Source organism: Paraburkholderia saeva (assembly GCF_907164555.1).
GTDB lineage: Bacteria > Pseudomonadota > Gammaproteobacteria > Burkholderiales > Burkholderiaceae > Paraburkholderia > Paraburkholderia saeva.
Map to the genome: position 1 here is coordinate 401177 of NZ_CAJQZC010000004.1, position 57671 is coordinate 458847.

The 57671-nt window shown below is 62.9% G+C and carries 54 protein-coding genes and 1 pseudogene (2 of these 55 running past the window's edge); 38 read left to right on the forward strand and 17 right to left on the reverse strand.

Going from position 1 to position 57671, the window contains the following annotated elements; genetic code table 11:
• From LPA36_RS13295 to fixL, 4 genes are all read right to left on the reverse strand, one after another.
• On the reverse strand, positions 1-818 hold the 5' portion of the coding sequence (locus LPA36_RS13295) for a DUF2950 domain-containing protein (protein ID WP_228877153.1). It extends 124 nt beyond the left edge of the window; only the first 818 of its 942 coding nucleotides appear in the window; it begins with the start codon at positions 816-818; its stop codon lies beyond the left edge, outside the window.
• Between the two features lie 20 nt (positions 819-838).
• A complete protein-coding gene (locus LPA36_RS13300) occupies positions 839-2221 on the reverse strand; it encodes a DUF3300 domain-containing protein (RefSeq protein WP_228877155.1) in 1383 nt (460 codons plus the stop codon).
• 315 nt (positions 2222-2536) lie between these two features.
• The gene (gene fixJ, locus LPA36_RS13305; protein WP_228877157.1) at positions 2537-3178 is read right to left on the reverse strand and encodes an oxygen response regulator transcription factor FixJ; all 642 of its coding nucleotides are present in this window, start codon (positions 3176-3178) and stop codon (positions 2537-2539) included.
• Entirely contained in the window at positions 3175-5688 is a 2514-nt protein-coding gene (fixL, locus tag LPA36_RS13310) for an oxygen sensor histidine kinase FixL (RefSeq protein ID WP_228877158.1), read from the reverse strand. The genes fixJ and fixL overlap by 4 nt, the downstream gene beginning before the upstream one ends.
• Before the next feature lie 275 nt (positions 5689-5963).
• Here fixL and aceE point away from each other — a divergent pair, with 275 nt between their 5' ends.
• The 3 genes from aceE (at position 5964) to lpdA (ending at position 12361) form a co-directional block, all read left to right on the forward strand.
• Positions 5964-8660 (forward strand): pyruvate dehydrogenase (acetyl-transferring), homodimeric type, encoded by a 2697-nt coding sequence (gene aceE, locus LPA36_RS13315; protein ID WP_228877160.1) that lies wholly within the window; start codon positions 5964-5966, stop codon positions 8658-8660.
• Positions 8661-8741: 81 nt separating this feature from the next.
• Entirely contained in the window at positions 8742-10379 is a 1638-nt protein-coding gene (gene aceF / locus LPA36_RS13320) for a dihydrolipoyllysine-residue acetyltransferase (RefSeq protein WP_228877162.1), read from the forward strand.
• Between the two features lie 194 nt (positions 10380-10573).
• Positions 10574-12361 (forward strand): dihydrolipoyl dehydrogenase, encoded by a 1788-nt coding sequence (lpdA, locus tag LPA36_RS13325; RefSeq protein ID WP_228877163.1) that lies wholly within the window; start codon positions 10574-10576, stop codon positions 12359-12361.
• Positions 12362-12625: 264 nt separating this feature from the next.
• On the opposite strand, the gene LPA36_RS13330 is transcribed toward lpdA, so the two are convergent.
• A complete protein-coding gene (locus LPA36_RS13330) occupies positions 12626-13201 on the reverse strand; it encodes a phasin family protein (RefSeq protein ID WP_228877164.1) in 576 nt (191 codons plus the stop codon).
• Between the two features lie 366 nt (positions 13202-13567).
• Positions 13568-13834 carry a hypothetical protein gene (locus tag LPA36_RS13335; protein WP_228877165.1) on the reverse strand — a complete coding sequence of 89 codons (267 nt, stop codon included), beginning with the start codon at positions 13832-13834 and terminating at the stop codon, positions 13568-13570.
• A gap of 129 nt (positions 13835-13963) precedes the next feature.
• On the opposite strand from LPA36_RS13335, the gene pbpG reads away from it, so the two are divergent.
• Positions 13964-15127, forward strand: a complete 1164-nt coding sequence (gene pbpG, locus LPA36_RS13340) for a D-alanyl-D-alanine endopeptidase (RefSeq protein WP_228877166.1) — start codon at positions 13964-13966, stop codon at positions 15125-15127.
• 108 nt (positions 15128-15235) lie between these two features.
• Here pbpG and LPA36_RS13345 read toward each other — a convergent pair whose 3' ends face one another.
• The gene (locus tag LPA36_RS13345; RefSeq protein WP_228877167.1) at positions 15236-16045 is read right to left on the reverse strand and encodes an IclR family transcriptional regulator; all 810 of its coding nucleotides are present in this window, start codon (positions 16043-16045) and stop codon (positions 15236-15238) included.
• Between the two features lie 192 nt (positions 16046-16237).
• On the opposite strand from LPA36_RS13345, the gene LPA36_RS13350 reads away from it, so the two are divergent.
• Together LPA36_RS13350 and LPA36_RS13355 are read left to right on the forward strand one after the other, a co-directional pair.
• Entirely contained in the window at positions 16238-16960 is a 723-nt protein-coding gene (locus LPA36_RS13350; protein ID WP_228877169.1) for a (Fe-S)-binding protein, read from the forward strand.
• Between the two features lie 83 nt (positions 16961-17043).
• Entirely contained in the window at positions 17044-18456 is a 1413-nt protein-coding gene (locus LPA36_RS13355) for a lactate utilization protein B (RefSeq protein WP_228877171.1), read from the forward strand.
• An 88-nt stretch (positions 18457-18544) separates the two neighbouring features.
• Here LPA36_RS13355 and LPA36_RS13360 read toward each other — a convergent pair whose 3' ends face one another.
• Positions 18545-19060, reverse strand: coding sequence for a hypothetical protein (locus LPA36_RS13360; protein WP_228877173.1), 516 nt, complete (start codon positions 19058-19060; stop codon positions 18545-18547).
• A gap of 262 nt (positions 19061-19322) precedes the next feature.
• Between LPA36_RS13360 and LPA36_RS13365 the strand changes: the two genes are divergently transcribed.
• The 10 genes from LPA36_RS13365 (at position 19323) to iscX (ending at position 26364) form a co-directional block, all read left to right on the forward strand.
• Positions 19323-19565 carry a hypothetical protein gene (locus LPA36_RS13365; protein WP_228877175.1) on the forward strand — a complete coding sequence of 81 codons (243 nt, stop codon included), beginning with the start codon at positions 19323-19325 and terminating at the stop codon, positions 19563-19565.
• 106 nt (positions 19566-19671) lie between these two features.
• Entirely contained in the window at positions 19672-20154 is a 483-nt protein-coding gene (locus tag LPA36_RS13370; RefSeq protein WP_228877176.1) for a low molecular weight protein-tyrosine-phosphatase, read from the forward strand.
• 126 nt (positions 20155-20280) lie between these two features.
• Positions 20281-20808 carry a Fe-S cluster assembly transcriptional regulator IscR gene (gene iscR, locus LPA36_RS13375; RefSeq protein ID WP_228877178.1) on the forward strand — a complete coding sequence of 176 codons (528 nt, stop codon included), beginning with the start codon at positions 20281-20283 and terminating at the stop codon, positions 20806-20808.
• A gap of 100 nt (positions 20809-20908) precedes the next feature.
• Positions 20909-22132: an IscS subfamily cysteine desulfurase gene (locus tag LPA36_RS13380; RefSeq protein WP_228877181.1), complete on the forward strand. Its 1224-nt coding sequence runs from the start codon at positions 20909-20911 to the stop codon at positions 22130-22132.
• A 76-nt stretch (positions 22133-22208) separates the two neighbouring features.
• Entirely contained in the window at positions 22209-22622 is a 414-nt protein-coding gene (gene iscU, locus LPA36_RS13385; protein WP_228877182.1) for a Fe-S cluster assembly scaffold IscU, read from the forward strand.
• A 129-nt stretch (positions 22623-22751) separates the two neighbouring features.
• The gene (gene iscA, locus LPA36_RS13390; RefSeq protein WP_064268965.1) at positions 22752-23075 is read left to right on the forward strand and encodes an iron-sulfur cluster assembly protein IscA; all 324 of its coding nucleotides are present in this window, start codon (positions 22752-22754) and stop codon (positions 23073-23075) included.
• Between the two features lie 126 nt (positions 23076-23201).
• On the forward strand, positions 23202-23729 hold the full coding sequence (gene hscB / locus LPA36_RS13395; protein ID WP_228877183.1) for a Fe-S protein assembly co-chaperone HscB: 528 nt from the start codon (positions 23202-23204) through the stop codon (positions 23727-23729).
• 91 nt (positions 23730-23820) lie between these two features.
• Positions 23821-25692, forward strand: a complete 1872-nt coding sequence (gene hscA / locus LPA36_RS13400) for a Fe-S protein assembly chaperone HscA (protein ID WP_228877186.1) — start codon at positions 23821-23823, stop codon at positions 25690-25692.
• Positions 25693-25809: 117 nt separating this feature from the next.
• A complete protein-coding gene (fdx, locus tag LPA36_RS13405) occupies positions 25810-26151 on the forward strand; it encodes an ISC system 2Fe-2S type ferredoxin (RefSeq protein WP_228877187.1) in 342 nt (113 codons plus the stop codon).
• Between the two features lie 15 nt (positions 26152-26166).
• Complete coding sequence (gene iscX, locus LPA36_RS13410; RefSeq protein ID WP_090530349.1) at positions 26167-26364, forward strand: Fe-S cluster assembly protein IscX; 198 nt, start codon at positions 26167-26169, stop codon at positions 26362-26364.
• Positions 26365-26482: 118 nt separating this feature from the next.
• On the opposite strand, the gene LPA36_RS13415 is transcribed toward iscX, so the two are convergent.
• The 5 genes from LPA36_RS13415 to LPA36_RS13435 form a co-directional block, all read right to left on the reverse strand.
• Positions 26483-27181 (reverse strand): glycine zipper 2TM domain-containing protein, encoded by a 699-nt coding sequence (locus LPA36_RS13415; RefSeq protein ID WP_228877190.1) that lies wholly within the window; start codon positions 27179-27181, stop codon positions 26483-26485.
• Between the two features lie 277 nt (positions 27182-27458).
• On the reverse strand, positions 27459-28988 hold the full coding sequence (gene lysS / locus LPA36_RS13420; protein WP_228877191.1) for a lysine--tRNA ligase: 1530 nt from the start codon (positions 28986-28988) through the stop codon (positions 27459-27461).
• 164 nt (positions 28989-29152) lie between these two features.
• Positions 29153-30257 (reverse strand): peptide chain release factor 2 gene (prfB, locus tag LPA36_RS13425; RefSeq protein WP_228877194.1). Its coding sequence is split into 2 segments (ribosomal slippage): positions 29153-30175 and positions 30177-30257, totalling 1104 coding nucleotides; the frame shifts between segments, so codons are not numbered across the junction.
• Positions 30258-30417: 160 nt separating this feature from the next.
• Positions 30418-32115, reverse strand: a complete 1698-nt coding sequence (recJ, locus tag LPA36_RS13430) for a single-stranded-DNA-specific exonuclease RecJ (protein WP_228877195.1) — start codon at positions 32113-32115, stop codon at positions 30418-30420.
• A 28-nt stretch (positions 32116-32143) separates the two neighbouring features.
• Positions 32144-33235: a regulator gene (locus LPA36_RS13435; protein WP_407674272.1), complete on the reverse strand. Its 1092-nt coding sequence runs from the start codon at positions 33233-33235 to the stop codon at positions 32144-32146.
• A gap of 137 nt (positions 33236-33372) precedes the next feature.
• Between LPA36_RS13435 and LPA36_RS13440 the strand changes: the two are divergent.
• From LPA36_RS13440 to ftsB, 12 genes and pseudogenes are all read left to right on the forward strand, one after another.
• Positions 33373-33551, forward strand: a pseudogene (locus tag LPA36_RS13440) (type II toxin-antitoxin system HicA family toxin).
• Between the two features lie 53 nt (positions 33552-33604).
• Positions 33605-34006, forward strand: coding sequence for a type II toxin-antitoxin system HicB family antitoxin (locus LPA36_RS13445; protein WP_228877202.1), 402 nt, complete (start codon positions 33605-33607; stop codon positions 34004-34006).
• Positions 34007-34038: 32 nt separating this feature from the next.
• The gene (locus LPA36_RS13450) at positions 34039-34368 is read left to right on the forward strand and encodes a hypothetical protein (protein ID WP_228877204.1); all 330 of its coding nucleotides are present in this window, start codon (positions 34039-34041) and stop codon (positions 34366-34368) included.
• The gene (locus LPA36_RS13455; RefSeq protein WP_228877205.1) at positions 34365-35618 is read left to right on the forward strand and encodes a lipoprotein-releasing ABC transporter permease subunit; all 1254 of its coding nucleotides are present in this window, start codon (positions 34365-34367) and stop codon (positions 35616-35618) included. Before LPA36_RS13450 ends, LPA36_RS13455 begins: the two co-directional genes overlap by 4 nt.
• Positions 35611-36360, forward strand: coding sequence for a lipoprotein-releasing ABC transporter ATP-binding protein LolD (gene lolD, locus LPA36_RS13460; RefSeq protein WP_228877207.1), 750 nt, complete (start codon positions 35611-35613; stop codon positions 36358-36360). The genes LPA36_RS13455 and lolD overlap by 8 nt, the downstream gene beginning before the upstream one ends.
• Positions 36361-36408: 48 nt before the next feature.
• Complete coding sequence (locus LPA36_RS13465; protein ID WP_228877208.1) at positions 36409-37197, forward strand: TatD family hydrolase; 789 nt, start codon at positions 36409-36411, stop codon at positions 37195-37197.
• 87 nt (positions 37198-37284) lie between these two features.
• Positions 37285-39804, forward strand: a complete 2520-nt coding sequence (locus LPA36_RS13470; RefSeq protein WP_228877210.1) for a DNA internalization-related competence protein ComEC/Rec2 — start codon at positions 37285-37287, stop codon at positions 39802-39804.
• Between the two features lie 121 nt (positions 39805-39925).
• Positions 39926-40729, forward strand: coding sequence for an alpha/beta fold hydrolase (locus LPA36_RS13475; RefSeq protein WP_228877211.1), 804 nt, complete (start codon positions 39926-39928; stop codon positions 40727-40729).
• Positions 40730-40916: 187 nt separating this feature from the next.
• On the forward strand, positions 40917-42578 hold the full coding sequence (locus LPA36_RS13480; RefSeq protein WP_228877213.1) for a CTP synthase: 1662 nt from the start codon (positions 40917-40919) through the stop codon (positions 42576-42578).
• On the forward strand, positions 42575-43429 hold the full coding sequence (gene kdsA / locus LPA36_RS13485; RefSeq protein WP_228877214.1) for a 3-deoxy-8-phosphooctulonate synthase: 855 nt from the start codon (positions 42575-42577) through the stop codon (positions 43427-43429). The genes LPA36_RS13480 and kdsA overlap by 4 nt, the downstream gene beginning before the upstream one ends.
• A 141-nt stretch (positions 43430-43570) precedes the next feature.
• Positions 43571-44854, forward strand: coding sequence for a phosphopyruvate hydratase (gene eno, locus LPA36_RS13490; RefSeq protein WP_090530388.1), 1284 nt, complete (start codon positions 43571-43573; stop codon positions 44852-44854).
• Positions 44855-44974: 120 nt separating this feature from the next.
• Positions 44975-45430 (forward strand): cell division protein FtsB, encoded by a 456-nt coding sequence (ftsB, locus tag LPA36_RS13495; protein WP_228877215.1) that lies wholly within the window; start codon positions 44975-44977, stop codon positions 45428-45430.
• A gap of 105 nt (positions 45431-45535) precedes the next feature.
• On the opposite strand, the gene LPA36_RS13500 is transcribed toward ftsB, so the two are convergent.
• The 3 genes from LPA36_RS13500 to LPA36_RS13510 form a co-directional block, all read right to left on the reverse strand.
• A complete protein-coding gene (locus tag LPA36_RS13500) occupies positions 45536-45898 on the reverse strand; it encodes a hypothetical protein (RefSeq protein WP_228877216.1) in 363 nt (120 codons plus the stop codon).
• Between the two features lie 59 nt (positions 45899-45957).
• Positions 45958-46908, reverse strand: coding sequence for an Hsp33 family molecular chaperone HslO (hslO, locus tag LPA36_RS13505; RefSeq protein WP_228877217.1), 951 nt, complete (start codon positions 46906-46908; stop codon positions 45958-45960).
• A gap of 64 nt (positions 46909-46972) precedes the next feature.
• The gene (locus LPA36_RS13510) at positions 46973-47497 is read right to left on the reverse strand and encodes a gamma carbonic anhydrase family protein (RefSeq protein WP_228877218.1); all 525 of its coding nucleotides are present in this window, start codon (positions 47495-47497) and stop codon (positions 46973-46975) included.
• Positions 47498-47708: 211 nt separating this feature from the next.
• Between LPA36_RS13510 and LPA36_RS13515 the strand changes: the two genes are divergently transcribed.
• The 10 genes from LPA36_RS13515 to LPA36_RS13560 all read left to right on the forward strand — a co-directional run bounded on the left by LPA36_RS13515 (position 47709) and on the right by LPA36_RS13560 (position 56912).
• On the forward strand, positions 47709-48584 hold the full coding sequence (locus LPA36_RS13515; protein WP_228877223.1) for a ferritin-like domain-containing protein: 876 nt from the start codon (positions 47709-47711) through the stop codon (positions 48582-48584).
• Positions 48585-48861: 277 nt separating this feature from the next.
• A complete protein-coding gene (locus LPA36_RS13520; RefSeq protein ID WP_228877224.1) occupies positions 48862-49746 on the forward strand; it encodes an alpha/beta fold hydrolase in 885 nt (294 codons plus the stop codon).
• A gap of 90 nt (positions 49747-49836) precedes the next feature.
• Positions 49837-50667, forward strand: coding sequence for a 3',5'-nucleoside bisphosphate phosphatase (locus tag LPA36_RS13525; protein ID WP_228877227.1), 831 nt, complete (start codon positions 49837-49839; stop codon positions 50665-50667).
• Between the two features lie 81 nt (positions 50668-50748).
• Positions 50749-51384, forward strand: a complete 636-nt coding sequence (locus LPA36_RS13530; RefSeq protein ID WP_090530408.1) for an L-threonylcarbamoyladenylate synthase — start codon at positions 50749-50751, stop codon at positions 51382-51384.
• Positions 51385-51437: 53 nt separating this feature from the next.
• Complete coding sequence (locus LPA36_RS13535; protein ID WP_228877229.1) at positions 51438-52100, forward strand: site-2 protease family protein; 663 nt, start codon at positions 51438-51440, stop codon at positions 52098-52100.
• Positions 52101-52107: 7 nt separating this feature from the next.
• Positions 52108-53310, forward strand: a complete 1203-nt coding sequence (locus LPA36_RS13540) for a tryptophan--tRNA ligase (RefSeq protein WP_228877230.1) — start codon at positions 52108-52110, stop codon at positions 53308-53310.
• A 21-nt stretch (positions 53311-53331) separates the two neighbouring features.
• Complete coding sequence (locus tag LPA36_RS13545) at positions 53332-53943, forward strand: class I SAM-dependent methyltransferase (RefSeq protein WP_228877232.1); 612 nt, start codon at positions 53332-53334, stop codon at positions 53941-53943.
• A gap of 42 nt (positions 53944-53985) precedes the next feature.
• Positions 53986-54891 carry a 4-hydroxy-tetrahydrodipicolinate synthase gene (gene dapA, locus LPA36_RS13550; protein WP_228877235.1) on the forward strand — a complete coding sequence of 302 codons (906 nt, stop codon included), beginning with the start codon at positions 53986-53988 and terminating at the stop codon, positions 54889-54891.
• A 100-nt stretch (positions 54892-54991) separates the two neighbouring features.
• Complete coding sequence (gene bamC, locus LPA36_RS13555) at positions 54992-56131, forward strand: outer membrane protein assembly factor BamC (protein ID WP_228877236.1); 1140 nt, start codon at positions 54992-54994, stop codon at positions 56129-56131.
• Positions 56132-56138: 7 nt separating this feature from the next.
• Positions 56139-56912, forward strand: a complete 774-nt coding sequence (locus tag LPA36_RS13560) for an MBL fold metallo-hydrolase (protein WP_228877239.1) — start codon at positions 56139-56141, stop codon at positions 56910-56912.
• A 181-nt stretch (positions 56913-57093) separates the two neighbouring features.
• On the opposite strand, the gene LPA36_RS13565 is transcribed toward LPA36_RS13560, so the two are convergent.
• Positions 57094-57671: the 3' portion of a Bax inhibitor-1/YccA family protein gene (locus LPA36_RS13565; protein WP_228877241.1), read on the reverse strand. 118 nt of this gene lie beyond the right edge of the window; 578 of the gene's 696 nt are visible here — the last part of the coding sequence; the start codon falls outside the window, past its right edge; the stop codon is at positions 57094-57096.

Below are 57671 nucleotides of genomic sequence, written 5' to 3' on the forward strand. Positions count from 1 at the left end.
ATCACGCCCGTCTTGCCGTATTGCGCCGGCCACGCGATGAGGCCGAAGCCCTTGTTCAACTCGCCGCCTTCCACGTAGTTCTGTGCGCCGCCCTTCGCATGCGAACCCTGCGCCGTGAGAATGCGGTAGTGGTAACCGTGATACGCCTCATCGGGATTGATGCCATGGGACATCGTGGCGGCGAGTGGTCCGAGCGGGCTCTCCGGCTCGCCTGGCGCGCTGTCCCAGTAGAGGCCGTCGCGTTTGCCCGGCGAACTGACGAACTTCTGCGCGAAATGCTGCGTGACATTGTGGTAATCGTTCTGCGCATCGATGTAAGCGAGCGACGTGAGCATGGCCGAGCGCTCATTGCGGCCGATGCGTCGCGTCAGGATCTCGTCGCGTGCGGCGGGGGGATTGAAACGCCAGCCCTTCGACGTCTGCTCGAGCGGAATCGGCAGCGTCCAGCCATCGGTGCCGACCGCCAGATGAGCCGTCGCGCGCCCGTTATGCGGCGCGGCGTCCGTGACGATCTGATGCTCCTTCGCCCAGGCGCCGAGGAACTCGACGATGTCATCCTGACCGATGGACTCGGTCGGAATGAAGTGGGGGTAGTCGTTGCCGAGAACGTGTTGCAATCCCGCGTGATCGTTGCGGGCGAGTGCATCGACAAAGGCGTTGGCCGCAGCGTCAGGCGTCGGGTAGACGGCCTGTGCATGAGCGGACGTCGTGCCGAGCAGCAACAGCGGCGCCATCAGCATCGTGGACGTCGTGCCGAACGCGAGGGCCGACGCGATTGCATGGGCGCGCCATGTGCCGCGTGCAGGTAAGCGAATCATCAGAAACTCCTTTTGATCGTTCAACGATGCCTGCCGATATGGCCGCCACCACCGCCGCCACCGCCGCGCATCCCACCGCCGCCGCCGTGCATTCCACCGCCGCCAGCGCGCTGGCCGCCGCCGTTGGCACCGAAGCCACCGCCTGCACGTTGCTGACCGCCGCCATTGGCGCCCAGGCCGCCGCCACCGCCGGAACGGTTCAGCGCGTCGCGGCTCGCCTGGCCGCGCTGGGCGTCCCGACGTGCGCCGCTGGCATCGCCCGCGCCGCGCAGCGCATTGTCGCGATTCGTATTTTGCGCACGGTTGCGCAGGTCGCTGTTGTTCACGCCACCACCGTTGGCACCAGGCCGGTTGCCCGCATTTGCACCGTTGCGGGCACCTGCGTTGCCACCCTGATGGATATCCTGAACCCGCTGGCTTGCCGGGCCGCTGACGTTCTGGCCCGTGCGCGCCTGCAGGGTTTGCCGTGCCTGATCGCGGGACGCGTCCCGGCCACGGAACTGGTCGCGCTGCGCCTGGCTCGCGCCGCCGAGATTGTTCTGCGTCCGGTTCAGGTTGCCCGTGTTGCGATTGACGTTGTTGCGGTTCCAGTTCGCCGTACTGGAATTCGAGCTGATGCGGTTGTTGACGTTGATGTTGTTGTAGCGGTTGACGTTCACGTTGACGTCGTGATTGTTCCAGTTGAACCCGCCCCAGAGCGAATTCGTAATGGCAACCCCCGCGCCAAACGCGAGCCCTGCGGCAAGCCCCGTCGCAATCGCATAACCGGGTGGAGGCGGCATATAGACAGGTGGGTACGCGGGATACGGCCACGTGCCATAGACGACCGTCGGGTTATAGGTCGGCACATAGACGACCTGCGGATTGGCCGGCTCGATCTGGATCGTGTTCTGCTCGACCACGACTTTTTGCTGCTCGCTCGATTTCAGGTTACCGGCCTGTTGTGCCTGTTTGCGAAGCCGTTGTACCGAATCCATCACGTCGCTGGACTGGGCGAGAAAGGCGTTGCCAAGCTGCGCGACCCAGTCGGGTTTGGACGCCATCGTGGCCAGCACCTGGGGAAACGCAACCAGTGACTGGACGCTCGGGTCCCACGGTTCGGAGGCGACGGCCGTAACGGCAGCATCGCCCTGCAGCTGCGAGTTCGCTTTCGACCACGCGGCGGCGGCGTCGACGTCCTGCGGGAACGTGGAGGCCATCAGCACCTGGGCCAGTAACGCATCGGGATAAAGGGCAATCGGCGCGGTCAGCGAGTCAAGCTGTTGGGCCGACAGTTTCGCTGCTGGCGGCGCCTGTGTCTGCGCGTGCGCTGCGGTGGGCGCGAGCCCTGTCAGCATGGGCGCGCCAGCCAGCGCGGCACACAGAAGCAGCACACGTCGATGATGTGCTCCGGACAGTTTCACAGTGAAGTCCTCCCGGCTTTATGACATACGCATATTCTTTCAGCGGCGAATGCCGCGTCGTCGGCGCGTCAGGTCCGCCTAAATTAAGGGGGCAGCCTGACGCTGTCAATCATCATCATGAAATGTCACGTTTCGCAAAAGTGTAATACTGACTGAAAGTCATATATAAATCGGATAACTAACTAAATGATGTTCATCGAACGTCGATGCATGCGTCGCACGTGACGCGACCGAAAAGGGAAGAGGCAGGAAGAGAACGGGGTCGCATGCCGTGCAGCCCCTGGAAGGACTACGCGGCACGCGCCGATGGCGGACTTACTGGGGTTGCGGCTTGTTCGACAGCGCCAGTCGCAGCAGGTCGGCGACGGTGTTGACGTTGAGCTTCTCCATGATGTTGGCGCGGTGCGCCTCGACGGTCTTGATGCTGATGCCGAGGTCATCGGCGATCTGCTTGTTCAGACGTCCGGCGATGATCCGCTCGAGCACCTGATGCTCGCGCGCCGTCAGCTTGCCAAGACGCTCGGCCGCCGCGCGCTGCTGCTGCACGCTGGTGCTTTCGCTGCGCGCCTTGTCGAGCATGCGCTCGACCAGCTTGCGCAGTTCGGCTTCGTCGAACGGCTTTTCGATGAAGTCCATCGCGCCTTTTTTCATCGTCGACACGGCCATCGGCACATCGCCGTGACCCGTGACGAAGATGATCGGCAGCGATGCGTTGTCGGCGATCAGGCGTTCCTGCAGCTCGAGACCGCTCATGCCCTGCATCCGCACGTCGAGAATCAGGCACGCGATCTGGCCCGCGTGCTGGGCAGGCTGGTAGGCCTCGATGAACTGCTCCGCGCTGGAGAAGCACTGCACGCGATAACCGTTCGCCTCCAGCAGCCAGCGCAGCGAATCTCGCACGGCCTCGTCATCGTCGACGACAAAGACGGTTTCCTGTGTGGTGACTGGGGTGTTCATGTCTCTCCCGTAACGGTTTGTGGTGTCGGCGCCTCTGACCCGCCGTTGCTCGGGCCGTCGGGCTCTCCAATAGGCAGACTGCAATGGAACGTGGCGCCTGTGATGTGGCCGTCAGATTCGACGTTGTTCACCACCCACAGGCGGCCGCGATGGGATTCGATAATGGAACGGCAGATGTTGAGCCCCATTCCCATGCCATCGGACTTCGTACTGTAAAACGGTTCAAAGAGGCGCTCGGCCGTGCCTTCGTCGACGCCAGGCCCCTGGTCGACGACGCTGATGCTGACAAAGCCGTTCTCCATTCGCACGACCACGCGGATCACTGGATCGATCGCGTTGGGCCGCGCGTCATGCATCGCTTCAGCGGCGTTCTTCAGCAGGTTCACGAGGACCTGCTCGATCAGCACCGGGTCGACGTAGATCACAGGCAGGCGCGAACGCATGTCGGTAATGATGCGGATGCGGCGCTTGCGCGCCTCGATTTCCGCGAGACCGACGGCATCCGCGACGATGTCGGATACGCGTGTTGCCTGCCGCTTTGGCTCGCTGCGCTTCACGAATTCGCGAATCCTCTTGATGATCATGCCGGCCCGCACAGCCTGTTGCGCAGTCTTTTCGAGAACTGGTAAAAGGTTGTCCGGAGTTGTCCGACCAGATTTAACCAGTGCTACGGTTCCGGAGCAATAGTTATTGATCGCGGCGAGCGGCTGGTTCAACTCATGCGCGAGCGACGACGCCATCTCGCCCATCGTCATCAGGCGGCTCGTAAACTGCAGTTTTTCGTCCTGCTGGCGGGCGAGTTCCTGTGCCTGCTTGCGGGTCGTGATGTCCGTTGCGATCTGCATCTGCGCCAGATGGCCGTCCACCCACTGGATGTACTGGCGGCGCACTTCGAACCATTTCTGGATGCCCTGCACATAGACTTCCTGCGCGTCGGCGGTGCTTTCCGTCAGCGCGGCGGCGGGCAGCCCGGCGTAGGCATCGACCATATCGATCGAGTCGGACGACGCCTGCGCGTTGTCGAAGCCCGCGCCCGCCAGTTCCAGATGGCCGTCCGGGCGGATGCCGAAGAGGTGCCGGTAGTAGCGGTTCGCGAACAGCAGTTCGGCCTCGTCGGCGGCAAGCACGGACACGGCGGCGTCGAGGCTTTCGAGCACGGTCGTGAAGCGTTCGTGCGCGGCGGCGAGTTCCTCGCGGGCGCGCTTCGGCTCGGTGATGTCGGTCATCGACGACATCCATCCTGTCTGACGACCCGAGCTGTCGATGAGCGGCGAAACGTAAAGACGCGCATGGAAGAGCGACCCGTCCTTGCGGCGCACACGCAGCTCGAACCCGGACGAAGGCGCCTTGCCGCGCAGCGTCATGTCGAGCTGGCGCTGCATTTCCGGGTACGCGTCGCGCGGCCAGTAGGGGAAAGGCGCGGTCTTGCCGTTCAGGTCGCTTTCGTCCCAGCCGGTCATTCGGCAGAACGCCGGATTCACGTGCGTGATGCGGCCGTGCATGTCGAGCACACGCATGCCGATCAGCACCGAGTTTTCCATCGCGCGGCGGAAGAACGCTTCGGCGTACAGCGCCTGCTGCGCCTCGAAGCGCTGGCGCGTGTGCTTCCACAGGCTCCACAGACTCCACAACACGAAACACGACAGCCCGGCGACGAGCCAGACGAGCGTGTTGTTCGTGAAGTTCGTCATCTGCGGGTACGCGTACACGCGCACCGAGACACCCTGGCCGGGCGGATCGAGCGGCAGGTCGTAGAACGCGTCGCGCGGCAGGCGCGGCCGCGTCGACGTCGTGGCGAGCTCCCGGTTGTTCACGTCGATGATCGAGATCTTGTACTTCGCGGAAAGCTCGGGCGGGATGTCGTGCTTGAGGATCCCTTCGACTGAAAACACCGCGGCAATCGTGCCGAGAAACTCGCGGTCACGAAACACGGGTGTCTGCAGCGTGATGTAGCCGTTGCCCAGGTCGTCGTAGATGAGCGGCGAATAGACCTGGCGGCGCGTGTCGCGCGCCTCGGCGAACGCGGCCTTCACGGCCTCGTCCATCTGGTTGTCGCTCGGTTTGGCGAGACGCTGGCCGAACACGGGCAGCGCGGTATTGGGCCAGCGCGGCTGCTGCTGGCTTGTATACCAGTTCATGTAGAGGATTTCGGGATGCCCCTGCATGATGTCCGTGGTTGAGACCTGGAAAGAATGCGGGTCGCCGTGGCCGGCGACGAGATCGCGCGAAAGCGCCTGCACCTGTTCCTGCGCGCCGGTCATCGAAAGGCGGATCTGCTGCTGTGCCCACGCGACGTTACGGTAGAGCGTGTCTTCCTGGGTCTGCTGCTCGCGCCGGTTCAGGCTCCAGAGGATCAGGCTCATGACGATCAGGAATACGAGGATCGACAGGAGCGGCGTGAGCAAATAGGAATTCGACCACCATGGTCCATGGTGCCAGCGGGACGGCGCCGTATCCGCCGACGAGCCGGACGGTCGCGCCGAGCGTGCGAAAAGGCGTTCGGTCAACATGCGTGGCATTGTATCGCAGCGTGTCCCGGCAAATTAGCGCAAAAAATGGTCGAAAGTGGCTCTGATCGGCGCAAACTAGCCGACGTATCGGCGGCTGACCAGTGAATTCTGTGTGCGTCGCAACAATTTTCCGCATTATGAGAAATGATCTCGCAATTCGAAATTTTAGTTGCGGAGACGTCTGACGGCTTATTACAATCGCCGGAAAGCTGCCGCGGTCGAGCTTCGTCCGCGTCGTCTGTTCAAAGAGCGTTCCTCATATCCAGGAGACGAGCATGTCCGCTGTACCCGACGAAGTGATGAAATATGTCGCCGCCGAAAAAGACGACGATCCCCAGGAAACCGGCGAATGGCTGGAAGCGCTGGATGGCGTGATTTCTGCGGTCGGTCCCGACCGCGCTCACTATCTGATCGAAAAACAGATCGAATTCGCCCGTGTGCACGGCGAACATCTGCCGTTCTCGGCGAATACGCCCTACATCAACACGATTCCCGTCGCGAACCAGGTCCAGAACCCGGGCGATCAGGACATCGAACACCGTATCCGCTCATACACGCGCTGGAATGCCATCGCGATGGTGCTGCGCGCGGGCAAGGACACCAACGTCGGCGGGCACATCGCGTCGTTTGCTTCGGCGGCCACGCTGTATGACGTCGGCTATAACCACTTCTGGCATGCGCCGTCCGAAAAGCACGGCGGCGATCTCGTGTTCGTGCAGGGCCATTCGTCGCCGGGTGTGTACTCGCGCGCATTCCTGCTCGGCCGCCTGACCGAAAACCAGCTCGACAACTTCCGTCAGGAAGTGGGCGGCGAGGGCATTTCGTCGTACCCGCACCCGTGGCTGATGCCGGACTTCTGGCAGTTCCCGACCGTCTCGATGGGCCTTGGCCCGATCATGGCGATCTATCAGGCGCGCTTCATGAAGTACCTGCAGGCGCGTGGCATCGCGAAGACCGACGGCCGCAAGGTGTGGGCGTTCCTCGGCGACGGCGAAACCGATGAACCGGAATCGCTCGGCGCAATTGGCATGGCCGGCCGCGAACGCCTCGACAACCTGGTGTTCGTGATCAACTGCAACCTGCAGCGTCTCGATGGCCCGGTGCGCGGCAACGGCAAGATCATCCAGGAGCTCGAAAGCGAATTCCGCGGCGCAGGCTGGAACGTCATCAAGGTCATCTGGGGCAGCCGCTGGGATGCGCTGTTCCAGCGCGACAAGTCGGGCGTGCTGATGCGCCGCATGATGGCAGTCGTCGACGGCGAATATCAGACGTACAAGTCGGAGTCGGGCGCGTTTGTGCGCGAGCACTTCTTCAATTCACCGGAACTGAAGGCGCTCGTCGCCGACTGGTCCGATGAAGACATCTGGAACCTGAACCGCGGCGGTCACGATCCACACAAGATTTACGCGGCGTTCCACGCAGCATCGAATTCGCAGGGCCAGCCGACCGTCATCCTCGCGAAGACGATCAAGGGCTACGGGATGGGCGAAGCCGGTCAGGCGATGAACATCACCCACCAGCAGAAGAAGCTGCACGTGGACCAGCTGAAGAAATTCCGCGACCAGTTCCGTCTGCCGATTCCCGACGACCAGCTCGAGGGCGTGCCGTACCTGAAGTTCGAGGAAGGCTCGAAGGAACTCGAGTACATGCGCAAGCACCGCCAGGATCTGGGCGGTTACCTGCCGACGCGTCGCCAGAAGGCCGAATCGCTGCCGGTGCCGGCACTGAACGTGTTCGAGCCGCTTCTGAAGGGCACGGGCGAAGGCCGCGAGATCTCCACGACGATGGCGTTCGTGCGGATCCTGAACATCCTGCTGAAGGACAAGGCGCTCGGCAAGCGTGTCGTGCCGATCGTGCCGGATGAATCGCGTACGTTCGGCATGGAAGGTCTTTTCCGTCAGATCGGCATCTGGAATCAGGACGGCCAGAAGTACGTGCCGGAAGATTCCGACCAGCTGATGTTCTACCGCGAATCGGAAACCGGCCAGATCCTGCAGGAAGGGATTAACGAAGCCGGCGGCATGTGTGACTGGATTGCAGCCGCGACGTCGTACTCGACGCACGGCGAGATCATGATCCCGTTCTACATCTTCTATTCGATGTTTGGCTTCCAGCGTATCGGCGACCTGGCATGGGCAGCGGGCGACATGCGCGCGCGCGGCTTCCTGCTGGGCGGCACGGCTGGCCGCACGACGCTGAATGGCGAAGGCCTGCAGCACGAAGACGGTCACTCGCTGATGTGGGCGGCTTCGGTGCCGAACTGCCTGAGCTATGACCCGACGTTCGGTTACGAACTCGCCGTCATCATGCAGGACGGCCTGCGCCGCATGGTGCAGGACCAGGAAGACGTGTACTACTACGTCACCGTGATGAACGAAAACTACGAGCATCCCGCGATGCCGCAGGGTGAAACCGTAGCGGCCGACATCATCAAGGGCATGTATTCGTTCCGCAAGGCCGAAGCTGACAGGAAGACGCCGCATGTCCAGCTGATGGGTGCGGGCACGATTTTCAACGAAGTGATTGCCGCAGCCGATCTGCTGAAGAACGACTGGGGTGTCGCCGCCGACCTGTGGAGCGTGCCGAGCTTCACCGAACTGGCACGCGAAGGTCACGAAGTGCAGCGCTGGAACCTGCTGCATCCGACTGAAGAAAAGAAGATCTCGCACGTCGAAAAGCTGCTGAAGGATGCGCCGGGCCCGGTCATCGCATCGACGGACTACATCCGCGCGCTGACCGAGCAGATCCGCGCGTTCGTGCCGCAACGTTTCGTCGTGCTCGGCACCGACGGGTTCGGCCGCTCGGATACGCGTGAGAAGCTGCGTCACTTCTTCGAAGTCGACCGTTACTGGGTCACCGTCGCTGCGCTGAATGCGCTCGCCGATGAGGGTACGATTGAGCGCAAGGTTGTGGCCGATGCCCTCAAGAAATACAACCTTGATCCCGCTAAACCCAACCCGATGACCGTCTAAGGCATCGCCCCCGAGCGCCATGCGCGGTGCTGTCCGGCCCGAGAGGGCGGGGCGGCGCGCGCGGCCCAGGAGACACTAACAATGAGTCAAGCGATCGAAGTCAAGGTGCCGGACATCGGCGATTACAAGGACATTCCTGTGATCGAGGTGCTGGTGAAGGCGGGTGACACCGTCGAGAAAGAGCAGTCGCTCGTGACGCTCGAATCAGACAAGGCGACCATGGACGTGCCGAGTTCGGCAGCCGGCGTGGTCAAGGAAGTGAAGGTCAAGGTTGGCGACAACGTGTCGGAAGGCTCGCTGATCGTCGTGCTGGAAGGCGAGGCCGGCGGCGCGAAGCCGGCTGACGCACCGGCACCGGCGAAGGAAGCGGCACCGGCCGCTGCACCCGCCCCGGCGGCCGCAGGCGGTGGCGGCGTGCAGGAAGTGAAGGTTCCGGACATCGGCGATTACAAGGACATCCCGGTGATCGAGGTTGCCGTTAAGGTGGGTGATCGCGTCGAGAAAGAACAGTCGCTCGTTACGCTCGAATCGGACAAGGCGACGATGGACGTGCCGAGCACGGCCGCCGGCGTCGTGAAGGAAGTGAAGGTCAAGGTCGGCGATAACGTGTCGGAAGGCTCGGTGATCGTGCTGCTCGAGACGGCAGGCGGCGCGGCGCCCGCGGCAGCTGCTGCACCGGCACCGAAGCAGGAAATCGAAAAGCCGTCCGACGCGCCGCAGCCGCCCACCCCGGCCCCGGCATCGCCGTCCGCGCTTGCACAGGCGCCGGCGATCCCGGCTGGCGTAGGCGGTGTTCGCACAAGCCATGCGTCGCCGTCGGTGCGCAAGTTCGCCCGCGAACTGGGCGTCGATGTATCGCAGGTGCAGGGTACGGGTCCGAAAGGCCGTATCACGCAGGACGACGTCACAGCGTTCGTGAAGGGCGTCATGACCGGCCAGCGCGCCGCGCCGGCAGCGGGTGCGCCAGCAGCCGCAGGCGGTGGCGAGCTGAACCTGCTGCCGTGGCCGAAGGTCGATTTCGCGAAATTCGGCCCGATCGATCCGAAGCCGCTGTCGCGCATCAAGAAGATTTCGGGTGCAAACCTGCATCGCAACTGGGTCATGATTCCGCACGTCACGAACAACGACGAAGCGGATATCACCGAGCTCGAAGCGTTGCGCGTCCAGCTGAACAAGGAACACGAGAAGGCAGGCGTCAAGTTCACGATGCTCGCGTTCGTGATCAAGGCGGTCGTCTACGCGCTGAAGAAATTCCCGACGTTCAATGCAAGCCTCGATGGCGACAATCTCGTCTTCAAGCAGTATTACAACGTGGGTTTCGCCGCCGATACGCCGAATGGTCTCGTGGTGCCGGTGATCCGCAATGCCGACCAGAAGGGCCTTGTCGAGATCGCGAAGGAAATGGCCGATCTGTCGAAGGCCGCGCGTGAAGGCAAGCTGAAGCCGGACCAGATGCAGGGCGGCTGCTTCTCGATCTCGTCGCTGGGCGGCATCGGCGGCACGACGTTCACGCCGATCATCAATGCGCCTGAAGTTGCGATTCTCGGGTTGTCGCGCGGTGCGATGAAGCCGGTGTGGGATGGCAAGCAGTTCGTTCCGCGCCTGACGCTGCCGCTGTCGCTTTCGTATGACCATCGGGTGATCGATGGCGCGGAAGCCGCGCGGTTCAACGCTTATCTCGCGGCGGTGCTTGCCGATTTCCGGCGTGTGATTCTTTGATATCCGCGGGACGTGGGTTATCCGATACCGGTGATCCACGTCTTCCGTTGAACCTGCGTTCGCGTCCGTCTGTCGGCGTTACCTTCCGGCGGGCAGCACAGGGTGTGTCTCGTTTGCTTCTGCACCTTCTGCGCAGTGCGTTCGACGGATTTCGCTTTCCCGCATCACACGGTCAATAAGAGAAGGGGACACTAATGAGTCTCGTCGAAGTGAAAGTGCCGGACATCGGCGATTTCAAGGACGTCGATGTCATCGAGGTCAATATCAAGCCGGGCGACACCATCGAGGTCGAGCAGGCGCTGATGACGCTCGAATCGGACAAGGCGTCTATCGAGGTGCCGAGCGACGCCGCCGGCACCGTCAAGGAAGTCAAGGTCAAGGCCGGCGACAAGGTCTCGCAGGGCACGGTCATCGCGATTGTCGAGTCGGCAGGCGCCGGCGCGGCCGCAGATGCCCCGAAACCGGCTGCAAAGGAACCTGAGAAGGCGCCAGCTCCCGCAGCCGCTGCGCCTGCAGAGGCCGCAAAACAGTCCGCCGCCGCCCCGCAGGCGAGCAGCTTTTCCGGCAGCGCCGATGTCGAATGCGACATGCTCGTGCTCGGGTCGGGCCCCGGCGGCTATTCGGCGGCGTTCCGCTCTGCCGATCTCGGCATGAAGACCGTGCTCGTCGAGCGCTATGCCACGCTTGGCGGCGTGTGTCTGAACGTCGGCTGTATTCCGTCGAAGGCGCTGCTGCACACGGCGCTTGTCATCGACGAAGCCGAGGCGCTCGGCTCACACGGCATCACGTTCGGCAAGCCGCAGATCGATCTCGACAAGCTGCGCGATTTCAAGTCTGGCGTCGTCAAGAAGCTGACGGGCGGCCTCGCCGGCATGGCGAAGATGCGCAAGGTCGAAGTCGTGACCGGCACCGGCGCGTTCGTCGGTGCGAATCACATGGAAGTGCAGACCGAAGGCGGCAAGAAAGTCGTCAAGTTCAAGCAGGCAATCATTGCTGCGGGATCGGAAGCGGTGAAGCTGCCGTTCATGCCCGAAGATCCCCGCGTCGTCGATTCGACCGGCGCGCTCGAACTGCGCCAGATTCCGCAGCGCATGCTCGTGATCGGTGGCGGCATCATCGGTCTCGAAATGGCGACGGTGTACGCCACGCTCGGCGCGCAGATCGACGTCGTCGAAATGCTCGATGGGCTGATGGCGGGCGCTGACCGCGATCTCGTCAAGGTCTGGGAGAAGTACAACAGCAAGCGTTTCGCGAACGTCATGCTGAAGACCAAAACGACGAAGGCCGAAGCGAAGGACGACGGTATTTATGTTTCGTTCGAAGGCGAGAAGGCGCCGGCCGAAGCACAACGTTACGACCTCGTGCTGGTCGCCGTGGGCCGCAGCCCGAACGGCAAGAAGATCGGTGCGGACAAGGCTGGCGTCGCGGTGACCGATCGCGGCTTCATCAACGTCGACAAGCAGATGCGCACGAATGTGCCGCATATCTTCGCGATCGGCGACATCGTCGGTCAGCCGATGCTCGCACACAAGGCGGTGCACGAAGCGCACGTCGCCGCCGAAGTGGCACATGGCGAGAAGGCATACTTCGACGCGCTGCAGATTCCGTCGGTGGCCTACACCGATCCCGAAGTGGCGTGGGCCGGCAAGACGGAAGACCAGCTCAAGGCCGAAGGCATCAAGTACGGCAAGGCGGTATTCCCGTGGGCGGCATCGGGCCGCGCGATTGCCAACGGCCGGGATGAAGGCTTCACGAAGCTGCTCTTCGACGAAGAAACCCATCGCGTGATCGGCGGCGGTATCGTCGGCCTGAATGCTGGCGACCTGATCAGCGAAGTGTGCCTCGCCGTCGAAATGGGCGCGGACGCGACGGATATCGGCAAGACAATCCACCCGCACCCGACGCTCGGCGAGTCGATCGGCATGGCGGCTGAATTGTATGAAGGCGTCTGTACCGACCTGCCGCCGCAGAAAAAGAAGTAACGCGCGGTCCGGTCGGACCAGAGAAAAACGGCGCGCCCCTTGCGGGACGCGCCGTTTTTCCTTCCAGCACGAATTGCTACGGGATCGACGCCCAAAAAAAATCCCGGCGGTGGCCGGGGAAACGATACGCACTGTTCGAACGTATCGGAGCGTCGGGCTGGGCAGCTGCCGTGAATCACGGCGGGCTGCCCGGCGCTGTTGCGTGCTGTACCAGCTTGAAGACTTCGCTTACGGTACTACAGGCTTTCGACGTCCAATAAAAATTTAGACGGTTGCCTTCTTGGTCGAACGCGATGCCTGTGCTGCAGCTTGCGAAGCAGCCTTCGAAGCGGCCGTAGCGGCTGCATTGAAGTTGCTTTCGGCGATTTCGACTGCCTGCTTCGTCGCCTTGTGAACCGTTTCGTACGTCGTGTTGGCGGCGGTAATGGCCGACTTGATCACGGCGACGGCGGTTTCCGAACCAGCCGGTGCGTTCTTCGCGACGTTTTCGACGAGCGATTGCACCTTGCGGTTCTGTTCTTCGTACTGGGCTTCTGCGACGCGGGCAAACTCAGCTTGCGTAGCCGAGGCGATTTCATACACGTGACGGCCATACGACAGCGCCTTTTCGGCGACCGGCTGGGCGAGGCTGGCTTGCAGCGCGAGGAGTTCCTGCGCATCCTTCACCGACAGCGCGCGTTGTGCATTTTCCTGGCTTTCTGCGAGCGTCGACTTCACGACTTGCAGGTTCAGCTCGACGAGCTTTTCCACGCCTTCAAAAGCCTTGGCCGTAAGACCGAACAGCGTTTCGAAGTTGGCTTTTTGTGCTGCGGCGAATTGCTCAGGGGTCAGCAGGGTCATGTTTACGCTCCTGTAAAACGGCCCGTCTAGTTGCGGGCCGCGATGGGTTAATAAGCGGCAAAGCTGTCGACACGCACCGGAAACAATCTTTTGTGCATCGCAGCAATGGTTCCCATTTTAGGACAGCCATCTTGAAAGTCAAGCGCTTTTTGTGCGTTGCACAATGTCAAGAAAATATCGACAAAACAAAAGGTTATGAAGTGCCTATGACATTCCGGTGACGTCCCGGAAAAATCTCCTGCACTGACACGGTGCGTCCCGGCATGACCGGATTTACGTGACGTGCGGCTACAGGGCCGTCAGCAGGATCGGGCAAACAATGGCAGAATCCCTGACTCTCCGGTAAACCGAAACTGTCACGGAACGTTAAAAGACCATTGTGGTCGAACGCGGCAGCAGTTTTTGCAGCATGTGCTTAACAGTCATGCGGCACTGCGTGATCGGCCATTCCGGCGTGAAGCGGCGCGCATTCGGGATCAAACCTGGTCGCCAGCGCCACGATGCCGCGCGGACAGTGTTTCCCCCCATCAAGCCTGGCGCGCATTTGCCGTTATGCTGGAAGTAGGGCACCGATCCCAGCGCATCAGCAGACTGTCCGGCGCGTCGATCGTTTTTTTCGATCAGGCGCGCCATATTTATTGGCTTTCTACAATCGGACCTGACAAGGCGGTTTAAGGAGGGCCTTTAAGTGCTTAATATTGCTAATTTTTCGTGGTTTTACTACACTTGCGGACAACTCTTGCCGCTCTATACAGAACACCAATGAAAACCGACATGTTTTCGTCGCTCAAAGTGATCCACGGCGCGGCTGTCAGCACCGCTCTCTCGGTGGCCGCCTCCCTGGTCTTCACTGCGGCGCTCGCCGTACCCGTCGACGCATTCGCTGCGTCCGACGCCACGACTGCTCCCGCCAAAACGGCGAAAGCGGGCAAGTCGAAAAAATCCACTGCGGCTGCGAAGTCGTCGAAGGCTGCGAAGACCGTCGCGGCGAAAAGCGAAGATGACGACACCCCGCGTGTCACGTCGAAGAAGCGTCGCGTTTCGTACTCGATGAACGGTCGCCGCCATTCGGCTGTGCGCCAGGTTGCCTTCGAGCCGCGCACTCAAAGCGTTGGCCAGGCATTCGGCCTGCACGAAACGCCGGACGCCCTGATGTTGCGTTCGAGCGTCGCCTACGTGGTCGACCAGAATTCATCCGAGCCGCTGTTCGACAAGAATTCGCACGCCGTCGTGCCGATCGCCTCGATCTCGAAGCTGATGACCGCGATGGTGGTACTTGATTCGAAAGCGCCCATGACCGAGCAGATCGAAGTCACGGACGAAGATCGCGACTACGAGAAGAACACGCGTTCGCGCCTGAGCGTGGGCTCGGTACTTTCGCGCGAAGACATGCTACATATCGCGCTGATGGCGTCGGAAAACCGTGCCGCGGCGGCGCTCTCACGTTATTACCCGGGCGGCCGTCCGGGCTTCCTCGCGGCGATGAACGCCAAGGCGAAGGCACTCGGCATGAACGATACGCACTTTGAGAATTCGACCGGCCTCACGAGCCAGAACGTGTCCAGCGCACGCGACCTCGTGAAGATGGTGAACGCAGCGTACCAGTATCCGATGATCCGCCGCTTCTCGACGGACCGCAGCTACGAGGTATTCACGGGCAAGCGGTCGCTGGCGTACAACAGCACGAATGCGCTGGTGCGCAACCCGACGTGGGATATCGGTCTGCAGAAAACAGGCTTCATCAACGAAGCGGGTGAGTGCCTCGTGATGCAGGCGACCATCAATGGTCGTCCGATGATCATGGTGCTGCTCGATTCAGCCGGCAAGTATTCGCGTTTCGCGGACGCGACGCGTCTGCGCACGTGGCTGGATAACGGCGGTGATGCGCACATCACCAGCGCGGACAACGGCGGCGCGGGTACCTGAGCGCGTTATATTTGACCGGCTTTGCCGGTAGCGAAAAGCCCCGCATCTGCGGGGCTTTTTCATGGGTGCTTTCTGTATGTGACGGCGTGCCTGTGGACGACTACGCAATCATGCAGTCTGGGCCGGCTGCGCGCCGCCCGGTTGAGGCTGGGGCCGGTAGCCGAGCGACTCCGAAATCAGAAGCGCCGTCTGGCTCAGCTGGCCTAGCCATGAATCCTGCAGGCGGTCAGCCGGCGCAGAAAGCGAAAGCCCGGCGACGAGATGTCCTGTGTCGTCGTAAATTCCCGCCGCGATACAGCGCACGCCCAGCTCGAGTTCTTCATTGTCGCGGGCGCATGACTGCTGGCGCACGTTGAGCAGTTCGCGCTCGAGCTTGGCCAGATCGGTAATGCTGTTCTGCGTATGGCCGGACAGGCCGGTGCGCGTTGCATACGCGCGCACGCGGGTGGATTCGTCGGCGGCGAGGAACAGCTTGCCGACAGAAGTCAGATGCAGCGGCGCGCGGCCGCCGATCGCCCGAACCACCTGCATGCCCGAGCGTTCGGAGTACGCCCGTTCGATATAGACAATCTCATCGCCCTGACGCACCGAGAGGTTGACGGTTTGCCCGGTCGAACGATGCAGCTCGCGCATCGGCGTAAGCGCCGCGTCGCGGACCGAAAGCCGCGCCTTCACCAGATTGCCGAGTTCGAGCAGACGCATGCCGAGCCGGTATGTACCTGGATCGGAACGGTCGACGAGTCGACACGTCACCATGTCGTTCAGGATACGGTGGGCAGTGGAAGGGTGAAGCTCGGTACGGAGTGCGAGCTCTTTCAGGCTGACCGGGTCGCTATGCGCAGCAAGGGCGTCCAGCAGGCGCATCATGCGCTCGATCACCTGGATCGAAGTCTTGGGATCCGGGTTCGTATCGCTCATGGGCAGAAATCAGTTGACGCGTCAAACAGCAGAAAAACGATTGTATCTCGTATTGTGAAAAAAGCGAACGCCATTTGAGACGGTCTGGAGGCGATACTCGAAATCCGGACGCTTCTTGTCTGGATGGCTAACGGCGTTGGATTTACGCGCCGGACAGCGGATAATCGGGGACGTTTTCCCGAGGGAGCCCACATGCGAGTCGGTTTGTTCGTCACATGCCTGATCGACCTGATGCGTCCGGAGATCGGTTTCTCAGTTATCAAGCTGCTTGGGCAGGCGGGTTTCGAAGTCGTGGTCCCGCCGGCGCAAACCTGTTGCGGGCAGCCCGCGTACAACTCGGGCGAGCGCCGCATTGCGCGCGATCTCGCGGAAAAGACGCTGCGGGAATTCGAGCAGTTCGATTACATCGTCGTGCCGTCCGGGTCGTGCGGCGGCATGATCCGCGCGCACTACGGCGATCTCTTTCGCGACGATCCCGATCTGATGGGCCGCTATGCGCGGCTTCAGCCCAAGGTGTTCGAACTGACCGAGTTTCTCGTCAGCATCGCGAACATCAAGCTCACGCCCGGCGAATTCGAAGGGCCCGTGAGCTATCACGATTCCTGTTCGGGCCTCCGCGAGCTAGGCGTGAAGGCGCAGCCGCGGGCGCTGCTCGCCCAGGTGGGCGTGCCCGTCAACGAAATGAAGGACTGTGAACACTGTTGCGGCTTCGGCGGCACGTTTGCCGTCAAGTACGGGAACATTTCCACGGCGATCGTCGACGAGAAGTGCGCGAACATCCACGCGAGCGGCACGCAGGCCGTCGTGCTGGGAGATCTCGGCTGTATGCTCAATATAGAAGGGCGTTTGCGCCGCACGGGCGATACGACCACACGCGTGCTGCATATCGCGCAGGTGCTGGCCGGCGATGCCTGACTTTCGTGCCAGCCGGCCCGCGCTCCGCAAGCTGGCGTCATGATCTGTTACACAGTCGTTCATCTACTGGATTCAGGGGCCCCATGCAGGTTCAATCGATGCAGTTCAAGGCGCGTGCGGGCCAGAAGCTTGCCGACCAGCGTCTGCAGCAGAATCTCACCAAACTCTCGACGAAGTTCGTATCGGCGCGCGCCACCGCGATCACCGAGATCGATTTTTCCGCGACGCGCGAGGCGTTGAAAGCGCGCCGCAACCGCGCGCTCGAGAGCCTCGACGTGTGGCTGGAGACGTTCGAGCGCGAGGCGACACGGCGCGGCGTCACGGTGCTGTTTGCCGAGACGACGCAGGCGGCAGCGCACCTGATCGCCGACATTGCCCGCAAGCACGACGTCAAAAAGGTCATCAAGACGAAATCAATGGTGACGGAGGAAATGCGCCTGAACGCGGTGCTTGGCGAGATGGGCGTGCAGTCGATCGAAACCGATCTTGGCGAATACATTCTGCAGATCAACGATCACGAGGCGCCGAGCCACATCATTGCGCCGGTTGTCCACAAGGACAAGGAAGAGATCGCTGACCTCTTTGCCCGTACGCACCAGCGGCCGCGCCTGACCGAGATCCCCGACATGACGCGCGAGGCGCGTGAGGTGCTCCGTCCGCATTTCATGACCGCGGATATGGGCGTGACGGGCGGCAACTTCCTCGTGGCCGAAACGGGCTCGGTCGCGCTGGTGACGAACGAGGGCAATGAAGGTATGTGCACGGTCATGCCGCGCGTGCACGTTGCGGTGACGGGCATCGAAAAGATCCTCCCGACGCTTGAAGACCTGGCCACGGCGATGCGGCTGTTGCCGCGCTCGGCGACGGGGCAGTCCACGTCGAACTATTTTTCCGTCCTGACTGGCCCGCGTGGTGCGGGCGATCAGGACGGGCCGGAGCATATGTACGTCGTGCTGGTCGATGGCGGGCGCACCGGGCTGATTGGCGGCGACTTTCAGGAGATGCTGCGATGTATCCGCTGTGGCGCCTGCATGAACCATTGTCCGGTCTATCAGAAGGTCGGTGGTCACGCATATGGCTGGGTGTACCCGGGGCCAATGGGCTCGGTGCTCACCCCGGCCTACGTCGGCATCGAGAAGGCGCTCGACCTGCCGCAGGCCGCCACCCTTTGCGGTGAGTGCAATAGCGTCTGCCCAGTCGGCATTCCGTTATCCGACCTGCTGCGCAAGCTTCGCGAAAAACAGATGGAACGCCACCTCCGGCCCTGGCAGGAGCGCGTCGGGCTTGCCGTGTGGGGCTATTTCGCACTACATCCAGGCGCCTACGCGCTATTCACGAAACTCGCCGCACGCGTCATGGAAAGAATGGGCGGGAAGAAGCGGATGATCGCCCGACTGCCGCTTGGCTCGGGCTGGACCAATACGCGCGATATGCCTGCGCCTGTCGGGCGGACGTTCCGCGAGCTGTACGCGGCGCAACGCAGCCATATCGGCTGATCGGCCGAACTGTCGGCCCATGTGCAAACGGGGCGGATTCATGCCGCGCCGTTTGCTTTTGGGTATCAGGCACACGCACGCCGGTTATCTAGCGGCGGTCCTGCCAGCTCATGTAGCCGGTGGGTTTATCGCCGCGACCGGAGCCGCGCGCGTTGTTATCGCCATTTCCGCCGCCACGCGCGTTGTTATTGCCGCCGCCTTGTGGTGGTGGGTGTCCTCCGCCGTGATCGCCGCCCGGTCCGCCTGCCTGAGGCGGCGGTGGGCCGCCGCCCCCGCCCGGACGACCGCCGCCACCCGGCGGCGGTCCGCCTCCGCCCGGTCGTCCACCCTGTGGCGGCGGCGGGTGGCCCTGTCCATAGTAGCCGTGGTTGTAATTGCCGTGATTGTAGTAACCCCGGTCGTAATACCCGGGGCCGGAGTAATTGCCGAAGCCAAGGTAGACATTCGCCTCCGGCGCGGGCGCGCCGCCATAGCCATACGCGGGATACGCCTGCTCGTAACCGTCATAGCCCCCGCCGTAGACCGGCGTGCCATCCGGATAAACCGCGCAACCTGCGAGAACAGTTGCGGTCGCAAGACCAGCTAACAATGTAAAGCGTTTCATGGGGTTGACTCACAAGCCTTTCATAGCAGTAAGACAGCGTTTTACAGGGCTTGTCATGTTTGCATTGTGCGATTTTGTAAGGATTTCTTTCACTGCATATCTGGGAGACGACCATCCGGACCGCGCTCGCGAATGTTCACTGTTTCGTTCAGGACAACGCTGTTTCTCACGGGGGTGGGTTTTTCCGGATTGCATCTCAATTTATGATGCTTGCTGGGCAAAGTGGGTCACGAGCTCACAGCCCCTAATCAAGGAACGCATCATGAAAAAGACAATATCGATGTATTGGCCACTCGCCATCGTCCTGCCGCTTGCGGCCGCCGCCTATGTCCATATCTGCAGCGACGCTGCTTCGCGCGCGACGCAAAGCCCGCTTGCCGCCGGCCAGTTCTCCGCCGAACTGGCGCGGGCCGTATCGTACGGGCTTGTCGGCGATGACGCCAGCATGCCTGCGAAGAGCCTGCGTGAAGCCACGATGATGCCGGCGGTGCAGACAGCGCTGTAAAACCGGTGCCGGGCCGTCGCCAACGTGAATGCGACGGCCTTTGTATAATCGCGACTTCGCTGCGCAATGCGGCCCCATGAACGTCGCCGCAAGCTGAAATATCCTGATGAAAACGATCTCCATCTGCTTTGTCTGCCTCGGAAACATCTGTCGCTCGCCGACCGCCGAAGGCGTCATGCGGCATCAGGTCGAAGCAGCAAGATTGTCCGATCGTGTCCGGATCGACTCGGCGGGCACCGGCGACTGGCATATCGGCGCCGCGCCCGACCGTCGCGCGCAACAGGCTGCCGGTCAGCGCGGTTACGACCTGTCGGCGCTACGCGGGCGCCAGATCGCGCCAGAAGATTTCGAGCAGTTTGATCTGCTGATCGCAATGGACGACGCGAACGTCACGGCCTTGAAGACCATCTGTCCGCCGGCGCAGCGCGACAGGATCCGTCTGCTGATGGAATTTGCGCCCGCAACCGACATCCGCGAAGTGGCCGACCCGTACTTTGGCGGCGACGCGGGCTTCGAGCGTGTGCTGGACCAGTGTGAAGCGGCCTGCCGCGGCCTGATCGCGGCGCTGCGGCCCCAGTTGACTTCGTGACGGCGCGGCGTACCGCGCAGTCTTCTGTCTTTTAGATAACCGGAATGGGAAGAGGGATACTTGACTAAAACCGTCATGTATTTATACTTGACGAAAATTGTCGAGAATTGCGGTTCCCAATACATCATGAGACTCACCACGAAAGGCCGTTTCGCCGTCACGGCGATGATTGACCTGGCTTTGCGCCAGGAGCAGGGCCCGGTGACGCTTGCGGGTATCAGCCAGCGCCAGCACATTTCCCTGTCCTACCTCGAGCAGCTGTTTGGCAAGCTGCGTCGCCATGAGATCGTCGAGTCCGTTCGCGGGCCGGGCGGCGGGTACAACCTCGCGCGTCGCGCCGAGGCGGTGACCGTGGCCGACATCATCATTGCCGTGGACGAGCCGCTCGATGCCACCCAGTGCGGCGGCAAGGGCACGTGCGAAGGCACCAAACAGCACGACGGTCATTGCATGACCCACGAGCTGTGGTCGACGCTGAACCAGAAGATGGTCGAGTATCTCGATTCCGTGTCCCTGAAAGACCTCGTCGACCAGCAACGCGCGCGCGAAGGTGCGCCCGCCGTGCTGCGCGACCGGCGCAGCGAAGCGCCGGCTGTCGAAGCTGCACGTGTCACGCCGAAAGGCCCGAATTCCGTTTTCAACCTGGCCGGTTAGAAAGCCTGCAGGCAAGCCTGCGGGCGCAGGCGTGAAGGGCACGACAGAATGCCCTCGGATCGAAAGCCAGAGCCAGTACCCAGATTTCCCGGAGCGATTGATGAATAACGACATTCCCCACCTGCCGATTTACATGGATTACAGCGCGACGACGCCGGTCGATCCGCGTGTGGTGGACAAGATGATTCCGTATCTGCGCGAGCAGTTCGGCAACCCCGCATCGCGCAGCCACTCGTATGGCTGGGATGCGGAACGTGCGGTCGAGGAAGCGCGCGAGAATGTCGCCGCGCTCGTGAACGCCGACCCGCGCGAGATCATCTGGACGTCGGGTGCGACCGAATCCGACAATCTCGCGATCAAGGGCGCCGCGCACTTCTACAAGAGCAAGGGCAAGCACATCATCACGGTGAAGACCGAGCACAAGGCTGTGCTCGATACCTGCCGTGAACTTGAGCGCGAAGGCTTCGAAGTCACGTATCTGAACGTGAAGGACGACGGCCTCATCGACCTCGACGTGTTCAAGGCCGCGCTGCGCCCGGACACGATCCTGGTTTCGGTGATGTCGGTGAACAACGAAATCGGCGTCGTGCAGGACATCGAGACGCTCGGCGAAATCTGCCGCGAAAAAGGCATCATTTTCCACGTCGATGCGGCGCAGGCCACCGGCAAGATCGCGATCGACCTGCAAAAGCTGAAGGTCGACCTGATGTCGTTCTCGGCGCACAAGACGTACGGTCCGAAGGGTATCGGCGCGCTGTACGTGCGTCGCAAGCCGCGTATCCGGATCGAAGCGCAGATGCACGGCGGCGGTCACGAGCGCGGCATGCGTTCGGGCACGCTGGCTACGCACCAGATCGTCGGCATGGGCGAAGCGTTCCGTATCGCGCGCGAAGAAATGGCGACGGAAAACGAGCGCATTCGCATGCTGCGCGACCGTCTGCTCCGCGGCCTGTCGGAAATCGAGGAAACGTATGTGAACGGCGACATGGAAAAGCGTGTCCCGCACAACCTGAACATCAGCTTCAACTTCGTCGAAGGCGAGTCGCTGATCATGGCGGTGAAGGACGTCGCGGTGTCGTCGGGTTCGGCGTGCACGTCGGCTTCGCTGGAACCGTCATATGTGCTGCGCGCGCTCGGTCGCAACGACGAACTGGCGCACAGTTCGATCCGCTTCACGGTCGGCCGTTTCACGACGGAGCAGGACGTCGACTACGTGATCAACCTGTTGAAGAACAAGATTGCCAAGCTGCGCGATCTGTCGCCGCTGTGGGAAATGCATCAGGACGGTATCGATATTTCGACCATCCAGTGGGCCGCGCACTGACGCGCCAGCATTGACATCGACGTCGATTCCGAAATCGAAATCGAACGCGGTTTGAAACGAATCAAGGAGTGACATCATGGCTTACAGCGACAAGGTTCTGGACCACTACGAAAACCCGCGCAACGTCGGTTCGTTCGCGAAAGACGACGACGCAGTCGGCACCGGCATGGTCGGCGCACCGGCTTGCGGCGACGTGATGAAGCTGCAGATCCGCGTGGGCGCGGACGGCATCATCGAAGACGCGAAGTTCAAGACGTACGGCTGCGGTTCGGCCATTGCGTCGAGCTCGCTCGTCACCGAATGGGTGAAGGGCAAGACACTCGATCAGGCCATGTCGATCAAGAATACGCAGATCGCCGAAGAACTCGCGCTGCCGCCGGTCAAGATCCACTGCTCGATTCTCGCGGAAGACGCGATCAAGGCAGCGGTCGCCGACTACAAGCAGCGTCACGGCGAAACGACGCAAGCGGGCGAAAAGCAGCACGCGTAAGGCGAAAAGCAGGCAGCGGGCGGTTCCACGGCACGGCAACGTGTTACGGACCACCCGGGCGTGAACGAATATGGATGCAGGCAGGGCAGCGGGAACGCGACGACGCGTCACCGCGCAATGAGAAACGCTATGGCAATTACGTTGACCGAAAAGGCAGCACAGCACGTCCAGAAATACCTGACACGGCGCGGTAAAGGCGTCGGCTTGCGCGTCGGTGTGCGCACGACGGGATGCTCGGGTCTTGCCTACAAGCTGGAGTATGTGGACGAACTCGCGCCGGAAGACGAAGTGTTCGAATGCAACGGCGTGAAGGTCATCGTCGACCCGAAGAGCCTCGCCTACATCGACGGCACGGAACTCGATTTCGCACGCGAAGGGTTGAACGAAGGTTTCAAGTTCAACAATCCGAACGTGAAGGACGAGTGCGGCTGCGGCGAATCGTTCCGCGTGTAGATCCGCGCGAAGCGGGAAAAAGGCGGCGCGGGCCGCCTTTTTAATTTCCGCCAGGTGTTGTAGCCGCGCGTTACGCCGCACAGTTCACTTGCCTTCCATGCCTTTATCAACCGACGACGTAATCCGATGGCCTCGCTGACCGACAGCCACTTCGACCTGTTCAACCTGCCGGCGCAATACGCGATCGATGGCAGCACGCTCGATCACGCGTATCGCACGGTCCAGGCGCAGGTGCATCCCGACCGTTTCGCCGCCGCCGGCGACGCGCAGAAGCGCATCGCGATGCAGTGGGCGACGCGCACCAACGAGGCGTACCAGACGCTGCGCGATCCACTCAAACGTGCGACGTATCTGCTGTCGCTGCGCGGCATCGACGTCGGCGCGGAGAACAACACCGCGATGGAGCCGGCGTTCCTGATGCAGCAGATGGAATGGCGCGAAGGGATCGAAGACGCCGCCGCCGCGAAAAACGTCGATGCGCTCGATGCGCTCCTCACGGAGCTGCGCGACGAAGAGCGCGTGCGCTTCACGAAGCTGGGCGCGCTGCTCGACAGCGGCGCGAACCAGGCGGCGGGCGAGGCGGTGCGTCAGTTGATGTTCATCGAGCGCGTCGCGTCGGAAATTGGCGCACAGATCGACAGGCTCGACGATTGATGCGACGTTTCCGGTCACATTAGTCGCCGGTCAGGCGATTCAATCCGATTCAAACATTCACGGGTCGAACAATCCCCGAAGAAGATCACAGATGGCTTTACTGCAAATTTCCGAACCCGGCATGGCGCCCGCGCCGCATCAGCGGCGTCTCGCTGTCGGTATCGATCTCGGCACTACGAACTCGCTCGTCGCGGCTGTGCGCAGCGGCGTGCCCGACGTGCTGCCCGACGAGGACGGCCACATGTTGCTGCCGTCCGTCGTGCGTTATCTGGAAAAGGGCGGCCGCCGGATTGGCCGCGCGGCGAAGGCCGAGGCGGCGAGCGATCCGCGCAACACGATCGTGTCGGTCAAGCGCTTCATGGGCCGCGGCAAAAGCGAAGTGGAAGGCGCCGAGAACGCGCCCTACGACTTCGTCGATGCGCCCGGCATGGTGCAGATCCGTACGATCGATGGCGTGAAAAGCCCGGTCGAAGTGTCGGCGGAAATTCTCGCGACGCTGCGTCAGCGCGCCGAAGATTCGCTCGGCGACGAACTCGTCGGCGCGGTGATCACGGTGCCCGCTTATTTCGACGAAGCGCAACGCCAGGCGACGAAAGACGCCGCGCGTCTCGCCGGTCTGAACGTGCTGCGTCTTCTGAACGAGCCGACCGCCGCGGCGATCGCGTACGGCCTCGACAACGGTTCGGAAGGTCTGTACGCCGTGTACGACCTTGGCGGCGGCACGTTCGATCTGTCCATTCTGAAGCTCACCAAAGGCGTGTTCGAAGTGCTCGCTGCAGGCGGCGACTCCGCGCTAGGCGGTGACGACTTCGACCACGCGCTGTATCGCCACGTGCTCGCGCAGGCGGGCATCGCGCCGCAGACGTTAACGCCGGAAGACGTTCGCCTGCTGCTCGATCACGTGCGCGTGGCGAAGGAAGCGCTCTCCGGCGCGGCGAACGCGAAGCTCGACGTCATGCTCTCGAACGACACGAAGCTCGATCTGGCGATCGACGAAGCCACCTTCGAAACCGTCACGCAGGCACTCGTGCAGCGCACGCTCGGCCCCACGAAGAAGGCGTTGCGCGACGCGAAAGTCGCGCCCGCCGACATCAAGGGCGTGGTGCTGGTGGGCGGCGCGACGCGCATGCCGGTGATCCGCCGTGCGGTCGAGACGTTCTTCGGCCAGCCGCCGCTGATCAATCTCGATCCGGATCAGGTGGTCGCGCTTGGCGCGGCGATCCAGGCCGATCTGCTGGCCGGCAACCGCGGCGCCGATGGCGACGACTGGCTGCTGCTCGACGTCATCCCGCTGTCGCTCGGCGTCGAGACAATGGGCGGGTTGACGGAAAAAATCATTCCGCGCAATTCGACGATTCCGGTTGCGCGTGCGCAGGACTTCACGACGTTCAAGGACGGCCAGACCGCGATGGCGATTCACGTGGTGCAGGGCGAACGCGAACTCGTGAGCGACTGCCGCTCGCTCGCGCGTTTCGAGCTGCGCGGCATTCCGCCGATGGCGGCCGGCGCGGCACGCATTCGTGTGACGTACCAGGTCGACGCGGACGGCCTGCTCTCGGTGTACGCGCGCGAACAGCATTCGGGCGTCGAGGCTTCGGTGGTAGTGAAGCCCTCCTACGGTCTCGCCGACGACGACGTCGCGCGGATGCTCGAAGACAGCTTCAAGACCGCCGAAGTCGACATGCGCGCCCGCGCGCTGCGCGAGGCGCAGGTTGAAGCGCAGCGTCTCGTCGAAGCGACCGACGCGGCGCTCGCCGCCGACGGCGAACTGCTCGACGACGATGAACGCGTCCAGCTCGATACGTTGCTGGCCGCGTTGCGGGCGGTAGCGCAGGGCGACGACGTCGATGCCGTCGAGGCGGCGACCAAAGCCCTTGCCGAAGGCACCGACGAATTCGCCGCGCGCCGCATGAACAAGGGCATCCGGCGCGCGCTGGCGGGCCGCAAGCTCGACGAGATCTGAATCGCTGTAATCCCTGGATCAGGTGACGCGCGCCGATATCAAAAATACGCGCGCCACCGGTAAAATGGTACGTAGCCTGACTGACGGCGGCGTGCCGAGAGAACAAACGGAACCCGTATGCCTCAAATCGTTGTGCTGCCTCACGTCGAACTGTGCCCGGAGGGCGCGGTAATCGAAGCTGTGCCGGGCAAGAGCATCTGTGACAATCTGCTGGATAACGGCATCGAAATCGAGCACGCGTGCGAGAAATCGTGCGCCTGCACCACGTGTCACGTACTCGTGCGCGAAGGCTTCAACGCGCTCGTGCCGTCGGAGGAAGACGAAGACGACCTGCTGGACAAGGCATGGGGTCTCGAGCCGGAATCGCGGCTGTCGTGCCAGGCGATGGTGCCGGCCGACCAGGACCTCGTTGTTGAAATCCCGCGTTATTCGATCAATCACGCGAAGGAAAATCACTAAGAGGAGCGAGCAGCCATGAAATGGACCGACACGCAGGAAATCGCGATGGCACTGACGGACAAGCATCAGGCCGTCGATCCACAAACGGTGCGTTTCACCGATCTGCACCGCTGGGTGATGGAACTGGACGGATTCGACGACGATCCCAACCGATCCAACGAGAAAATCCTCGAAGCGATCCAGGCCGCATGGATCGAGGATGCGGATTACTGAGCACAATTGAGCCCAACGGGCCGCGCTGCTGAAGTGCGAAAAAAAGGCGATTCCAACTGGAATCGCCTTTTTTGCTTCTGGCGCCGCCGGATGCCAGGCGCGCCAGATACGTGCGGGTTTAGCCCGCGACGAGCGTGCCGTTCTCGACCCGCACACGTTCACCCTGCTGGAACGGCGGCGAGTCGTGATACGTGAAGTAGCGCGTCTTGCCGTTCTCCATACGCACGCGCACCGAGTAGCTCGTTGTGCTGCGGATATGCTTTTCGACTGAATTGCCGGCGACGCCGCCGCCGAGCGCGCCGAGCACTGTCATTGCCGTGCGGCCGTTGCCACTGCCGAACTGGTTACCGACGACACCGCCCGCCACCGCGCCACCCACTGCGCCAATACCGGTGCCGTGACCCTCGGTCTTGACGGCGGAAATCGCTTCAACCGTGCCGCAACTCTGGCAGTATGCCGGCTGCGCAGGCGCCTGCTGGGCGGGTTGCTGTGCGTATTGGGGCTGCTGGACTGGAGCAGGTGCAGGAGGCGCCTGCGGGGCCGGCTGCGGCTGCGCCTGCTGTTGCTGGGCGGCCTGTGGTTGCTGCGCGTAGTTGGCCGGATTCGCCGGTTGTGCGGAATCGACCACCGGCGGCTGGGTGCCGACCTGCGCGGCCTGGGTCTGGTCGCTCTGGGCGGCATTGCCACCTGCTTTCGGGAACACGCCGGTCACGGCCGCGGTTGCGGCGAGAGCGGCGACGATGACAGCGCCTGCAGCAGTCGCGACCAGCGGATGAAGGCGGGTTTTTTGCGTGGGTTGCGTGTTGGGATTGTTCATGTGTGACCTCCGTCTGGGCAGAGTCGACAGTTTTGTTGAGCCAGAGTGTCCGACAATTCAAAAGCGCCGAGGTTTCAAGTTGTAACCATGTCCGCGAAGCCCAATATGGCGCCCTCAGGCCACGTCAGGCGGAAAGGCGCCAGGGTCGGCTTTCTGCAACGGAGTGAGCGGAATTGAGCGCAAGCAGGGCAGCGCAGGATACGCAGCTTTTACCGATAGTTACAAACCATCGGATACGCCCGGCGTTGCACCGGGCGCAACGATACTAAAAGGCCTGTCAGTCTTCGCGACGCAGATGCGGGAAGAGAATGACGTCGCGGATGCTCGGGCTGTCGGTGAGCAGCATCACGAGGCGGTCGATGCCAATGCCGCAGCCGCCCGTCGGCGGCATGCCGTATTCCAGCGCGCGGATGTAGTCCGCATCGTAGAACATGGCTTCTTCGTCGCCGGCGTCTTTCTGTTCGACCTGCTTCTTGAAGCGCGCTGCCTGATCTTCCGGATCGTTCAGCTCCGAGAAGCCGTTGGCGATTTCGCGGCCCGTCATGAACAGCTCGAAGCGCTCGGTGATGCCTGCGACCGTGTCCGACTCACGTGCCAGCGGCGACACTTCAATCGGGTAATCGATGATGAAGGTGGGTTCCCACAGTTGCGACTCGGCCGTTTCTTCGAAGAGCGCAAGCTGCAGCGCGCCGACACCCGCGTTCAGGAACTGCGGCTGCGAAGCATCGACGCCGAACTTCTTCAGTTCCGTGCGGAGGAACGCGCTGTCGGCCAGTTGCGCGTCCGTGTAATGCGGCGCGAACTTCTGGATGGCCTGATTGATCGTCAGACGGTGGAACGGCTTCGCGAAGTCGAGTTCGCGGCCCTGATACGTAATCGTTGCCGTGCCGAGCGAGTCGATCGCGGCTTGGCGAATCAGCTGTTCGGTGAAGTCCATCAGCCACGCGTAGTCGGTGTACGCGGCGTAGAACTCCATCATCGTGAATTCCGGGTTGTGACGCGGCGACACGCCTTCGTTCCGGAAATTGCGGTTGATCTCGAACACGCGCTCGAAACCACCGACGATCAGCCGCTTCAGATACAGCTCAGGCGCGATACGCATATACATCTGCATATCCAGTGCATTGTGATGCGTGACGAACGGCTTGGCCGCCGCGCCGCCCGGAATCGGGTGCAGCATCGGCGTTTCGACTTCCATGAAATTTGCGTCCGACATGAAGCGGCGGATCGACGATACCGCCTTCGTGCGCGCGACGAACGTCTTGCGCGCTTCCGGCGTGACGATCAGGTCGACGTAACGCTGGCGATACCGCATTTCCTGGTCGGCGAGACCGTGGAACTTGTCCGGCAGCGGACGCAGCGCCTTCGAGAGCAGACGCAGTTCCGTGCAGCGCACCGACAGTTCGCCCTTGTTCGTGCGGAACAGCACCCCGCGCGCGGCGACGATATCGCCCAGGTCCCACTTCTTGAACGCGTCGTAGGTTTGCTCGCCGACGTCGGCCGGCGTGATGAAGAACTGGATCTGACCCGAGCCGTCCTTCACCGTCGCGAAGCTCGCCTTGCCCATCACGCGTTTGAGCATCATGCGGCCGGCGAGGGCGACCTGAAGCGGATTCGCTTCGAGCGTTTCCTTGTCGGTGGCTTCGTATTCCGATTGCAGGGCAGCGGCGTGATGCGTCGGACGGAAGTCGTTCGGATAGGCGACGCCCTGTTCGCGCAGCGCGCGCAGCTTTTCGCGGCGCTCGGCGATGATCTGGTTATCGTCGATCTCAGGAACGGCGTTCGTCGTCTGGGTCGGTTCGGTCATGATGGTTCGGTATTCGGGGTGGTCGGATGATGCAGACGGCGTGACTGCAGGAACGTCTGACACGCCAGCAGCAGGCGCGGAAACAGGTACGGCGATAAACCAGACTGCCGATCCGGTGGTGCCGGAAACGACGCGGCGCGGCAGGTGTTGCCGCGCCACGCCGCTTACACGCCCTGTTTCAGGCTCGCGCTGATAAACGGGTCGAGGTCGCCGTCGAGCACGCTCTTGGTATTGCTGATTTCGACGTTGGTGCGCAGATCCTTGATACGGCTGTTGTCCAGCACGTACGAACGGATCTGGTGTCCCCAGCCCACATCGGTTTTGCCGGCTTCGAGCTTGTCCTGCTCGGCCTGGCGTTTGCGGATTTCCGCCTCGTACAGACGCGATTTCAGCATCGCCATCGCTTCAGCGCGGTTGCGGTGCTGTGAGCGGTCATTCTGGCACTGCACGACGATACCCGAAGGCATGTGCGTGATCCGCACCGCGGAGTCGGTCTTGTTGATGTGCTGACCGCCCGCGCCGGACGCGCGGTACGTGTCGATCCGCAGATCGGCCGGGTTGATGTCCACTTCGATCGAATCGTCGACTTCCGGATAGACGAACACCGACGTGAACGACGTGTGCCGGCCGCCCGACGAATCGAACGGCGACTTGCGCACGAGGCGGTGCACGCCGGTTTCGGTGCGCAAAAAGCCGTACGCGTATTCGCCTTCGATCTTGATCGTCGCGTTCTTGATGCCCGCGACGTCGCCTTCGGATTCTTCGAGCACTTCGGTCTTGAAGCCCTTGCGCTCGCAGTAGCGCAGGTACTGGCGCAGCAGCATTGCCGCCCAGTCGCACGCTTCGGTGCCGCCGGCGCCTGCCTGGATGTCGAGGAACGCGTTGTTCGGATCGGCCGGGTTCGAGAACATCCGGCGAAATTCCATGTCGGCGACGCGCTGTTCGATCGAAGTCGCATCGGTTTCGCAGGAGACGAGCGTTTCTTCGTCGTCTTCCTCGCGGGCCATGTCGAAGAGATCCTGCGTGTCGCGCAGGTCGGCGTCGAGCGCCGTCAGTTTGCCGACGACATCATCGAGCAGTTTCTTTTCCCGGCCGAGCGCCTGGGCGTGCTTCGAGTCGTTCCAGACGTCGGGATCTTCGAGTTCCCGGTTGACTTCGATCAGACGACGTGACTTGTCGTCGTAGTCAAAGATACCCCCGTAGCTCGCCCGCGCGATGGCGCAGGTCTGCCAGAGAGGCTTCGATCGCGTTGAGACGTTCCGCTTCCATGTCGATCTTGTGTGGCTTCGTAAAAAGGGGAAATTATAGCCGATTGGCGCCCCCCGCCGGACGCCGATACGCGATCCGGCACGGGTTTTCGGGCGTTTTTTGCGTGGATCGGGCCGCTTTTCCGGCTTTCGACGTCAAGGCGCCGTGCGCCGCCCGGCGTCTAGCTAACCGCGTGTTCGACGATCAGCTGGACGCGCGAGACGCCGTTCCACGTGTCGCTCGCGAGCCGGTAGGCAAGCGTCGTGCGGGCTGGCAGCGTGTCGGTATGGTTGAACCAGATTGCGTTGAAGCGCTGCCGGCCGCGCAGAAGCTGCAGCTTCAGATGCTTGTCCTTCACGAGCGCCTGCGAGGCCACGTCGAACTCGCCGGAGAAAACTGGCGCCGGAAAGCCCTGACCCCAGACCTCGGCATCGATCATCTCGACGAATTGCGGCGTGAAGTACGCGTCTTCCAGATCGCCGTCCGTTTCGACGACGCGCGCGAGCGCGTTCTCGTTCAGCCATTCCCGGCCGACGGCTTCGAACGCGGCGGTGAAGCGCGGCACATTGGCGGTGGCGATCGTGAGGCCCGCGGCCATCGCGTGGCCGCCGAACTTGCTGATGAGCCCGGGCTCGCGCTTCGAGATCAGGTCGAGTGCGTCGCGCAGGTGGAAGCCCGGAATCGAGCGTCCGGAGCCTTTGACCGTCTTGCCGCTGTCGTCGGCGAGCGCAAACGTGAACGACGGACGGTGAAATTTCTCTTTCAGCCGGCCCGCGACGATGCCGATCACGCCCTGATGCCACGTTTCGTTGAAGAGTGTGATCGTGGTCGAACCGGCTGGATCGATCGCGGACAGATCGGCGAGCGCCTGCTGCTGCATGCCGGCTTCGATTTCGCGCCGTTCCCGGTTCATCGTGTCGAGCTGCTGTGCGAGTTCCCAGGCACGGCCGATATCGTCGGTGGTCAGGCACTCGATGCCGAGCGACATGTCCGACAGCCGGCCCGCCGCATTCAGGCGCGGGCCGAGCGCAAAGCCGAGATCGAAGCCGGACGCGGCACGCGCGTCGCGCGCGGCGGCGCGAAAGAGCGCCGCGATACCCGGCTGCATGCGGCCCTTGCGGATGCGCTGCAGACCCTGCGCGACGAGCACGCGATTGTTGCCGTCGAGCTTCACGACGTCGGCGACCGTGCCGAGCGCGACGAGATCGAGCAGGCCGTCGAGACGCGGCTCCGGATGCGCATCGCCGAACGCGCCGCGGCGGCGCAGTTCCGCGCGCAGCGCGAGCAGCACGTAGAACATCACGCCGACGCCCGCGATGCATTTGCTCGGGAACGTGCAGCCCGGCTGGTTCGGATTGACGATGGCGCGCGCGGCCGGCAACGCGTCGCCCGGCAGATGGTGGTCGGTGACGAGTACATCGATGCCCAGTGCGTTCGCGGCTTCCACGCCGTCGACGCTTGCGATCCCGTTGTCGACGGTGATCAGCAGATCGGGCTTGCGCGTTGCGGCGAGAGCGACGATTTCGGGCGTGAGGCCATAGCCGTATTCGAAGCGGTTCGGCACCAGATAGTCGATCTGCGCGCCGAACATCCGCAGGCCACGCACGGCGACGGCGCAGGCGGTCGCGCCGTCGCAGTCGTAGTCGGCGACGACGAGCATCCTGCGCCTGCTTTCGATCGAATCCGCGAGCAGCGCCGCCGCGTCTTCGCAGCCTTTCAGCGCGACGGGCGGCACGAGGCGCGCGAGGCCGGTTTCGATTTCGTCGGGCATGCACACGCCGCGCGACGCATAGAGCCGCGCGAGAACGGGGTGCAGGCCGTGACGGATCAGTGCTTCGGCATCGGCGGGGGAACAGGCGCGCGTAACGATTCGGGTCATGCAGTCAGGCCGGAAGAAGGTCGGTCAATCATTCGATGAAGAGCGAGGCGAACACGCGCCTGCGCCAGAATTTGCGCAGATCGCCGCGGGTCACCGCAAGCGTCACCGAGCCGGTGTCGCCGCAAAACGTCAAACCGAGTTCGCCGAGCGCGCCCGATTGCAGCGCGTCGAGCGCGGGCGCGAGCCAGTCGGCTTCGAGCGCGGCGAACGCGTCGTTCCAGCGCGCCCAGTCCTGCTCGATGTACGGCGCCGAGAACGGATCGATTTCAACCAATGTGTCGCCTTCGGACGAAGCTGCGGCAAACGCCGCGTACGAGGCCGGCGGGGCATCGGCTTCTACGCCGGCCGACAGCGCCAGACCGCGCGTCGCGGCGGCGTTCGACAGGACGCGCGTGAACGGACTTTTTACCGGCTGCGCCACGCCCTGCGCGTGGAACCAGATCGAGTTCACCGCCGGCAGTCCGCGCGCTTCGCGTGCCTCGTTGACGGGATGCTCGAACCACGCCATCTGCACTTCGTTCTGCAGTTTCATCCACGCACGCGAACGCTCGCCGGTATGTGCCTCGTGCGGCAGCCAGATTTCGATGTTGCGGCCGCTTGCGCGCAGCGGCGAAGCACCTGCGAGCGAGCCGAAACGGTCGCTCGACAGATACCAGCGCGACGGTTTCGGTGCCTCGATGCGCACGCCCAGTTCCTCGATCAGCGGTCGCGCGACGGCGAGCAGCGTGGCGGCTTCGTCGTCCTTCAGGTCGAGCGCTTCGGGATCGATCAGCACGAGGTGGTCGTGCGCGATCCGCACGTGCACGGGCTGAACGCACGCCCAGGTCGCGTTACCGGGCTCGCCGCCGTCCGCGCGCAGCATGTACGGTGCGAGCGGTGCCTCGTCGGCCGCCGGCTGCGCGGGCGACACGGCGCCGAACTGGCGCGCGACCCAGCGTTCGTGCGGCAGGGTGCGCTGGAAATCCTCGCCGATCACGCGCTCGACGAGCGTCGCGCGGGAGACGAGTCGCTCCAGTGCGGGAATGGCAAGGTTGTACAGCGCGGTGGAAGCGTCGGCCGCCGAGGGCAGCGCGAAGGGCAGGAGGAGCTGGAGGCGGGTGGGGTGCATGATGCCCGGCATTGTATGGCGAAAGTCCCGTGCCCTGTGGTGGGGTTGTGCAACACACGGTAGCGCGCCGAAAATACACACAAATACACAAATTTGTTGATGCATTCTGGTATGGTGTGTATATTTACACACAAGCATGCGGAGGCCGGATGAATTTATCGAAGCTGATCCGGATGCTCGAAAAAGACGGATGGTATGAAGTACGCGTTACGGGTAGCCATCATCACTTTAAACATGCCGAAAAGAAGGTCTTGTGACGGTCCCGCACCCGAAGAAGGATCTTCCGGCTGGCACCGTGAAGAGCATCCTGAAGGCCGCCGGTCTGTGATGGCGGGCGATTTTTCACCGGGATGGATTTTTAATTTGTGGAGAGGATCAGAAATGGATTTTCCCATCGCTGTCCATAAGGATGATGGGAGCGTCTACGGAGTGACCATTCCGGATATTCCGGGCGTCCACTCCTGGGGCGATACCATCGATGACGCAATCAGAAACGCAAAAGAGGCGATCACCGGTCATGTTTCGACCCTGGTCGAGCTGGGTGAGGATGTCGGTTTCACCTGTTCGACCGTGGAAGAACTGGCTGGAAAGCCTGAGTATTCTGGAGCGATCTGGGCGCTGGTGGATGTTGACCTGTCCCGGCTTGATTCAAAGCCCGAACGAATCAACGTGAGTCTGCCGCGCTTTGTTTTGCACAGGATCGACGCTTACGTCGAGGCGCGACACGAAACCCGGAGTGGTTTTCTGGCTCGTGCTGCCCTGGAGATGCTGGCACATGGCTGATCGGCGCTAGCGGAACTGCGAAGGCCTGCCCTGTGGCAGGCTTTTTTGTTGCGGATGTTCAGTGGCGCTACAACGTCCTGCTTCCCGTCCGTTCGGGCGTTGCCTTCGCGGCGTTACGGCGGAATATGGCAAACTTCGCGGTTATCCGGCTGATGGTGGAGAAGGACATCCGTGTGGGCCAGCACCGCGAGAAGCGGCCGGCGCGCAACATGCGGCGGAACCAAACGGCGGCGGTCGGCACCCAACGTTCACGGCATCGGGTCGCACCGAAGCGTCGTTGGCAGATGGATTGTCCGGGACCCGCATTTTCGCCAGCACACGCTGAAAAGAAGTCGAAGCAACACAGAAAAGGATTCGCTTGAAATTTCCCTACGAATGGCAGATTGGCTGGCGCTATACACGCGCCGGCAAGCGCACGACCGGTAACGGCTTCATTTCGTTCATCGCGCTCGTGTCGATGTCGGGCATTGCGCTTGGCGTCGCGGCGCTGATCGTCGTGCTGTCGGTGATGAACGGCTTCCAGAAGGAAGTGCGCGACCGCATGCTGTCGGTGCTTGCGCACGTCGAGATCTTTTCGCCGACGGGTTCGATGCCCGACTGGCAACTGACCGCAAAAGAAGCCCGCCTGAACAAGGAAGTGACGGGCGCCGCACCGTATGTCGAAGCGCAGGCCCTCCTGACGCGTCAGGACGCCGTGAGCGGCGTCGCGCTGCGCGGCGTGGAGCCGACGCTCGAACCCGAAGTGTCGGACATCGGCAAGGAAATGCGCGCCGGCAAGCTCACGGATCTCGTGCCGGGCGACTTCGGCATCGTGCTCGGCGGCGATCTCGCGACGAATCTCGGCGTACGGACCGGCGACAAGATCACGCTCGTCGCGCCCGAGGGCACCATCACGCCTGCCGGCATGCTGCCGCGGTTGAAGCAGTTCACGGTGGTCGGCGTGTTCGAGTCCGGGCACTACGAATACGACAGCACGCTCGCGCTCATCAACATCCGCGACGCGCAGGCGCTCTTCCGGCTGCGCGCGCCGACGGGCGTGCGTCTGCGTCTGCAAGACATGCAGCGCGCGCCGCAGGTGGCGCATGAGCTTGCGCGCACGCTCTCTGGCGACCTGTATATCCGCGACTGGACGCAGCAGAACAAGACGTGGTTCTCCGCCGTGCAGATCGAAAAACGCATGATGTTCATTATCCTCACGCTGATCATCGCGGTGGCGGCGTTCAATCTGGTGTCGTCGCTCGTCATGACGGTCACGAACAAGCAGGCTGACATCGCGATTCTGCGCACGCTCGGCGCGCAGCCAGGTTCGATCATGAAGATTTTCGTCGTGCAGGGCGTGACGATCGGCTTCATCGGCACGGCGACGGGTGTCGCGCTCGGCTGCCTCATCGCATGGAGTATTCCGTGGCTCGTGCCGATGATCGAGCATGCGATCGGCGTGCAGTTCCTGCCGCCGTCGGTGTATTTCATCAGCGAGCTGCCGTCCGAGCTGGTGCCCGCGGATGTGATCCGCATTGGGCTGATCGCGTTCGTGCTGTCGGCGCTGGCGACGCTGTATCCGAGCTGGCGTGGCGCGAAGGTCCGTCCGGCGGAGGCGCTGCGTTATGAATGATCGTCCCGTCTCCCAGGTAATGTCCGACATGTCCGGCGAAAGCGCTCCGTATCCCTATGTGCTGGAAGCCACCGGCATTTCGAAGGCCTTTGTGCAGGGCGGCCTCAATGTTCAGGTGCTGAACAACACGCAGCTTTCGGTGCGTCGCGGCGAGAAGCTCGCGATCGTCGGCGCGTCCGGTTCGGGCAAGAGCACGCTCCTGCATGTGCTCGGCGGCCTCGACGATCCGACGGCCGGTCACGTGTCCGTGATGGGCAAGCCGTTCACGAAGCTGTCGGAGCGCGAACGTAACGACCTGCGCAATCGCGCGCTCGGTTTCGTGTATCAGTTTCACCATCTGCTGCCGGAGTTTTCGGCGCTCGACAACGTCGCGATGCCGCTGCGCATCCGCCGCATGACGACCGAAGCCGCGCGCCACGAAGCGCTCGCGGTGCTGGAGCGCGTCGGCATGGCGCATCGGGCGAAGCATCGTCCGGGCGAACTGTCGGGCGGCGAACGCCAGCGCGTCGCGATTGCGCGCGCGCTCGTCACGAAACCGGCGTGCGTGCTCGCCGACGAACCGACCGGCAACCTCGACGGCGGCACCGCGGATACCGTCTTCAACCTGATGCTCGAACTGTCGCAGACGATGGACACGAGTTTCGTGATCGTCACGCACGATCCCGATCTCGCGGCGCGGTGCGACCGGACAATGCGCCTGCGTGATGGCGTGCTGTACGAGGAGCCGTCGGTGCCTGTCTGAAGCGGCGATATTCACCACTGAACCACTGGATCACACCGGGGCGCGCGCATGTGGATCGACACGCACTGCCATCTCGACGCGTCGGAGTTCGACGCTGATCGCGACGAGGTCGCCTCGAAGGCGCATCGGGCGGGCGTGTCGCGCATCGTGATACCAGGAATCGCGCGCGAGAACTTTGCGACGGTGCGTGAACTTGCACATCGTGTCGAAGGTGGCGCGTATGCCCTTGGCATTCACCCGCTCTTCACGCCGGGCGCGCAGGAATCCGATCTCGACGTGCTGCGGATGGAAATCGAGGCGAGTCTCGATGATCCGCTCTTCGTTGGCCTCGGTGAAATCGGTCTGGACTTTTTCGTACCGGGCCTCGATGACGCGCGCCAGCAGTTCTTCTATAACGGACAGCTGGAACTTGCACGTGAATTCGATCTGCCCGTGATCTGCCATGTGCGCAAATCGCAGGACCAGGTGCTGAAGGGACTGCGTCGGCACAAAGTGCATCGCGGTATCGCGCACGCGTTCAACGGCAGCTTCCAGCAGGCGCAGGCGTTCATCGATCATGGCATGCATCTGGGTTTTGGCGGCAACGTGACGTTCGAGCGCGCGTTGCAGATCCGTCGGCTTGCGCAGCAACTGCCGCTCGATGCGATCGTCGTCGAAACCGACGCGCCGGACATTTCTCCCGCCTGGCTGTACAAGGAACGCAACACGCCGGACCAGATTCCCCGTATCGGCGCGAGCCTGGCTGTTCAGCGCGGGATCAGCGAATCCGAGCTAGCACTTGGCACAACGGCTAACGCTCACGCCGCGCTGCCGCGGCTCGCACTTTCCTCTGCATAATTAACGCCGATGGTTCCCGCCGGGCGGATCATGCGCCCGGCGCGACTGCGTCTGCTGCATGCGTCCGGCGTCAGTCGGGGAGGGTGCATGCGCGCGGTGTGGTGTGGATTTGCGTTGGGCGTAGTGTGGCTGCAGCAACAGGCAATGCTGCCGGGCTGGCGCGCATGGCTGGTGCTCGCGCTTGTGGCGGGCGGTGCGGCTGCATGTATCGGCGGCGTGAATCTACGTGGCGGGTCGTTACGTTTTCAGCGGACGGTCATCTGGTTTGCGGTGTGGCTGCTGGCTGCGTGCGCCGGGTTCGGCTATGCGGCGTGGCGTGCCGAAATGCGACTCGCCCGTGCGCTTCCCGTCGAGTGGGAAGGCCGCAATATCGTCGTGCAGGGCTATATCAAAGGGCTGCCCGTCACGGATGCACGCGGTGCGCGCTTTCTCTTTGGCGTCGAATCGACCGACGCGAACATCGCGTACTTTCCGCGCACGATTGAACTGTCGTGGATCGCGGAAGGCGCGCCACCGCCCGCGCTCGAGGCAGGTGCACGCTGGCGGTTGACGGTGCGTCTGAAGCGTGCGCACGGCAACGCCAACTTCGGTGTGCGGGACGCCGAAGCGTCACTGCTGGCGCGGGACATTCGCGCGACCGGTTATGTCATCGCCCCGGCGGCAGCTGATCGACTGGCGGGTTCGGCCGGCGGCGCAGGCGTGGCGATCGATCGCTGGCGTGGCGCCGTGCGCGCGCGAATCGACGCTGCACTTGCCGGCGCGCCGCATCGCGGCATCGTTATCGCACTGGCAATCGGCGCGCAGGACGCCGTCAGTGCTGCCGACTGGCTTCTGATGCGAAACACCGGCACGAGCCACCTGGTTGCGATATCGGGGCTGCATATCGGCTTTGTCGCGGGGCTGGCGGCCTGGTTCGCCGGTGCACTGTGGCGTCGTTCATGTTTCTTCGGCCGCGACTGGCCGTTGTGGATACCTGCGCAAAAAATCTCGCTGACGGCGGGCGCGCTGTTCGCCGCGGCTCACGCGGCACTCGCGGGATTTAACGTGCCGGCGCAACGGGCGCTCTGGATGCTGGGTGTGGTCGCGCTGGCAACGATCAGCGGACGCAGTCTCGCGCCTTCGCTCGTGCTGGCATGGGCGCTGGGTCTTGTGCTGCTGGTCGATCCGTGGGCGGTCGTGTCCGCCGGCTTCTGGCTGTCGTTCTGCGCAGTCGCCGCGATCCTGTATGCAATGTCGGGGCGGCTACGCATGCACGACCACGAGCGGCGCGATCCAGAACCGGAAGCGACGCGCGTCACGCGGTTTCGCGACGCCTGCCTTCGATGGCTGTCGAATCTCAAGGCGCGGCTGTTCAGCAGCGCGCACGTGCAGTACGCCGTTACGATCGCGCTCGCACCGCTCACGGTGTACTGGTTCGCGCAGATTCCGCTCGTTGGGCCGGTTGCGAATGCCTTCGCCATTCCGTGGGTCAGCCTGTTCGTGACGCCGGCCGTTCTCGCGGGCGTCGGGTTGCCCGGGCCACTCGATGCATGGGCGTTTCGCGGCGCGCATGCGTTGCTCGATGTGCTCGTTGGCGGGCTGCAGACGATGGCGGCCTACCCGTGGGCGCTCCTGCGGCTCCCGCAGCCGGGAGCGTGGCCGCTGGCTGCGGCGGCGGTCGGCGTCGCATGGTGTCTCGCGCCGCGCGGCTGGCCGTTGCGCTGGGCAGCCCCGCTGACGTGGTTGCCTTTGCTGTTGCCGCCGCCGTCCGGTCCCTCGTTCGGCGCGTTCAGGCTTACTGCGCTCGATATCGGGCAGGGTTCGTCGATCCTGATCGAAACCGCGCATCACACGCTGCTATTCGATGCGGGGCCTGGGCCCGAGTCGACGCATGCGGGCGAGCGCGTCGTCGTGCCGTACCTGTATGCGAACGGCGTAAGCGCGCTCGATACGCTGATGATCAGTCACGCGGATTCGGACCATTCGGGTGGCGCGCCGGCCGTGCTGGCAGGCATCGAGGTGCGGCAGATGCTGGCCGCGCTGGCACCATCCAATCCACTCTGGGCAGCGGCCCGCGACGCGCGCGCCGACGTCGTGCCCTGCGCGGCCGGCCAGCGCTGGCGTTGGGATGGCGTCGACTTCGCCGTACTCTGGCCGGATGCAGGGCCGCTACAGGGCAAGCCGAACGCGCATTGCTGCGTTCTGCGCGTGAGCGCAGCGGGCTCGGATAGCGGTGGCGCCAGTTCGGACGGGCAGGCCCGCGAGTTTCATCGGCCGTTCACGGCGTTGCTCGCTGCCGATATCGAGGCGCCCGTCGAGCGCGTCCTGCTGCAACGCGATCCCGGGGCGCTTCGTGCTCACGTGCTGGTCGTGCCGCATCATGGCAGCAAGACGTCATCGACTGAGCCGTTCCTCGACTCTATCGATCCGCTTGTCGCGGTATTTCAGGTAGGCTATCGCAACCGTTTTCACCACCCGCATCCGGGCGTCTTGTCGCGGTATCTGGGTCGCCATATCGAACTCACCCGCAGCGACACCGACGGCGCGGTGCGTATCGAAGCCGCAGGGCCGGCGCTGTCGCTCGAACGGTATCGCGATACGCACAGGCGGTACTGGATGGATCGATGAGCGGGAGTTCTTTCCCGGAACGCAGCACATGCGCCGCACGGGCAGCACAATTAACACGTGGCAGCGACCGCGGCACACCGCAGCGCTTCGCGGAAAAAGCAAAAACAGGAGACAACGGCGCTTGAAAAACATCATCCACTTCTCGCACGCAAACGGGTTTCCCGCATCGACGTACCGCACGATCTTCGCCGAACTCGCGGACGACTACGAACTGCGCTTCATCGAGCGTATCGGCCACGACGCGCGCTTTCCGGTGACGCAGGACTGGCCGCATCTCGTCGAGGAACTGATCGAGGACATCGGCCGGCGCTACGAGCGGCCGGTGTGGCTGGTTGGTCATTCGCTCGGTGGCTATCTGTCGATGATGGCGGCGCTGAAAAAGCCGCAATGGGTGAAGGGTGTCGTGATGCTCGATTCGCCGGTAATCGCCGGATGGCGCAGCAGTATGCTGCGCGTCTCGCAATGGACAGGGCTCGACGAGAAACTCTCGCCCGCAGCGGCGACGCGCACGCGCCGCACACACTGGGCGAGCCGCGACGAAACGTGGCGGCACTTTCATTCGAAGCCCGCGTTCGCGCGCTGGGACGAGCGCGTGCTCTCCGATTACGTCGACTTCGGCATTCCGCAGACGGCCATCGATGGCAGCCGCACACTGGCGTTCGATCGTCGCACCGAATATCTGATCTACCGCACGCTGCCGCATACGCTCGGCGCGCGCCTGGGGCGCGGCACGCCTGTGCCGGTCGGTTTCATCGCGGGTACGCGTTCGAAGGAAATCCGTCAGGTCGGGCTCGACGCAACGCGGCGGGCCACCGGCGAACATCTCGAATGGATCGAGGGTAGCCATCTGTTCCCGATGGAAAAGCCGCTCGAAACCGCCCGCGCGCTGCAGCGGATGCTTCACGGGCTGGAGCGCGACGTGTGAGCGCCGCGACTCGCTGAGCGAAGCCTTCAGTGCGCATCGAGGGCGCCTGCATCCCAACCTGTGAGCGCGGACGGGCGGCGGCGCGGCGCAACGGAAAACGGTGCAGGATCGACGCTGCGTCGTCGCATATTGCTGGGTTGAGACCCTGCTTTACGGTATAATCCGTTTTTCCCGCGAGCATCCAGCGATGACCAAATATGTTTTCGTCACCGGCGGCGTAGTTTCTTCCCTCGGCAAGGGTATTGCCGCCGCTTCCCTCGCCGCGATCCTCGAATCGCGCGGTCTCAAAGTCACCCTCCTCAAACTCGATCCCTACATCAATGTCGACCCCGGCACGATGAGTCCGTTTCAACACGGCGAAGTGTTCGTGACGGAAGACGGAGCGGAGACAGACCTTGACCTCGGCCACTACGAGCGCTTCATCAGCACGAAGATGCGCAAGGCCAATAACTTCACGACGGGCCAGATCTACGAGTCGGTGATCCGCAAGGAACGTCGCGGCGATTATCTCGGCAAGACCGTGCAGGTCATTCCGCACATCACGAATGAAATCCAGGCGTTCGTCGAACGCGGCGCGGCTTCCGCGACGTGCGGCGAACCGGATGTCGCGATCGTGGAAGTGGGCGGCACGGTGGGTGACATCGAATCGCTGCCGTTCCTCGAGGCCGCGCGTCAGATGAGCCTGCGCCTCGGCCGCAACAGTGCGTGCTTCGTGCATCTGACGCTGGTGCCCTGGGTTGCCACGGCCGGCGAGCTGAAAACGAAGCCCACGCAGCACAGCGTGCAGAAGCTGCGCGAAATCGGTATTTCGCCGCACGTGCTGCTGTGCCGCGCCGATCGCCGCATTCCGGACGACGAGCGCGCAAAGATCTCGATGTTCTCGAACGTGCCGGAAGACGCAGTTATTTCCGTGTGGGACGCCGACAGCATCTACAAGATTCCGCAGATGCTGCATGACCAGGGCATGGACGAGATCGTCTGCGACGAACTGAAGCTCACGCCGAAGCCGGCCGATCTGTCGATGTGGTCGGATCTCGTCGAAAAGCTCGAACATCCGAAGCACGAAGTGACGATCGGCATGGTCGGCAAGTATGTCGATCTGACGGAATCGTACAAGTCGCTGATCGAAGCGCTGCGTCACGCATCGATCCACACGTCGACCAAAGTCAACATCGAATACATCGATTCGGAAGAAGTCGAAACCGACGGTGTAGAGAGCCTCAAGCACCTCGACGCGGTGCTCGTGCCGGGTGGCTTCGGCCGTCGTGGTACGGAAGGCAAGATCAAGGCCATCCGGTACGCACGCGAAGCGAAGGTGCCGTATCTCGGCATCTGCCTCGGCATGCAGCTTGCCGTGATCGAATTCGCACGCGATGTGGTCGGCCTGAAGGATGCAAACAGCACCGAATTCGACCAGACGACGGAAAACCGCGTGGTCGCACTGATCACCGAGTGGTACGACCGCGAAGGCAAGGTCGAGAAGCGCGACGAAGAATCGGATCTCGGCGGCACGATGCGTCTCGGTTCGCAACGCTGCCCGATCAAGCCCGGCACGATGGCGCAGGAGATCTACGGCAAGGACGTGAACGAACGTCACCGTCACCGTTATGAAGTCAATAACCGCTTCGTGCCCCAGCTCGAAGCCGGCGGCCTTATTATCAGCGCCCGTACCCCGAGCGAGGATCTGCCGGAAATGATGGAATTGCCGCGCGAGATGCACCCGTGGTTCGTCGGCGTCCAGTTCCACCCGGAATTCACGTCCACGCCGCGTGATGGCCATCCGCTCTTCAAGTCGTTTGTCGAAGCCGCGCTCGCCCATCATCTGGCGGGCGTCGAGGAGAAAGCATGAAACTGGGCGACTTCGAAATCGGCCTCGACAAGCCGTTTTTCCTGATCGCGGGCACGTGTGTCGTCGAATCCGAACAGATGACGATCGATACGGCCGGCCGCCTGAAGGAAATCTGCGCGAAGCTGAATATTCCGTTTATCTACAAATCGTCATACGACAAGGCCAATCGCAGCAGCGGCAAGTCGTTCCGCGGTCTCGGCATGGACGAAGGCCTGCGCATCCTGTCCGAAGTGAAGAAGCAGCTTGGCCTGCCGGTGCTCACCGACGTCCACAGCGAACACGAGATCGAGCAGGTCGCGTCGGTGGTCGACGTGCTGCAGACGCCGGCATTCCTGTGCCGTCAGACCGACTTCATCCACGCGTGCGCGCGCTCGGGCAAGCCGGTCAACATCAAGAAAGGCCAGTTCCTCGCGCCGCACGACATGAAGAACGTGATCGACAAGGCGCGCGATGCGGCACGCGAAGCCGGCCTGTCGGAAGACCGTTTCATGGCCTGCGAACGCGGCGTGTCGTTTGGTTATAACAACCTCGTGTCCGACATGCGCTCGCTTGCGATCATGCGCGAAACCAATGCGCCGGTCGTCTTCGACGCCACGCACTCGGTGCAGTTGCCGGGCGGGCAGGGTACGAGTTCGGGTGGCCAACGCGAATTCGTGCCGGTGCTGGCGCGTGCGGCAGTGGCCGTGGGCGTGGCCGGTCTCTTCATGGAAACGCACCCGAATCCGGCGCAGGCAATGTCGGACGGCCCGAACGCCGTGCCGCTCAATCGCATGGCCGCTCTGCTCGAGACGTTGCTCACGCTCGATCAGGCCGTGAAGCGTGCGCCGTTCCTCGAAAGCGATTTCAACTGATGCAGGCGTTCGCTGCGTGTCAGCCGGCGCGCTGCGAACAGACCGCGTGACGGTCGTCGAAAGCGTCCTGGCGCAAGCGGCTTCGCCGCGCAACGGATGCAGTTTCACCGTAAGAATCCAACGTCATTTCTTGAGGAAACCATGAGTGCTATCGTAGATATCATCGGTCGCGAGATTCTCGATTCGCGAGGCAACCCCACCGTCGAATGCGACGTGTTGCTCGAATCGGGCACGATGGGCCGGGCGGCTGTGCCGTCGGGCGCATCGACGGGTTCGCGCGAAGCCATCGAGCTGCGCGACGGCGAAACGGGCCGCTACGGCGGCAAGGGCGTGCTGAAGGCAGTCGAGCACATCAACACCGAAATCTCCGAAGCGATCATGGGTCTCGACGCGTCGGAACAGGCGTTCCTCGACAAGACGCTGCTCGAACTCGACGGTACGGATAACAAATCGCGTCTCGGCGCGAACGCGATGCTGGCTGTTTCGATGGCCGTCGCGAAGGCCGCGGCTGAAGAGGCCGGCCTGCCGCTCTATCGCTACTTCGGCGGCTCGGGCGCGATGCAACTGCCGGTGCCGATGATGAACATCGTCAACGGCGGCGCGCACGCCAACAACAGCCTCGACATCCAGGAATTCATGATCGTGCCGGTGAGCCAGCCGACGTTCCGTGAAGCCCTGCGTTGCGGCGCCGAAGTGTTCCACGCACTCAAGAAGATCCTGAGCGACCGTGGTATGAGCACGGCTGTGGGCGACGAAGGCGGCTTCGCACCGAACTTCGGCAGCAACGACGAATGCCTGTCGACGATCCTGCAAGCCATCGAGAAAGCCGGCTATCGCGCGGGCGAAGACGTGCTGCTTGCGCTCGACTGCGCAGCGAGCGAGTTCTACCACGACGGCAAGTACCAGCTCGCGGGCGAAGGGCTGCAACTGTCGTCGACGGAATTCGCAGACTACCTCGCCACGCTCGCCGACAAGTTCCCGATCGTCTCGATCGAAGACGGCATGCATGAGAGCGACTGGGAAGGCTGGAAGATCCTGACGGAAAAGCTCGGCAAGAAAATCCAGCTGGTCGGCGACGATCTGTTCGTGACGAACACGCGCATCCTGAAGGAAGGCATCGAGAAGGGCATCGCAAACTCGATCCTGATCAAGATCAACCAGATCGGTACGCTGACGGAAACGTTCGCCGCTATCGAAATGGCGAAGCGCGCGGGCTACACCGCTGTGATTTCGCACCGCTCGGGCGAAACGGAAGATTCGACGATCGCCGATATCGCGGTTGGCCTGAACGCCGGCCAGATCAAGACGGGTTCGCTGTCGCGTTCTGACCGTATCTCGAAGTACAACCAGCTGCTGCGTATCGAGGAAGATCTCGGCGATATCGCCAGCTATCCGGGCAAGTCGGCGTTCTACAATCTGCGCTAACCGCGCGACGATTGTGCACTGAGCGCGAATTCGACCTTTGAACCGGTCACACTTCGTTTCTGGATCGACCCGCCGCCCTGCGTATAGCGCAGGGCGGCGCGTATTATTTGTGCTCTCTTCATGCGGCTTGTCACTGTCGTTTTGATCGTCCTGCTGGCGTTGATCCAGTACCCGCTCTGGTGGGGGCATGGTGGCTGGCTACGCGTACACGAACTGCAGCAGCAGCTCGCGCTTCAGCAAAAGAAGAACGCCGACGCGAAATTGCGCAACGAGCGTATCGATGGCGAAGTGCACGATCTGCAGAACGGCACCGCCGCCGTTGAAGAACGCGCGCGTTACGAAATGGGCATGGTGAAGGACGGCGAAGTGTTCGTGCAGTTCGTGTTGCCGAATGCGCCGTTGCCGACGTCGAACACGTCATCGGTTACGACGTCGACGCGCGGTGAGGTGTCAGCCGCACCGTTGCACGTGGTGCCGAATCCGGAGTCGCGCGCGAAGCCCGACAAAAAGCACGGCGCGAAGAAAGACTCAAAGTCGGATGCAAAGCCGGAGCAGAAGCAGAAAGGTGCGGGCTAGGGCGCTCTTCAGCGCCCTGGCTTCGAACATGAGAAAGCCGCCCATCGGGCGGCTTTTTTTTCGACCTGGCACGTGCGGGCGCAACGCGCACCAGCCGGGCAAATTTCACCAGCCCCAGCCTGTGCCCAAACCGACACCCCAACCTGATCCCCAGCCACCACCGTAATAGCTTCCGTAGACGCTGACGGGCGGCGTGTAATACCGCGACCACGCCTGAGCCGCCGCTTCCGCTGCCATCGCCTGGTTCTGGTCCGCGAGCACCTGCCGGTCGATCGCGTCGTAACGTGCGCGTTCTTCGGGCGTCAACGGCTGGGCTTTCGCCGGAATGCCAGACTGGTCGGCCGGCAGGCGGCTATAGATTGGCGAGGGCCCGGGCGGGTCCATGACGCAGCCCGTCAGCGCAACACTGCCCGCGGCGGCAGACAGCGTCACGAGAACCGGCAACGAACGAAGCAGTGAGGTCTTCATGTCAGGCTCTTTCTGGACAGCGGGCAACGCGCCACATCAGGCAACCTGGAACGCACCGTTCAGTGTCGTTGACCTGCCGCCGGTGTCACTCCTTCTGAGAGCCCGCTCACGAGGAAAAGTTGCGCCACGTCGACCGGGTCGAATTCGTAACGCTGGTTGCAGAATTCGCAGTGAATTTCGACGTGTCCGCGTTCCTCGATCACGCTGTCGACTTCTTCGCGACCGAGCATCTTCAGCATCGCGCCGACCTTGCCGCGTGAGCAGCTGCATTCGAAGCGCGCTGGCGTCGGTGCGAAGTGCTGGACGTTTTCCTGCCAGAACAGGCGGCGAAACACCGTTTCCGGTTCTTCCTTCAGCAGTTCGTCGTTCGACAGCGTGCCGCCGAGCGTGCAAACGCGCTCCCACGTATCCGCGTCGAGCTCACCCGGATGCGGCACGATGCCCCCATCACCCGGCAGTTTCTGCAGCAGCAGACCGACAGCACGCTCCGAATCCGCCGCGAGCCACAGACGCGTATCCAGCTGCTCGGAGTGATGCATGTAATGTTCGAGCACGTCGGCCATCGTTTGCAGCGGGCCGTCCGCGCTGTTGAGCGGCACGATACTTTGATACGGCTGCTGGCCGGGCTGCTTTTCGCGCGGGTCGAGCGTGATCACGCAGCGGCCGTTGCCGTTGGCGTTCAGCAGGTCGGTGAGCGAGGTGTCGTCGCCGATCGTGCTGGCGACATCGCCGGAAAACTTGGCCGTGGCGCGCATCGACAGATCCGAGCTGCATTGCACGACCAGCATCTTGACGGGTCCGTCGCCGAAAATCTGCATGACGAGCGTGCCGTCGAATTTCAGGTTCGCCGACAGCAGCGCGCACGCCGCCATCATTTCGCCGAGCACGTTGCGCACGGGTGCCGGGTAATCGCGACGCGTCAATACTTCCTGCCACGTGTTTCGCAGCGAGACGATCTCGCCGCGAACCGGTGCCGCGTTGAACATGAATTTTTGCAACTGGTCGTTCACAACTTTTCCTCGGTCGAATGGCGCCTTTCTGTCAGTGCGCCTTGCGCGTCGCGCATGCCGGCTCTTAGCCGACGCGCACGAGCTGCGCCTTGAAATAATCCCTGCGTTCCACATAGCTTGCCGCAGCGCGCCGCAGGTTCGCGATGTCCGCTTCTGTCAGCTCGCGCACGACTTTCGCGGGGGCGCCCAGAATCAGCGAATTGTCGGGAAATACCTTGCCCTCGGTCACGACGGCACCGGCGCCAACCAGACAGTTGCGGCCGATGACCGCTCCATTCAAGACCACCGCCTGAATTCCGATCAGCGCGCCTTCCTTGATCGTGCAGCCGTGCAGCATCACCTGATGGCCAATTGTGACGTCGTTTTCGATCGTCATCGGGAAACCGGGGTCGGTGTGCAGCACCGCGTTTTCCTGAATATTGCTGCCCGCGCCGATCGAAATCTCGTCGTTGTCGCCGCGGATCGTGACGCCGAACCAGACGCTCGCGTTTTCGTCGATGGCGACCTTGCCGATGATGGTCGCCGTATCGGCGACAAACACGCTTTCGTGGATGCTCGGTGCCGCATCGCCAAGTTTGTAGATTGCCACAGTGTCTCCTCTGCGTCGGGCGTCGCGCCCGGATATCGAGTGCGACGGCAGCGCGGCGGGCGCGCTTCATGGTCGAATCGGCTATTGTAAACGGTTGCGCACTACGCGCGCCTCGCCGCATCCTGTTTCCGTCAGATGAATCGCCTGCGTCGGAGTCGCTCGCGCCGTCGTGCGGGTCATGTGTTTTTTCGCGTTTTATCTTGCGTTGCCCATGAATCGAGCTGTTTCTTCCACATCCCCGGCCCTATCGTTGTCGCTCGACGGCTGCATGCGCAGCGAGGCACTCGCCGTCCTGCGTGAGCGCGATCCGGTCACGAAAGCCGCGGCGACGCGGGATCTTTTCGCGCGCGCAGGCGAAGGCCTTGTCAAGTGCGAGCCCGGGCGGTCGTTAGACGAGCCGGCCGGCCTGCCCGGCCGTCCGGAGCGGCCCGAACTGGTAGACCCGCGTGGGCTGGGACGGCGCAGCATGCAGTCGCCGCAAGGGCGCGCTGTATTACTGCACGCGCTCGCGCATATCGAGTTCAACGCGATCAATCTGGCGCTCGATGCGGTCTGGCGCTTTGCCGGGATGCCGTCTGCGTTTTATCTCGACTGGTTGAAAGTAGCCTCGGAAGAAGCGCACCATTTCTCGCTGCTGACCGCGCGACTGGCGGACTTTGGCCATGCCTACGGCGATTTTCCCGCGCACGACGGCCTGTGGGACATGTGCGAACGAACCCGCGGCGATGTCCTCGCCCGCATGGCGCTGGTGCCGCGCACGCTCGAGGCGCGCGGGCTGGACGCGTCGCCGCCGATTCGCGCGCGTCTGCAGCAGGCGGGCGACCATGAATCGGCGGCCATTCTCGACGTAATCCTGCGCGACGAAATTGGCCACGTGCTGATTGGCAACCACTGGTTCCGATACTTGTGCGATCAGGCGGTGCTTGATCCGCACGAAACCTACGCCCGTCTTGCTGCGCAATATCACGCGCCCCGCTTGCGCGGCCCGTTCAACTTCGAAGCGAGGCGCGATGCCGGTTTCGATGAGGCTGAGCTTGCGGCGCTGGCGGGACTGGAAGCAGGGCAGGCCGCTCCTGCCGATGAATAGCCGGACGGGAAAACTCGCGTCTGCGCGGTGCCGAATCGACCGTATCGATTCTGATGACACGGATTGCAGCCGGGCGTGCGAAGGCGGCCTTGTAGTGCATATGACTACACGGTCAGTGCTCGAATATATCTGCGTGTGAAAATGAAGAGAGTCATTCCGACCTGCCGACGCGATCGTCAGCGCCGACATTTGCGGTCGCGCTGATGCACCGCGCGGCCGCCGCATCCGCCCACTATCTCGTTATAATCGAACGATCATTCGTTTTTGGAAATCGTCCATGAATACCTCCCGGTCGGAATTCGTCCCGGTGCGCGGCGTGCGCCTCCACGTGCGGCGTTGGGGCAACCCGGATGCGCCTGCGCTTTTCATGCTGCATGGCTGGATGGACGTTGCGGCGTCGTTCCAGTTCGTCGTCGACGCGCTGGGCGGCGAATGGCAGGTGATTGCACCCGACGCGCGCGGCTTCGGCCTGTCGGACTGGCCAGTGGCCGCGCACGGCGGCGGAAACTACTGGTTTCAGGAGTACGTGTCGGACCTCGACGCACTGCTGGACCATTACGCCCCGATCGGCGAGGTCAACCTGGTTGGGCACAGCATGGGCGCGAACGTCGTCTGCCTGTATGCCGGCGCCCGGCCGGAGCGCGTGCGCCGCGTGGTGGACCTCGAGGGTTTCGGCCTCGCGGCGGCGCGCCCGGAGCAATGGCCGCGCCGCCTGAAATCGTGGCTCGATGAACTGAAAGAGCCGCCGACGCTGAAAAGCTACGCCTCGCTTGACGAAGTCGCTGCGCGCCTGATCCGCACGAACGCGCGACTTGAACCCCAACGGGCGAGTTTTCTCGCGCGGCATTGGTCGAAACAGGGCGAGGACGGCCGTTTCACGCTGCTCGCCGACCCGGCGCACAAGATGCGCGGCCCGCTGCAGTATCGCCTCGATGAAGTGATGGCCGTCTGGCGCAACGTGCGGGCGAAGGTGCTGCACGTCGAAGCGGCGGGCTCGCCGACGCTGGCGGCCATTGCCGGCGAAACGCCGCTAGACGTGTTCAAGTCGCGTTTCCAGGCGTTCCCCGACTGGCGCGAGAAGATCATCGACGATGCCGGCCACATGATCCATCACGACCAGCCGGAGCAGGTCGCCGCTCTGATTGAGGGATTTTGCGCATAAATTTTTGCGCATAATGTCGTCCGCCGGAGGATTGGTGCGACGAACTACTGCATTGCAGTAAAATGGTTGCTGAATCTTTACAAGGCAACGATGAACGCCGATCTGCACTGCCATTCCACGGTTTCCGACGGCCAGTTTGCGCCGGCCGAGGTCGCGCGCCGCGCGCACGCGGGCGGTGTGACGCTATGGGCGCTCACCGACCACGACGAGGTGGGCGGGCAGGCGGAAGCGCGCGCGGCGGCCACGGCGCTGGGCATGCGTTACCTGAGCGGCGTCGAGATATCGGTCACATGGGCGTCGCGCACCGTCCATATCGTCGGACTGAATGTCGATCCGGACAACCGGACGCTCGTCGAAGGCCTTGCGCGCACGCGCAACGGCCGCGCGGCGCGCGCCGAAGCCATCGGTGAACAGCTCGCCACGCTGGGCATCCCTGATGCCTACGCGGGCGCGCTTCGCTATGTATCGAATCCCGACATGATCTCGCGCACCCATTTCGCGCGATACATGGTGGAAAGCGGCTACGCCGAATCCACACAGGACGTATTCACGCGCTATCTGGGCGACGGCAAGCCGGGTTACGTGTCACATCGCTGGTCGAAACTGTCCGACGCCGTGCAGTGGATCAAGACTGCCGGCGGCGAGGCAGTGGTCGCCCATCCGGGGCGGTACGCGTACACCCCGGTCGAATTCGACGCGTTTTTCGGCGAGTTCATCGATCTTGGCGGCAAGGCGATTGAAGTCGTCACCGGCAGTCACACGCCGGATCAATATCGCGAATACGCTGATGTGGCGCGCCGTTTCGGTTTCGAAGCATCACGCGGTTCGGATTTTCACGCGGCCGGGGAAGGCCGCGTCGATCTCGGCAGTCTGCCGCCGCTTCCTTCCGATCTCACGCCCGTCTGGGAACGCTGGCTGTGACGCCCTGTTGTGGCGTCGCGCGGTGCGCGCAGGCCGTCGCGGGCTAAAAAGCGCGACTTCCAGTCCTCCTGATCAATCACCATGTCTCAATTCTTTCGGCTTCATCCCGATAATCCGCAACTGCGTCTCGTGAAGCAGGCCGTGCAGATCATCAACGACGGCGGCGTCGTTGCGCTGCCGACCGATTCGAGCTACGCACTCGCGTGCCGTCTTGACGACAAGGATGCCGTCGAGCGTATCCGTCGCATTCGCGGTCTGGATGAGAAGCAGTTGCTGTCGCTGCTGGTGCGCGACCTGTCGGAGCTCGCCAACTTCGCGATGGTGGATAACCGGCAATACCGTCTGATCAAGTCGGTGACGCCGGGCCCGTATGTTTTCGTGCTGCAGGCGACAAAGGAAGTGCCGCGCCGCCTGTCGCATCCGTCGCGCAAGACGATCGGGCTGCGTGTGCCCGATCACGCGATCACGCTGGCGATTCTCGAAGAACTCGGTCAGCCGCTCCTCGGTTCGACGCTGATCATGCCGGGCGAAACAGAGCCGCTAAACGATCCCGAGGAAATCCGCGCGCGCCTCGAAAAGCAGATCGATCTTGTGATCGACGGCGGCGCCTGTGCGTGCGAACCGTCGACGGTGATCGACCTCACCGGCGCTGAACCCGTACTCGTCCGTCCAGGTCGCGGCAGCCTTCAGCCGTTCGGCCTGGAACAGCCCGCCTGACCGGTAGCGAAAGCCACCGGTCGCGGCTCTCCGCATTGATACAATAGCGAGTTATGGATTCTTCCCTGATACAGACCATTGTCGTGTACGCGTTGCCGGTGATTTTCGCCATCACGCTGCACGAGGCCGCGCATGGCTACGTTGCGCGCCTGCTCGGTGACAATACGGCGTACGTGCTTGGGCGCGTTTCCTTCAATCCGATGCGCCACATCGATCCGCTCGGCACCATCGCGATTCCGCTATTGCTATATTTCGCGACGAGCGGTGCGTTCATGTTCGGCTACGCGAAGCCTGTGCCGGTGGCGTTCGGCAATCTGCGCAATCCGCGCTGGGGCAGCCTGTGGGTCGCGCTTGCGGGTCCGATGTGCAACTTCGTGCAGGCGCTCGTGTGGGGCGTGATCGGCGTTGGGCTTGCCGCCATGAATGTCGAAGAACCGTTTTTTACGCGCATGGCGGGCGCGGGCGTCGGCATCAATCTCGTGCTCGGCGTGCTGAACCTGTTTCCGCTGCCGCCGCTCGATGGCGGTCGCGTCCTGACCGCGCTGCTGCCGCCGCGTCAGTCGATTGCGCTCTCGCGTATCGAGCCGTATGGTTTTTTTATTGTGATGGCACTCGTGATGACGGGTACCCTGACGAAATTCTGGCTGCGACCGCTCGTCAATCTTGGTTACGACGCTGTGACGGCTATCCTGACTCCACTCGTTTCGCTTCTTTAAAATAATCATGTTCCCAGACCGTATCTTCTCCGGCATGCGGCCCACCGGGTCGCTGCACCTTGGCCACTATCACGGCGTGCTGAAAAACTGGGTGCGGCTGCAGTCCGAATACCCGTGCTTCTTTTGCGTCGTCGACTGGCACGCGCTCACGACGCACTACGAAACGCCCGAGGTCATCGAAAAGAATGTCTGGGAAGTGCTGATCGACTGGCTCGCGTCAGGCATCGATCCGGCGCAGGCCACGCTGTTCATCCAGAGCAAGGTGCCCGAGCACGCCGAACTCGCGCTGTTGCTCGGCATGAGCACGCCGCTTGGCTGGCTCGAACGCGTGCCGACCTACAAGGAACAGATGGAGAAGCTGAAGGACAAGGATCTGTCCACATACGGCTTCCTCGGCTATCCGGTCCTGATGGCGGCCGACATCCTGCTGTATCGCGGCTCGCTCGTGCCGGTCGGCGAAGATCAGGTGCCGCATGTCGAAATGACGCGCGAAATCGCGCGCCGCTTCAACTACCTCTATGGTCGCGAACCGGGCTTCGAAGAGAAGGCCAGCGAAGCCGCGAAGAAACTCGGCGGCAAGCGCGCAAAGCTGTATCACGAACTGCGCGTCGCGTACCAGCAGGAAGGCGATGACGAAGCGCTCGAACAGGCGCGGGCGATGTTGCAGGAATCGCAGAGCCTGTCGATGAACGATCGCGAGCGTCTGTTCGGTTACCTCGAGGGTTCGCGCAAGATCATCCTGGTCGAGCCGCAGGCCATGCTGACCGAAGCGTCGCGCATGCCGGGTCTCGATGGACAGAAGATGTCGAAGTCGTACGGGAATACGATCGGCTTGCGTGAAGACGCCGAGACGATCACGAAGAAAGTCCGCACGATGCCGACCGACCCGGCCCGCGTGCGTCGCACCGATCCGGGCGATCCGGACAAGTGCCCGGTATGGCAACTGCATCAGGTCTACACCGACGAAACGACGCACGAATGGGTGCAAAAGGGCTGTCGCTCGGCGGGCATCGGCTGTCTCGAATGCAAGCAGCCGGTGATCGAAGGCATCCTGCGCGAACAGCAGCCGATGCTCGAGCGCGCGCAGAAGTACATGGACGATCCGTCGCTGCTGCGCGCCATCGTCGCGGATGGCTGTGACAAGGCGCGTCGTTTCGCGACCGAGACCATGCGCGATGTGCGCGAGGCGATGGGTCTGTCGTACAACTGATAGTCGATAGTGATAGTGCATATGGGTGATCACGGTTCCCCGGCGCCTTCACAGCACGCGATGCTGTCTGAACCGTCGCGCTGGGTGCGTCGCTGGACGCATCTCGTGACGCCCGGCGGTGCGGTGCTTGACGTCGCGTCCGGCGCCGGGCGGCACGCGCGCTGGTTTGCCGCGCAGGGTCATCCGGTCACCGCACTCGACCGCGACACGGACGCGCTCGCGATGTTGCAGGGCGTGCCGCAGGTCAGCACGCTCGCGGCCGACATCGAAGATGGGCCGTGGCCACTTCCGGCCGGATCGACGTTCGCGGCGGTTGTCGTCACAAACTATCTGCATCGGCCGCTTTTTCCCCGGCTTCTGGATGCGCTCGCGCCGTCCGGGGTGCTGATTTACGAGACGTTCGCGCAGGGCAATGAGACGGTCGGCAAGCCTTCGCGGCCGGCGTTTCTGCTTGCGCCGGGCGAGTTGCTCGATGCTGTTCGCGGCCGTCTGCGAGTCGTCGCGTATCAGGATGGTTTTCTCGCGCAGCCGCGTCCGGCTTACGTCCAGCGGATCTGCGCGATTCTGGAGGCGGATCGGTCCGTCGACGGGGGAGAGGCTTCACCCCCGCCGCGTTACGATCTGGCTGGCTAATCCGCTACAATCGCGGTTTACTGATCTAATTCATGGCGTTTCATGACTAACGGCAATCAAGACGGCATTCAGATTCGCGGTAGCATTCCCGCAATCATCACCCCGATGCTCGAGGACGGCAGCCTCGATCTGCCCGCGTTTCGCAAACTGATCGACTGGCATATCGATGAGGGCACGAACGGCCTCGTCGTCGTCGGTACGAGCGGCGAGTCGGCCACGCTGTCGGTCGAAGAGCACGTGCTGATGGTCAAGACCGCGGTCGAGCACGTCGCCGGACGCATTCCCGTGATTGCGGGCTCGGGCGGCAATTCGACCACCGAAGCGATCGAGCTGACCGAGCAGGCGAAGAAGGTCGGCGCGGATGCCACGCTGCAGGTCGTGCCGTATTACAACAAGCCTACGCAGGAAGGGATCTACCGCCACTTCTCGAAGATCGCGGAAACCGTCGATTTGCCGGTGATCCTCTACAACGTGCCGGGTCGCACGGTGGCGGACATGTCGAACGAGACGATCCTGCGTCTCGCTGAAGTGCCGGGCATCGTGGGTGTGAAGGAAGCGACTGGCAACATCGATCGCGCGGCGCACCTGATCAAGGCAGCGCCGGCGCATTTCGGCATTTACAGCGGCGACGATCCGACCGCGATTGCATTGATGCTGCTCGGCGGCCACGGCAATATTTCGGTGACGGCCAACGTCGCGCCGCGTCTGATGGCTGAACTCTGCCGCGCCGCGCTCGCCGCCGACGCGAAAACCGCGCGTGAAATCCATCTGAAACTGCTTTCGCTGCACAAGAACCTCTTCATCGAATCGAACCCGATTCCGGCGAAGTGGGCCTTGCAGCAACTCGGCCGCGTTCAGGGCGGCATCCGTCTGCCGCTGACGCCGCTCGACGCGCGCTACCACGATGTCGTGCGTGCCGCGCTGCGCGAGTCAGGTCTCTTGGGCTGAAATCCGTCCAGCGTCACCGGCCATTCCATTAACCGACGTCAAATCGCCCACGTTCCCGGCACTGAACCAGGCAACGCGTTCCAGCATCACGAAGGACTTCATGAAACGTTCTGCACTTTCCCTCCACGCAACCCGCATGGCGGCGCTGGCGCTTGCCCTCGGTACGCTCGCCGGCTGCGACACGCTGAACGACTGGTTTTCGTCCGACAAGGTGAACTACAAGGTCGCAGGCAGCGCGCCGCCGCTCGCCGTACCGAGCGACCTGTCGACCGCTCAGGTCGACCAGCGCTACGTAGCGCCACCGGTCGACGCCGCGCTGGGTGGTGCGCCGACGCGCGCTGTGACGTCGGCGGGCAACCGGACGGAAGGGGTGCCGAACGCGCAGGATCCGCTCGGCATGCACATCGAGCGTGACGGCGATCGCCGCTGGCTCGTGGTCGACGGCCGCTCGCCCGACCAGCTCTGGCCGCAACTGCAGGAGTTCTGGCAGGAGAACGGCTTCTCGTTGACAACTGACGCGCCCGCCACCGGTATCATGTCGACCGACTGGGCCGAAAACCGCGCGAACATTCCGGACGACTGGTTCCGCCGCACGATCGGCAAGGTTGTCGATTTCGCGTATTCGTCGGGCACGCGTGACCGTTTCCGCACGCTGGTTTCACGCGGCGGCGCCGACACGACGGACATCTCGATCACGCACAGCCAGATGGAAGAAATGCTGACGGGTCAGGACAAGACGTCGTCGCGCTGGGAGGAGCGTCCGCGCAACCCGGCGCTCGAGGCGCTGTTCCTCGCGAAGCTGATGGAGAAGTTCGGGCTGACCGATGCACAGGCGAAGCAGCTGCTGACGGACGCGCGTCCGTCGACGGCGCCGGTGAAGGTCGAGACGGCTGCGGGCGGCGCGACGCTTGACCTGCCGGAATCGTTCGACCGCGCGTGGCTACGCGTGGGTCTCGCACTCGACCGCACGAATTTCACCGTCGACAATCGTGACCGCGAGAAGGGCATTTACTACGTCCGTTACGCTGACTCGATGCAGGAACTGAAGAAGGAAGGATTCTTCGGCAAGCTGTTCTATAGCGGCACCAGCACGAAGAAGCCGGGTCAGGAATTCCTCGTGAACGTGCGCTCGAAGGGTGAAGCGTTGACGCAGGTTGCGGTGCTCGATGCGAACGGCCAGGTGGATACGTCGTCGGACGCGCAGCGCATTGTGTCGCTGCTGCATGCACAGCTGAACTAGGCGAACCGTGAGGTTCGCCAGCCTGGGAAGCGGCAGCGACGGCAACGCGCTGCTCGTCGAAGCCCAATGCGGAACGACGACCACGCGTGTCCTGCTCGACTGCGGTTTTTCGGCGAAGGAAGTCGAACGGCGCCTCGCACGCCTCGGCTTCGGCATCGACAGTCTCGATGCGATCCTGATCACACACGAACACGGCGATCACATCGGCAGCGCGCTGACGCTGGCCCGCAAGGGATCGATTCCGCTGTACATGAGTTGGGGCACGGCCCGCGCGGTTGGCGCCGATGAAGCTGACGTCGACCTTTACGTGCTGTGGGGTGACGAAGCCGTCGCAATCGGCGATCTCAGTGCATTGCCGTATACGGTGCCCCACGACGCGCGTGAACCGCTGCAGTTCGTTTTCTCCGATGGCGCGAGCCGGCTCGGCGTATTGACCGATGTCGGTACTTCGACGCCACACATTAGCGCCGTGCTGAGTGGCTGCGATGCGCTTGTGCTGGAGTGCAATCACGACGCGCAGATGCTGGCGACGAGCCGCTATCCGCAGTCGCTGAAAGCGCGCATCGGGGGCAATCATGGGCATCTCAACAATGATGCCGCAGCCGAAATCCTCGCTTCCCTCGACCGGACGAAATTGCGTCACCTCGTCGCTGCACATCTGAGTCAGCAGAACAATTCGCCGGAGCTGGCCCGGGCCGCGATGGCGGCGGTGCTCGGCGCGGCCACAACGGACGTGATCATTGCTTCGCAGGATGACGGGTTCGACTGGCTGAGTCTTTGAGCTTTGTGCGGGGTGCCGCGGTCGGTGAACAGGGCACGCAGAAACAAAAACGCCCATGACGGATGTCATGGGCGTTTTTTTATCGGGCGCCCAGCGCTACGTCATTGTTCCAGCCCGATCTGATTGCAGCGGACGGAAGGTGGAGTCAATCCGCCGCAGACGGCCGCGCGTCCAGGCGTGCTTAATTCCGGTTGCCGCCGAAAATGCCAAGCAGCGCGAGCAGGTTGGTGAACACGTTATAGAGGTCCAGATAGATCGCGAGCGTGGCCGAGATGTAGTTCGTCTCGCCGCCGTTCACGACGCGCTGAACGTCAAACAACATGTAAGCCGAGAAAATCACGATCGCGAGCACGGAGACTGTGAGCATCAGCGCAGGCAGTTGCAGAAACATGTTTGCAACCATCGCGAGCAGCAGCACGATCACGCCGACAAAAAGCCACTTGCCGAGACCCGAAAAGTCGCGCTTGCTGACCGTTGCGACCGTCGCCATCGCGGCGAAGATCACACCGGTGCCACCAAACGCCAGCATGATCAGCGACGGACCGTTCGAGAACCCGAGGATGAAGCTCAGGAGCCGCGACAGCATCAGGCCCATGAAGAACGTGAAGCCAAGCAGCACGAAGACGCCGGCGCTGCTGTTCTTGGTCTTTTCGATCGCGAACATGAAGCCGAACGCAATGGCGAAGAACGCCAGCAGGCTCATGGCCGGGCTGGTGGCGGCAAACAGCGTAAAACCGGTCGCAACACCCACCCACGCGC

Excerpts from the sequence above, each read along its gene's own strand:
- LPA36_RS13465 (WP_228877208.1), top strand. The coding sequence starts at position 36,409 with ATGTGGATCGACACGCACTGCCATCTCGACGCGTCGGAGTTCGACGCT.
- LPA36_RS13480 (WP_228877213.1), top strand. The coding sequence starts at position 40,917 with ATGACCAAATATGTTTTCGTCACCGGCGGCGTAGTTTCTTCCCTCGGC.
- LPA36_RS13525 (WP_228877227.1), top strand. The coding sequence starts at position 49,837 with ATGAACGCCGATCTGCACTGCCATTCCACGGTTTCCGACGGCCAGTTT.
- iscR (WP_228877178.1), top strand. The coding sequence starts at position 20,281 with ATGAGACTCACCACGAAAGGCCGTTTCGCCGTCACGGCGATGATTGAC.
- LPA36_RS13540 (WP_228877230.1), top strand. The coding sequence starts at position 52,108 with ATGTTCCCAGACCGTATCTTCTCCGGCATGCGGCCCACCGGGTCGCTG.
- lysS (WP_228877191.1), bottom strand. The coding sequence starts at position 28,988 with ATGACCGAACCGACCCAGACGACGAACGCCGTTCCTGAGATCGACGAT.
- LPA36_RS13515 (WP_228877223.1), top strand. The coding sequence starts at position 47,709 with ATGAATCGAGCTGTTTCTTCCACATCCCCGGCCCTATCGTTGTCGCTC.
- lolD (WP_228877207.1), top strand. The coding sequence starts at position 35,611 with ATGAATGATCGTCCCGTCTCCCAGGTAATGTCCGACATGTCCGGCGAA.
- LPA36_RS13435 (WP_407674272.1), bottom strand. The coding sequence starts at position 33,235 with ATGCCGGGCATCATGCACCCCACCCGCCTCCAGCTCCTCCTGCCCTTC.
- LPA36_RS13355 (WP_228877171.1), top strand. The coding sequence starts at position 17,044 with ATGCAGGTTCAATCGATGCAGTTCAAGGCGCGTGCGGGCCAGAAGCTT.
- LPA36_RS13345 (WP_228877167.1), bottom strand. The coding sequence starts at position 16,045 with ATGAGCGATACGAACCCGGATCCCAAGACTTCGATCCAGGTGATCGAG.
- iscX (WP_090530349.1), top strand. The coding sequence starts at position 26,167 with ATGAAATGGACCGACACGCAGGAAATCGCGATGGCACTGACGGACAAG.
- dapA (WP_228877235.1), top strand. The coding sequence starts at position 53,986 with ATGACTAACGGCAATCAAGACGGCATTCAGATTCGCGGTAGCATTCCC.
- recJ (WP_228877195.1), bottom strand. The coding sequence starts at position 32,115 with ATGACCCGAATCGTTACGCGCGCCTGTTCCCCCGCCGATGCCGAAGCA.
- hscB (WP_228877183.1), top strand. The coding sequence starts at position 23,202 with ATGGCCTCGCTGACCGACAGCCACTTCGACCTGTTCAACCTGCCGGCG.
- eno (WP_090530388.1), top strand. The coding sequence starts at position 43,571 with ATGAGTGCTATCGTAGATATCATCGGTCGCGAGATTCTCGATTCGCGA.
- LPA36_RS13380 (WP_228877181.1), top strand. The coding sequence starts at position 20,909 with ATGAATAACGACATTCCCCACCTGCCGATTTACATGGATTACAGCGCG.
- LPA36_RS13350 (WP_228877169.1), top strand. The coding sequence starts at position 16,238 with ATGCGAGTCGGTTTGTTCGTCACATGCCTGATCGACCTGATGCGTCCG.
- kdsA (WP_228877214.1), top strand. The coding sequence starts at position 42,575 with ATGAAACTGGGCGACTTCGAAATCGGCCTCGACAAGCCGTTTTTCCTG.
- fdx (WP_228877187.1), top strand. The coding sequence starts at position 25,810 with ATGCCTCAAATCGTTGTGCTGCCTCACGTCGAACTGTGCCCGGAGGGC.
- fixL (WP_228877158.1), bottom strand. The coding sequence starts at position 5,688 with ATGTTGACCGAACGCCTTTTCGCACGCTCGGCGCGACCGTCCGGCTCG.
- LPA36_RS13535 (WP_228877229.1), top strand. The coding sequence starts at position 51,438 with ATGGATTCTTCCCTGATACAGACCATTGTCGTGTACGCGTTGCCGGTG.
- bamC (WP_228877236.1), top strand. The coding sequence starts at position 54,992 with ATGAAACGTTCTGCACTTTCCCTCCACGCAACCCGCATGGCGGCGCTG.
- aceF (WP_228877162.1), top strand. The coding sequence starts at position 8,742 with ATGAGTCAAGCGATCGAAGTCAAGGTGCCGGACATCGGCGATTACAAG.
- LPA36_RS13470 (WP_228877210.1), top strand. The coding sequence starts at position 37,285 with ATGCGCGCGGTGTGGTGTGGATTTGCGTTGGGCGTAGTGTGGCTGCAG.
- LPA36_RS13545 (WP_228877232.1), top strand. The coding sequence starts at position 53,332 with ATGGGTGATCACGGTTCCCCGGCGCCTTCACAGCACGCGATGCTGTCT.
- LPA36_RS13370 (WP_228877176.1), top strand. The coding sequence starts at position 19,672 with ATGAAAACGATCTCCATCTGCTTTGTCTGCCTCGGAAACATCTGTCGC.
- LPA36_RS13415 (WP_228877190.1), bottom strand. The coding sequence starts at position 27,181 with ATGAACAATCCCAACACGCAACCCACGCAAAAAACCCGCCTTCATCCG.
- iscU (WP_228877182.1), top strand. The coding sequence starts at position 22,209 with ATGGCTTACAGCGACAAGGTTCTGGACCACTACGAAAACCCGCGCAAC.
- LPA36_RS13365 (WP_228877175.1), top strand. The coding sequence starts at position 19,323 with ATGAAAAAGACAATATCGATGTATTGGCCACTCGCCATCGTCCTGCCG.
- lpdA (WP_228877163.1), top strand. The coding sequence starts at position 10,574 with ATGAGTCTCGTCGAAGTGAAAGTGCCGGACATCGGCGATTTCAAGGAC.
- fixJ (WP_228877157.1), bottom strand. The coding sequence starts at position 3,178 with ATGAACACCCCAGTCACCACACAGGAAACCGTCTTTGTCGTCGACGAT.
- LPA36_RS13360 (WP_228877173.1), bottom strand. The coding sequence starts at position 19,060 with ATGAAACGCTTTACATTGTTAGCTGGTCTTGCGACCGCAACTGTTCTC.
- LPA36_RS13530 (WP_090530408.1), top strand. The coding sequence starts at position 50,749 with ATGTCTCAATTCTTTCGGCTTCATCCCGATAATCCGCAACTGCGTCTC.
- LPA36_RS13500 (WP_228877216.1), bottom strand. The coding sequence starts at position 45,898 with ATGAAGACCTCACTGCTTCGTTCGTTGCCGGTTCTCGTGACGCTGTCT.
- LPA36_RS13520 (WP_228877224.1), top strand. The coding sequence starts at position 48,862 with ATGAATACCTCCCGGTCGGAATTCGTCCCGGTGCGCGGCGTGCGCCTC.
- LPA36_RS13445 (WP_228877202.1), top strand. The coding sequence starts at position 33,605 with ATGGATTTTCCCATCGCTGTCCATAAGGATGATGGGAGCGTCTACGGA.
- iscA (WP_064268965.1), top strand. The coding sequence starts at position 22,752 with ATGGCAATTACGTTGACCGAAAAGGCAGCACAGCACGTCCAGAAATAC.
- hscA (WP_228877186.1), top strand. The coding sequence starts at position 23,821 with ATGGCTTTACTGCAAATTTCCGAACCCGGCATGGCGCCCGCGCCGCAT.
- LPA36_RS13335 (WP_228877165.1), bottom strand. The coding sequence starts at position 13,834 with ATGGCGCGCCTGATCGAAAAAAACGATCGACGCGCCGGACAGTCTGCT.
- ftsB (WP_228877215.1), top strand. The coding sequence starts at position 44,975 with ATGCGGCTTGTCACTGTCGTTTTGATCGTCCTGCTGGCGTTGATCCAG.
- aceE (WP_228877160.1), top strand. The coding sequence starts at position 5,964 with ATGTCCGCTGTACCCGACGAAGTGATGAAATATGTCGCCGCCGAAAAA.
- LPA36_RS13330 (WP_228877164.1), bottom strand. The coding sequence starts at position 13,201 with ATGACCCTGCTGACCCCTGAGCAATTCGCCGCAGCACAAAAAGCCAAC.
- pbpG (WP_228877166.1), top strand. The coding sequence starts at position 13,964 with ATGAAAACCGACATGTTTTCGTCGCTCAAAGTGATCCACGGCGCGGCT.